Genomic DNA, 56,711 nt, shown 5'->3' on the forward strand with positions numbered 1-56,711 from the left:
CCTCGTTCGCCGCACACAGCATGAACGGCATGCTGGTCATCCCCGTACTGTCGCTGGTGGCCACCGCCGCCGCGGCGGCGGCCCGGGCGCCGGGACGGCTGATCGGCCTGACCGTCCTGCCGGTCGGCCTGGTCGTCGTACAGGCGCTGATCGTCGTGCTCGGCGGCGCGTTCGAGGACGCCGCGGGCAACACCACCCCGCTCTCCCTGGCGATCCTCGGGCTGCACGCCCTCAACGGCATGGCGGTGATGGGCGTCTGCGGCACGGTGTTCGGCCGGGCTCGTCGGCTCGCGTCGGCCGGCCCCGCGCGGGTCGAGGAAGGCGCCGTGGACGGCCCGGCGGTGCGCGCGTCGTGACCACCGACCGGCTCATGGTGCTCGACCTGCTCGTCTCGGTCCTGGCCGCGGCGGCGTGGGTCGGCGCGGGGGCGGCGGCCGCCGCCCGACGCCCGAGGACGGCCGCGGCCCTGATGGCGGGGGCCTTGGTCGCGTCACCGGCCCGGGCCGGGTCCGTCCTCGCGCTGGCCGGGGCCGGCTGGTGGTTCGTCCAGGAGAAGGTCACGATCGCCCTGCCGCTCCTCCTGACGGCGAGTGTCGTCGCCGCCGTGACGGCCGGGCCGCGTCTGCTGGCCGCGTCCCGCGCGGCCTCGGAGGCCGGCCGGGACGCCGCGAGGTCGCCCGCGGTGGTGATCCCCCTGCTCGGAGCCGGGTACGCGGCGGCGGCCGGCCCCGTGCAGACGTTCCTGCTGGGGTACCCGGCGGAGCCCGGCAGCGCCCTCATCCTCCTGGCCGTCGTCGCGGGGGCCGTACTGCTGACCTGGCGGGCGATGACCCCGCGGGTCCCGCTGCTGCGTACGGCGACGGCATCGACGGTCGTCGCCGCCCTGGCCGGCGGGGCCCTCACGTTCCTCCCCGCCACCACCGCCGAAGCCGCCACCCCGGTCGTCGCCACCGCCGGAGCAGTCGCCCCGGCCACCGCCGAGGGCGGCCACGACATGCCGGGGCATGACATGTCCACCCAGGCATCCGCTCCCGTCCGCCCGGTCACGGATCTGCGCGGACCGTCGGCGCCCGCGCCCGGCGGGACCGTACGCCGGTTCACGCTGACGGCGCGCACGGCGACGGTCACGCTGTCCTCGGGCCGGAAGGTGGCCGCCTGGACCTTCGACGGACAGGTTCCCGGTCCGCCGATCACCGCCGAACAGGGCGACCTCGTCGAGGTGCGGCTGCGCAACGCGGACATCACGGAGGGCGTGACCCTGCACTGGCACGGCTACGACGTGCCTTCGGGAGAGGACGGCGTGCCGGGACTCACCCAGGAGGCCGTGCCGCCGGGCGGTGAGTTCGTCTACCGGTTCGTCGCCGCCCAGACGGGGACCTACTGGTACCACACGCACGAGGTGTCCGACATCGGCGTACGGATGGGCCTCTACGGCATGCTCGTCGTGACGCCGAGGGGGTCCGCGACCACCGGCGTGGATCTCACGCTTCCTGTGCACACCTTCGCGGGCACGACCGTGGTGGGCGACCACGACCAGCCCGTCCTCCAGGAGGTGGCGCCGGGCACACCGGTGCGGCTCCGCCTGGTCGACACCGACAACACCCCGCACCGGTTCACCCTGGCCGGCACGGTCTACCGGCTGGTGGCGGTGGACGGCACGGACCTGAGCGGGCCGGGCCCGCTGAGCCGGGCCGGGCTGAGGCTCCCGGCGGGCGGCAGGTACGACCTCGCCTTCACCATGCCGTCCGGCCCGGTGGTCCTGCGGGTGGACGACCGCACCGAGGCCGTGCGGCTCACGACCGCGGCGAACGGCCCCGGAAACGACGACGTCACGGACGCCGCGGCGGCGGCCGGGTGGCCGGAGCTCGACCTCACCCGGTACGGCACGCCGGCGTCCACGCCGTACACGTCGCGGTCCCGCTTCGACCGGCGGTTCACGCTCGTGCTCGACCGGGGGCTCGCGCTCGGGGACGGACTGCCCATCTACGCGCACACGATCAACGGCCGCGCCTATCCCCACGTGCCCACCCAGGTGGTCGCGGAGGGCGACCTCGTCCGTCTCACCGTGGTCAACCGGGGCAGGGACACCCATCCCTGGCATCTCCACGGTCACCGGGTGCTGGTGCTCGCGCGTGACGGCCGCGCCCCCACCGGGAGCCCTCTGTGGCTCGACACCTTCGACGTACGGCCCGGGGAGGTGTGGGAGGTTGCGTTCCGCGCCGCCAACCCCGGTCTGTGGATGAACCACTGCCACAACCTCAGCCACGCCGACCTGGGGATGATGCTGCACCTGGCGTACGAAGGGGTGACCACGCCCTTCCACGGCGGTCACGGCGGGTGAGAACCGCGCCGGATGCGCGAAGCCGGGTAAAAAATGCGGCCTCAGCGCCGGGCGAGGTGTAAACGCACGGTAATCAGATCACAACTTCGGGTGAGTGGAGCAGGCCTGGGTCCCCTCGCCGGGCGTCGAGCGACGCGACCCGAAGGGAGAGATCGTGAGAGTGGCCAGGATCGTCGTTCCCGCGCTGGCGGTGTGGGCCTCGACGGGGTGGGCCTCGACGGGGTGGGCCTCGACGGGGTGGGCCTCGACGGGGTGGGCCTCGACGGGGTGGGCCTCGGCGGGGTGGCTCGGCCATCCCGTGTACGGCTTCGCGGCGGCCCGGCCGCCCGCACCGGGCGGATCCGTGGCCACCGTGCCGCACCGGGAGGCCGTCCGCCCGCCGGAGCGCCCCGGGCGGCACGCGGCCGCCGGCCCCCGTCAGGAGGCCGCGCGCCAGGCCGGGCAGGCCCCCGGACGCGTGTGCGCCTACCGCCTCCGGGGCGTGAGCGCGGGAGGTTTCCTCCACGTACGCGAGGGCGCGGGGCGCCGGCACGCCCCCGTCGGCAGGCTGCGGGTGTCCGACGGGGGCTTCGCCGGGGCCTGCGCCGTCACCCACGGCTGGATCGCGGTGCGAGCCGCCGACGGCGCGTCCGGCTTCGCCTCCGCCCGTTACCTGCACAGGCTCGATCTCAGCGGCCGGCCCTCGCTGTCGTGCGCCTACCGCCTGAAGCACGTGCACAAGGGCGGTTACCTCAACGTCCGCGAGAGCGCGGGGCTCGGTCACGTCCCCGTCGGGAAGATCGGCCCGGCCCAGGGCAACATCAGCCGGAGCCTGCGCCGCCGACCACGGCTGGGTGGCCGTGGACACCGCCGACGGCATCCCCGGCTGGGCCGCGGCCCGCTACCTGCGGAAGATCCCGTAGGGAGTGCGGCGGTCCGTCGCCGCGCCGCCACCGCCACCTCCGTGGTCACGGTGGTCGGGGTGGTCTCGGTGGTCTCCGTGATCTCCGTGGTCTCGGTGGTCTCGGTGGTCGGCGTGGTTCCGGCGACCGTATACCGGCAGGCCCGGCGCGCTGGACGTCCTGTTCCCGCAGGGGCCGCCTAAGCCGTCCCGTCCCCGGTGTCCCCCTGGCCGGGGACGGGAGGCAACCCCGCCCGTCCCAAGCGTCGCCAAGGCCGGGTGTCCCGCCCCCGGCTCGCCCGCCGGGCAGGACGCCCACGCCCGCTCCGAACCGACCGCGGTGTCGCTCAGGCTGGTCAGCCGAGGTCGGGGTGCGGGACGTAGCAGTCGAGACAGAGAAAGTCCTCGCTGGTCATCAGCGTGTCCTGGTCGTCGATGCGCCATCCGGCGTCGAGCAGCAGGGGCAGCAGCGGATGCGTACCCGGCACCGCGATCTCGACGGAGTCCGCGCCCGAGCAGGCGCCGGCCGCCTCCAGCACCGCCTCGACGCAGTCCTGGGGGGTGTCGCCTCCGGCGGGCCCGATGACGGCCTTGTCACCGGCCAGCCGCACGAACGCGTACCCCGAGGCGGCGGCCCGCACCGTCACGCCGGGCAGGCCCGCGAACCAGCCGAGGGTCGCGGCCCGCTCCCCGCCCGAGATCCGGGCGTCCAGAGCCACCGCCGCGTCCACGTCGCGGGCTCTCGGCGCGAAGCGGTCGCTCTCCGGGCCCGCGAGGGCGGCCCCCATGGGAGCCTCGCTCCCCGCCCCTGCCGCCCGTCCGCTCTGTGCGGGGCGGCTCTGTGACGGACGTCCGCCCCCCGGGCGGCTGAGGTAGAGCAGGGGACATCGGGGCCGCATGCCGCTCCGGACGTACAGGGCGAGCGCCCTGAGGTCGGCCGAGGCGAACGTCATCATGGGGGCGCCGGACGGCAGCAGCCGCGAAAGGATCATCCGGCCCGCTCCCGACGACTGGCGGTCCGGCAGGACGAACAGATCCCCGAGATGCGTGATCTTCCCCCGGGGCAGGGTCGCGCCGAAGCCCGCGATCGTGCCGTTCACCTCGCCGACGACCACGGCGCCGAAGTCGCGCTCCGCGTCCAGGAAGTCCGGCCGCACCGGCCACCGGCCGAGAAGCCGGAAGTGGTCCGCGACGGCGCGCAGTCCGGGAACGTCTGCCTCTGTCGCGGTACGGACGACGACGGACTCCGTCATCGGTGTCTCTCCCTACGAGTTTTCCTCACGTTCGGTTCACCTTAGGCCCCGTTCCCCTTCCCGTTGCCCTGCGGGGCATCGGGTGGGACGCGAACCAGCCAGACGACACGGAGGACGTGTGAGGATCAGGCACCACTCCGGCGCCCGCCCCGGGCGGAGCGCTCGCGACGCGGCCCTGCCGGCCGTCCCGGCCCTGGCCGCGCTGCTCGCCTGCCTGTGGGGCATCCGGCGTGGGTCGATGTGGCAGGACGAGGCGACGACGTACGTCGTCGCGGGAAGGCCGCTGCCCGACCTCTGGCACACGCTGGGGAACGTCGACGCGGTGCACGGCTGCTACTACCTGCTGCTCCATCCTCTTCTCCGGCTCGTGGGCGACACCGTCCCGGCGGAGGTCGCGATCCGGATTCCCTCCGTCCTCGCCACGGCCGTCGCGGCGTCCGGCGTGGCGGCGATCGGACGGCGGCTGGTCTCCGCCCCGGCCGGTCTCTACGCGGGCCTCGTGTACGGCACGGCCCCCGCCGTCGTCGCCTACGGCCAGGAGGGCCGGTCGTACGCGCTGGTCGGGGCCGCTGTGGTGGAGGCCACGCGCCTGCTCACGCGGGCGCTGGAGGACCCGGCGCGCACGAGGAGATGGATCTGGTACGCCGTCGCGGTGGCTGTGGCGTGCCTGCTCAACCTCTTCGCCGCCCTGGCACTCGTGGCGCACGCGGCCACGGTTTCGATCGCCGCCCGCGGGCGGACCGCGAGAGACGAGGTGACGGGCGAGAACGCCGGTGTCCCTGACGGGCCGCGGCGGTGGGGTGTGCCGCTCCGGTGGGCCGGAGCGAGCGCGTGCGCCCTGCTCGCCGTCCTGCCCCTCGCGTGGATCGCGTTCGGGCAGCGCGACCAGGTCTCATGGCTGGAGCGGCCCGGCTGGCCCGAGGTGCGCGCTCTCGTGGCGCGGTTCGCCGGGTCCGGCCTCTCGCTCGCGGCGACCGTCGTGCTCGTCCTGCTGGGACTGACACTGGGACTCGCACCGGGACTCGCACCGGGACCGGCACCGGGGCTGGGCGACCGACGCGCCAACGCCGTGGGGCTCGTGGCGGTGGCCGTGCCGCTCGCCGTGCTGCCGCCCGCCCTGCTGATCGCCGTCTCGCGGATCCACCCCTTCTACCAGGACCGCTACGTCCTGTTCTCGATGGCGGGGCTCGCGCTGCTGACGGGCGCGGGGCTGGCCCGGGCCGTGAAGCTCGTGCCCGGACCGGCGCCGGACCGGTCGCCAAACCAGTCGCCAAACCAGTCAACAGGCCGGTCGCCAGGCCGGTCGCCGGGTGGGTGGCGGGGTTGGTGGCGGATCGCGCCGCGGGCAGCCGCCGCGGTGGCGCTGCCGGTGTTGCTGCTGGCGGCGTCCCTGCCGGACCAGGCCGCCGTCCGGCGGATCGACAGCCGCCCGGACGACCCGGCCGCCGCGGCCCGGGTCGTCGGGTCGGGACGGCGGCCCGGAGACGCCGTGCTCTTCCTGCCCTCGATCCGCCGCCTGGTCGCCGAGGCGTACCCCGCCTCGTTCGACGGGGTCCGCGACGCGGCGATCAGGGCCGGCGGCGCGGAGTCGGGCACGCTGGCCGGCCGGGAACTGCCCGCGGCCGACCTCGTCGCCGCGCTGGGCGCGGCGCCCCGGGTGTGGGTGGTGAGCCGCCCGCATCCCGCGCCCGCCGACCTGGCGTCCGCGCGGGACACGGCCAAGCGGGACCTGCTTCGGGAGGGCTACCGGAAGGAGCGCGCCTTCCGGGTGCTCGGCTACACCGTACGGCTGTACACGCGGCTCAGCCCTTGACGGCCCCCGCGGTGAGGCCGCTGACGAGCTGCCGCTCGGCCACGGCGTAGAAACCGAGGGCGGGCAGCATCGCGACCACGATGTAGGCCATGACCCGGGCGACGTCCGTCGCGTACTGCCCCTGGAACTGCTGGACGCCCAGCGGGATCGTGAACAGGCCGTCGTCGCTGAACACCACCAGCGGCAGCATGAACTGGTTCCAGCTGTTGACGACCGCCAGCACGGACACCGTGGCGATCGCGGGCCGGGCCATCGGGAGCAGGATCCGCCAGAAGAAGCCGAACGGGGTGCACCCGTCGAGGATCGCCGCCTCCTCGATCTCTCCCGGGATGGCCCGGAAGAAGCCGCGCAGGATGATGATCGTCATCGGCATGCCGAAGGCGGCCTGCGGAAGGATCACGCCGAGCGGGTTGTCGAGCAGCCCGAACATCCGCAGCAGCACGAACAGCGGCAGGATCGCCACCGCGAACGGGAACATGAGCCCGGCGGCGAACATCGTGAACAGCGCCTCGCGGCCACGGAAGGCGAACCGGGCGAACACGAAGGCCGCCAGCGCCGAGACCGCGACGACCACGAGCGTGGTCAGCACCGCGATGTAGGTGCTGTTCCAGAGCATGTGCCAGAACGACCCCGAGGCGAGAATGCCCCCGTAGTTCTCCGGCATCCAGGGGTCGGGCAGGCCGATCGGGTTGCTGGAAAGCTGCCGGGTTGTCTTGAAGCCGCCGAGCACGGCGTACACCAGCGGGACAGCGACGAACAACGCCGTGATCACGACGATCGTGTGCAGGGACAGGCTGCGCAGGAGACCGCCCGACGCCGGCGACTGCTTGTGGCGGTTGGTGCTCATCGCTGTTCTCGCAGCACGGTGGAGGCTCCTTGGAGGTCACGCCGCATGACGTATCTCTGGTAGAAGAGCGCGAACACGAGGCTGATGAAGAACATCACCACGCTGATCGCACTCGCGTAGCCGACCTGGAAGCGCTTGAAACCGAACTGGAACATCGTCACGGCCATGGTCTCGGAGGAGTGCGACGGGCCTCCGCCGGTGATGATCCAGACCAGGTCGAACAGCTGGATCGCACCGATGACCGACAGGAACACGCTGATGCGGATGGTGGGGCCGAGCAGCGGCAGCGTGACGTAGCGGAAGACCTTCCAGCCGGTCGCGCCGTCGATCTGGGCGGCCTCGGTGAGCTCCCGCGGGATGCCCTGTCGCCCGGCGATGTACAAGATCATGTGGAAGCCGAAGTACTTCCAGGTCATGACGATGAACACCGACATCATCACCGACGACGGGTCGGCGAACCAGTCGAGGGGGTCGACCCCGAACCAGCCCAGGACGACGTTGGCCAGGCCGTCCGTCGGCGACAGGATCATCATGAACAGGACCGCGGTGATCGCCTCGGACAGCATGTACGGGGCGAAGAACAGCAGGCGGAAGAAGGCCCGGCCGCGGATCCTCTGGTTGAGCAGCATGGCGATGCCCAGCGAGAGGGGAAGCTGCACCACCAGCGACAGGATGATCAGCAACAGGCCGCGCCACAGGTCGCCCAGGAAGACCTCGTCCGCCAGCAGGCGGGTGAAGTTCGCCAGCCCGACGAAGTCGGTGGGCAGGCCGCGCATGCCGTTCCACTTGAAGACGCTCGCGTAGAAGGCGAGCAGGATCGGCGCCACCACAAGCCCGAAGAAGAGCACGAGCGCGGGCAGCAGGAACAGGAGGATCGTGGTGAACCCCCGGAGCCGGTGGCTCCGGGGTCTCGTCGTCTTCACGCGGCAGTTACTCCGACTTCGCCGTTTCCGTGATGGCCTGAGCCACCTGCTCCGGCGTCTTGGTTCCACCGATCAGCTGGGCCACGCTGTCGTTGACCTCCTGGCCCACGGCCGGCGGATACGCCTGGTCGAGGTAGAGCTGGAACCCGGTCGCCCCGGCGAGGTTCTTGGCGACCACGCTCAGGTTGGGGTCGGTGACCGCGTCCTCCTCGCCCTTGAGCACCGGGAGCACGCCGCCGGTCGCGACGGCCTTGCGGTGCTCGGTGCTCTCGGTGAGGAACTTCACCCACTCGATCGCCTCGGCCGGCGCCTCGGCGCCGATCGCGAAGCCGCCACCGCCGCCGAAGGCGTCGGTGACCGCGCCGGCGCCGCCGTCGACGGCCGGGAAGGGGAAGAAGCCGAGGTCGTCGCCGAGGCCCTTGCCGGCGTCCTTCTCGACCGCGGGCGCCCACTGGCCCATCAGCTCCATGGCGGCCTTGCCGTCGCCCATGGTCGCGGCCTGGCCGCCCGGGTCGCCGTACGTCGCGCCGAGGAAGCCCTTCTGGAACGGCTGGAGGTCAGCGAGCTCCTTGAGCTTCTGCCCCGCCTGCACGAAGGGCGCGCCCGTGAAGTCCTTGCTCGCACCGGCCTGCTTCAGCGCGTCGAGGCCGCCGATCCGCATGGCGAGGTAGGCCCAGTAGTAGTGGCCCGGCCACTTGTCCTTGCCGCCCAGGGCGATCGGGGTGACGCCGGCCGACTTGAGCTTCTTGACGTCGTCGATGAGCTCCGACCAGGTCCCCGGCGGCTCGGCGATCCCGGCCTTCTTGAACAGGGCCTTGTTGTACCAGAAGCCGACCATGCCGATGTCGTCCGGGATCGCGTACGTCTTGCCCTCGATCTGGTACGCCGACAGCGCCGCGTCGGTGAACGTTCCGAGCCAGGAACCGGCGTCGCCGGAGAGGTCCTTGACCAGGCCCGCGTCGACCTGCTGGCCGAGCACGCCACCACCCCAGGTCTGGAAGACGTCCGGCGCCTTGCCGGACTGCGTGAGCGTCGTCAGCTTCGCCTTGAACGCCTCGTTCTCATAAGGAACGCTCTTGATGGTGATGTTCGGGTGCTTGGCCTGGAAATCCTTGATCGCCTGAGCGCCGTAGCTCTTCAATGGCTCGGTGGTCCAGATGTTCCACCACTCGACCGTCACCTTGCCCTCGGCTGAGCTCTTGCTCTCGCCGGCATCGTTCCCGGTACTACCGCATCCCCCGAGGACAAGCGCGGACGCCGCCAGCAGCGCCGCACTCCGACGACTTAAATTCACGGTGGTTTCCCTTCTGGATTCCAACCGAAACTTTCGGAATTCAGACCGATAGTTTCTGCGATGGGGCAGAGGCTACAGCGGGCTCACGCTCATATCAACGGCTGTTGTGCAGCTGTTACGAGCCGCCGGAGGCGAAAGGAAGGCATGTTCGCCGCTCTAATCACAAAAGGGCTATAAAGGAATAAATCCGTCTTTACTGCACGAACCTCTCAAGTCACTTGAAAACGGAAGGAGGCCGTGTGGGGACACGGCCTCCCGAAGACGCGGGACGCGTCAGTGCGCGGCGGCGGTCGGCCGCCGGCCGTACGCGTGCTTGACGAGCGCGATCAGGACCTCCTTGCCCGACTCCCGCTTGCGCGCGTCGCACAGCAGGATCGGCACGTCCTGGCCGAGGTTCAGCGCGAGCTTGACCTCGTCCAGGTCGAAGACCGGTGCGCCGTCGAAGCAGTTCACCGCGACGACGAAGGGGGTGCCGCGCCGCTCGAAGTAGTCGACGGAGGGGAAGCAGTCGGCCAGCCTGCGGGTGTCGGCCAGCACCACCGCGCCGAGCGCTCCCCGGGCCAGCTCGTCCCACACGAACCAGAACCGCTCCTGGCCCGGGGTGCCGAAGAGATAGAGGACGAAGTCCTGCCCGATGCTGATGCGGCCGAAGTCCATGGCCACGGTGGTGGTCGCCTTCGCCTCGACCCCGGACAGGTCGTCCACACCGACGCTGAGGTTCGTCAGCGTCTCCTCGGTGCGCAGGGGGCGGATCTCCGAGACCGCGCCGACCATCGTCGTCTTGCCGACCCCGAAGCCGCCGGCGATCAGCAGTTTGATCGCCTTGGGCATCTTCAGGGTGTCAGAGCGCCCGGAGACCATCGAGCACCGCCTTGTACATCCGCTCGTCGAGCACGTCCATCTCCGGTTGGGGCTGCTGCACGGCCACGAACCCCCGGTCGAACAGGTCGCCGAGGAGGACCCGGACGATCCCGGCCGGCAGGTCCAGGTGGGCGGCGATCTCCGCCACCGACATCGCCCGGCGGCACAGCCGTACGATCGCCTGGTGCTCGGGGTCGAGCCCGATCTCCGCTCCGGTGGTGGGGCGGATCGTCACCGCGAGCGAGATGAGGTCGAAGCGGTCCTGCGCCTCCGTACGGCCGCGCGCGATGACGTACGGGCGGATCGTCGGCGCGTCGAGTAAGCGTTCCTCGTCCGGGCTCCAGTCAAGGTTCACAGGCGGACCTCCCTGCCCGTGGCCCGGTCGATCGTCGTCCGCGCGGGCGAGGTGAGGTACTGCCCGACCCGCGCGACGAGCATCGCCATCTCGTACGCCACCAGGCCCACGTCGGCGTCGCCGGTGCAGAGCACGGCCAGGCAGGCGCCCTGCCCCGCCACCGTCACCATCAGGAATGCGGACTTCATCTCCACGATGGTCTGCCGTACCTGCCCGCCCTTGAAGCGCTCGCCGACACCGCGGGCGAGGCTCTGCAGTCCGGACGCCACGGCGGAGAGATGTTCGGCGTCCTCCAGGCGCAGGCCCTGGGAGGTCGCCAGCAGCAGACCGTCCGTGGACAACACGATGCCGTGCTCCACCTCGCGGACCCGCGCGACGAGGTCGTCGAGCAGCCACGCGAGGTCCGCGGACGCGCCGGTCTTCTGTGTCACAGGTTGTCCTCCCCTTCACCTAGCAGCTTGGCGGCCTCGGATCTGCCGCGCCTGGTCCCCGACTGGAACGAGCCCATGATCTTGCGGACGTCCTCCGGCGAGCGGTCCTCCTCGTCCTCCGGTTCCGCGCCGCCCTTCGGCTCCTCGGCGAGCGCCGGAGCGAGGCTCGCCTGGGGCACCCGGAACGGCAGCCCGGACGGGGTGAACGCGGCCGGGGGCTCGGGCCCGGCCGGCTCGGCGGCGATCGGCGCGGGCCTGGGCGTCTCTGCTGCCCTCGGCACGGGAACCACCTCCTGGACTGGTAGCGGGTCCGCGTCGGGCGCGCCCACCAGCGCGATCTCGCGCGCCCCGCGTTCCCGTCGGTCGAGACGAGGACGGGTCTCCTGCTCGGGGTGTTCGTCGCCGCTCTCCATGACGAGCTCGCGCGGCAGCAGGACGACCGCGGTCGTGCCGCCGTACGGCGACGCCTTGAGCGACACCCTGATGCCGTGCCGCTCGGCGAGACGGCTGACCACGTACAGGCCCAGCCTCGCGGTGCTGGACAGGTTGAACTCGGGCGGATCGGCGATCCGCTGGTTGGCCGTCTCCAGGTCGTCGGGGCTCATCCCGAGACCCCGGTCCTCGATCTCCAGGGCGTACCCGCTGGCCACCACCTGACCGCCCACCTGCACCATCGTGTACGGCGGGGAGAACGACACCGCGTTCTCGATCAGCTCCGCGAGCAGGTGGATGACGTCGCCGACCGCGCGTCCGTTGAGCGATGTCTGCCCCATGGGCAGGACGGTGACCCGGGTGTAGTCCTCGACCTCGGCCAGGGCGCCGCGCACGACGTCGACCATGGGCACCGAGCGCCGCCAGGCACGGGCGGGGGACGCTCCGGAGAGGACGATGAGGTTCTCGGCGTTGCGCCGCATGCGGGTGGCGAGGTGGTCGATGCGGAACAGGTCCTTCAGCTCCGCGGGGTCCGACTCGCGCCGCTCCATCACGTCGAGCAGGGTCAGCTGGCGGTGGACCAGCGACTGCGTACGCCGGGCGAGGCTCAGCAGGATGTCGCGGATGCTCTGCCTGAGCTGCGCCTCCTCGACCGCGGTGCGGATCGCGGTCTCCTGCACGGTGTTGAACGCCGCGCCCACCTGGCCGATGACGTCCGGGCCGAAGTCCAGCGGCGGCGCCTCCGCGCGGATGTCGACCTTCTCGCCCTGGGCGAGGCGGGCGACCACTCCGGGCAGCCGTTCGTTGGCCAGTTCGAGCGCGGCCTCCCGCAGCTTCTCCAGCTGGCGGACCAGCGCCCTGGCCGTCGTGACCGACAGGACGATCGACGCGACGACCGCCACCAGGCCGAGCACGCCGGCCAGCAGGAGCCGGGCGATGACGGCGGCGGCGACGGGCGTGGTCCGCTCGACCAGGCGGTCACCGGCCTCCAGGATCGCGCTCTGCAGCTCCGCCAGAGCGGGCTCCGTCGCGGCCCGCCACTGCTCCGCGCCGATCGGCGGAAGGCCGCCGGGCCGCGAGCTCTGCATGACGTTCTCTTCGAGCGCACGCAGGCGGGTGAAGCTCTGTCCCCGCTCCAGGCGTTCGAAGATGGCGCGGTCGGAGTCGGGCAGCGCGATGACGGCCTCGGCCTTGTGGAAGCGCTGAACGCCGACGATCTCCGTGAACCTCGCGCGTTCCGACACGGTCAGCCGCCCGGAAGCGAGGGCTCCGGCGAGCAGCGCGTCCTCCTCCGAGAGCAGTTCCCGTGCCCGGCTCAGGTCGATGAGCGTACGCGTGTCGTGCGCGACGTCCTTGTCGTCCAGGGTGGCCAGCGCGTCGTAGGTGCGGTAGACGGAGTCGACGACCGTCGTGTAGGAGTCGTACGCCCTGCTGCGGTCGGACTGTCCGCCGTCGACGAGACTGCGGTTCTTCGGCAGCCCGTCGAGCTGGCGGATCATGTCGTCGATACGCCGCTTCAGCACCGCGTCGGCGGCGAACTGCACGTTGCCGCCCTTGGCCAGGCGGCGGAACTCGTCGGCCGCCGCGTCCGTCCGCGCCCGCTGCGCGCGCAGGTTGCCGCGGTCGGCCGAGGGGTTCCCCATGGCGACGACGGTGAGCCGCCGTTCCCGCTGGAGCTCGACCAGGAGCGTCTCGCTCGGCTGCGCCACACCGCTGTCGTAGACGGCGACCCAGACCAGGTTGAGGCCCTCCCGTAGCGTCACCCAGGCGGCGAACGCCCACAGCGCGACAAGGGACAACAGCAAAGCCGCCACCTTGGTCCGCACGCTGGAATTACGGAAGCGCATGAGACCACCCTGCGAAATCGGCGATACGCGAGCGTTTCGCGGCGATTAACATCGCCCGACGTCAAGGGGTCGCACGCGCTGCTCACCCAAAAACCCGCGCTACATCTCGGACACCTTAGCAAATGCTAAGAAAACCCCTCAAGCCGGAGCAATATGGTCAATAATGTCCACTTTTCCGAAAATGACGGATTTCCCGAGCGTTGATCATACTTGACCAGCGAGCCTCACAACAAGTGATCGAGACTGTGCGAGGTGCATCGCCGCCAGAACGGCCGCCCGCACGACCGCCAGCGGCCGATAGAGGTCCTTGTCGTGCCACAGCGGCGGTCCCTCGGACACGTCGGCCGACCGCAGCAGGTAGGCGTACCCCCGCGCCGCCGCCTCCGTCACCCGCCGCCCGCTGCCGGCGAACAGGAGGAGTTGCAGGGCGTAGGCGGTCTCCTCGACCGTACCGGCCCAGCGGCCCCAGCCGCCGTCGTCGCGCTGGGTGTCCAGCACCCACTCGACACCGGCCCGCACCGCGTCCGCCGCCTCCGCCCCGCCGAACTCGTGCAGCGCGAGGCCGCAGGACGCGGTGCCGTAGTACGGCGACGCGTGCCACCGGTCGTCCCAGCTCCCGTCCTGCCGCTGCTGTTCGCGGAGCCATCCGGACAGCTTGCGGATGGCCGGCGCGTACGCCGGGGCGGCCTCCGGCCGTACGGCGGCGTACCGCCCGAAGGCGTCGAGCACGTGAGCGTTAACACTGACGGACGCGCCCTCTTCTCCCTGCCAGGTGCAGAAATGCGTCGGCGTCTCGAACGCCCACAGGCTGCCGGGATCCTGGGGCAGGCCGAGCAGCGTCAACGCGTACAGGGCGACGGAGGTGGTGTCGGCGTCGGGCGGCAGTCCCGCGCCCGCCGGCGTACCCGCCGGACCGATCGCCGTCCTGAGGTCCACCAGCATCTCCGGAGGGACCTCGAACGATATGCCGGCCCGCGCCAGCGAGCTCAGCACCCATCCGCGCTCGAAGACGGTGATCGGCAGGCCCACCGGCACCGGGCCGCCGTGCCGCCGCACCACCGCCTCGAGGTGCCAGCGGACGGGATGCCCGGGCTCACTGGGTCCTCTGTCACCCAGCCATGCCGCACTCGCGGCGGGCGACGCCCCGACCGTGCCGATCTCGGTCACGTGGACCGCGGCCGCGCCGTGGGCCGCGTCCCCGGCGATCTCCAGTGCGTGCAGGAGCTTCTGGGGGATCTCCTCCTCCGACGCCACCCACCTGCGGACCGCCGCCAGCGGGGCCTCGCTCATCCCGGCGGGCAGCGCGAGGGCGGCGCTCATCCCGTTCGCGGCGAGATGGTCGTTGATGCGCGCGACCAGCGACGGGACGATCAGCTCGATGGCCGGCATGTCGGGCAGCGACAGCCGCGTGTCGCCGAGGCAGCGGGACAGCCGCGCCAGCCCCCGCACGGCGGCCTCCCGCAGCGCCTCCACCCGCACACCGGTGTCCTCGCCCCGGCCCAGCACCGAAAGGAGGGCCTCGGTCGCGCTGAGGGAGGGCACCAGCCCGTAACCGTCCGGGGCTCCCCATCCTCCGTCCGGGCGCTGGTTGCCCAGCAGCCAGCGCACGCGCTCGCCGTGCCCGGTGAGCCAGGGGGCCAGGGTCACCAGGCGGCCGGTCTCGTAGACGGACGGGGATACCTGTCCCCACGGCATCGACATCAGCCCGAGCACCAGGTCCTGGGCCGCGCCCACGACGTCGGTCGCCGGCGGCGGGGCAAGGTCGTTCACTTTCACAGTTCGCCCCAGTAGTCCGCGAGCCCGTAGAAGCCCGTGCTGTAACCGATCTGCCGTTCGAGATAGGCCGACTCGTCCGGGCGGCCGCTCCGCAGCGACCGGAGCCGCCCCCGGCACTCCTTCGTGAGGATCCCGATGTGCGCGACCACCTCGTCCCTGGTCACGCCGAGCAGGAGGGCGTTGAGATCACCCCAGGTGACGTCGCGCTCGTAGGTGGCGAGGTCGTTCAGCAGACGCAGCACACGCTGCACCGCGTCACTCGCCTCGGTCAGCTCGTCCAGGCGGGGAACGACGCCGGGGTCTCCGGCGTGGATCCAGTGCGAGACGTTGACGAACGTCGATCCGAAATTCCCGGCGTTTCCGAGATACTGCTCGAAGGAGGGCATCGAGTCCCCGCCGGAGACCTGGTGCTTCCAATCCCACTCGCGCGCCATTGCCGTGAGCATCCGTTCGAGCTCGTCCCGCCAGGCCGCGCGCAGCGGTGGGAAGAGCGGGGACGCGGCGAGCTCGTCACGGATGACGGCGAGGAACCGCGTGAGCGGCGTGTCCGGATCGGGCGCGCGGCCGTCCGCGACCGCGAGCGCCCCGCGCACGATGTCGCCGATCTCCGTCCGCGAGGTGGCCTCGTGATCGATCAGCCAGTCGGCCGCGAAGATCCACAGGGATGTGCGGTTGGCGATCCTCAGCCGCTCGGCGGTCGCGTCCGGAGACCCGAACGCGTTGGCCAGGGACACCGACGCGTACAGCGTCGCGTCGAACGGCCTGGCCGCGAACAGCTCGGGGAACGCTGCGGCACACTCCTGGAGGTCCCGCTGACAGCGCGCCGCGAGGGCGCAGGTCCTGCCACTTGCCACCGCCGACGCCGGATGCCCGGCGTCGGGGCGTGGTGCCGTGCTCATGCCCTGGCGCCTCCGGCGACGGGCTCAAGGCGCACCTCGATTGTCTCCTTGGGCCGCAGCGACGCGCCCGGGAACGGCGTGAGCGGCCTGGGGGCGCGCACCTGCGGCCGGAACCGCGCCAGGATGCCGGCCACGATCAGCGGCGCCTCCATGTAGAAGAGGTGCTGGCCGATGCAGAGATGCGGGCCTCCGCCGAAGGGGAAGTAGGCGTACCGGTGCCGCCGCTCACGCCTGTCCACCGCGAACCGCTCGGGGTCGAACTCGTCCGGACGGTCCCAGAACTCCTCCAGCCGCTGGGTCACGTAAGGGCTGATGAGCAGGGTGGAACCGGGCTCGATCGGCACGTCGCCGAGGAGGTTGGCCCGCAGCGCCATGCGCGGCATCATCCAGCCCGGCGGATACAGCCGGAGCATCTCCTGGAACACCGACTTCAGGTAGGTCAGCCGGGGCAGGCAGGACGCGTCCACCGGGCCGCGCCCGACGACGGTCTCCACCTCTTCGTACAGACGCGCGGCGACCTCTGGGTGATCGTGGAGGAGCGGCCACAGCCAGGTCAGCGCCACCGCCGTGGTCTCGCCCGACGCGCCGTAGATGCTGACGAGGTCGTCGCGGATCCGCCGTTCGGCGCCCGGGCCGTCCTCGTCGGCACGGGCGCGGGCGAGCGCCGAGATGATGTCGTTGCCGTCGCCGGGATCCCTGCGGGCCTGCCTGACCAGCGGCAGCACCACGTCGTCGATCACCTCGACCGCTCGCCTGAAAGCCCGGTCTCCGGGCATCGGGAACCACTCGGGCGCGAAGGGCACCAGCAACCGGGAGGTGAACGAGGTCGCGGCGATCGCGTACGCCGGGGCCAGCCGCTCGGCGTCCGCGACGGAGATCTTGTCGCCGAACAGGACCCGGATGACGATCCGGCTCACCAGGCGGGCCAGCTCCTCGCAGATGTCGATCCAACGCCCCTCCCGGGCGTACGCCTCCCAGGCCGTGAGCTCCCTGTCGATCGTCTCGGCCATGTCCTGGGCCAGGCTCGCGACGTACCTGGCGGTGAAGAGGGGCTGCAGGATTCTCCGGCTGGACTCCCAGTCGGGGCCCTCGGTGAGGATGCTCCGGCCGGCCAGCCGCTCCACCGGTTTCCAGAAGACGCCCTCCCGCGGGTGGTTCTCCCAGTCGCCGCGCAGGACGTGCTGTACGTGGTCCGGATGACTTACGAGGTAGGGGCGGAACGGACCCAGGTTGAGCCGGACGACCTCGCCGCGCGCCTGCCGGGCCAGTCCGGCGAGCGTGTTTACCGGGTCACGAAGCAGGGGACGGAGGGTGTGGCGCAATGGCAGGGATAACGATCTCGCCGGTGGCCTGATGTCGATCGCCTCGGAAGTCACGGCCGTCTCCCTCTCGCGGTAGGCATGTGGCCGGACGCCCCTCGCCTGGGCCTCGTCCAGTGACCACACCGATCGTCACTGGCGGAGTATCACACGCCGAGGAAGTTTTGATCAAGATTCTGGCCTAGTGATACTTTTGTAGGGATTCATTACCAGATGGACCATCGGGGACCCCTTGGCGTGGTTCGGGAACGCCGAAACCACCACAACCAGGCACAACGGAAAAGGGCCGGACCATAACGGCCCGGCCCTCACGGCTCGGCGTCAGCCGTGGCTGGTCACCAGCAGCGCGATGCCCACGAGGATGACGATGGGGATCAGCCACACCACGACCTCGCCGAGGAACTCCTTGTACATGGGGACCGAATCCTCTCGGTGACGTGCGAAAAAGCGAACGGACCTGCAGCATATTCGGTCCCGCCGCCCCGGCGGAACCCACATCGCCCCAGGCGACGGCGGGTGCGGGCCGGTCGCGGCGCCCGTCCCGGCCGGGTCCCGTCCAAGATCCCGCGCAGGATCCGGATGCAAGATCGAAACTGAAACGTACATGAAACGTCCCAGGTAGGCCCGTTCTCCCGGGGCCGTCCCTGGGCCGGACGGGTCACCGCTCCCTACCATCGCGCCGGACGGCACGAGGGAGAGCGGTATGTCGAAGAGAAGCGCGGCCCTGGCGGCCCTGCTCGTGGTGCTCGGGCTGCTCGTCACCCGGCCCGCGCAGGCGGCACCGGTGCGGATCATGGCGCTGGGCGACTCGATCACCGGATCGCCCGGCTGCTGGCGGGCCCTGCTCTGGAACAGGTTGCAGAGCAACGGCTTCACCAACATCGACATGGTGGGGACGCTGCCTCCCCAGGGCTGCTCGGTCGCCTACGACGGCGACAACGAGGGTCACGGCGGCGCGCTGGTCACCAACGTGGCCGACCAGAACCAGCTGCCCGGATGGCTCTCGGCGACCCGTCCCGACATCGTGCTGATGCACTTCGGCACCAACGACGTGTGGAGCAACAAGCCCACCGCGACCGTCCTCGCGGCGTACGGCAAGCTCGTGGACCAGATGCGGGCCAGCAACCCGAACATGCGGGTGCTGGTCGCGAAGATCATTCCGATGAACCCGGGCACCTGCCCCGAGTGCGGGCAGCGGGTGGTCGACCTGAACAACGCCATCCCCGGCTGGGCCGCCGCCAAGACCGCCGCGGCGTCCCCGATCCAGGTGGTCGACCAGTGGGCCGGCTTCAGCACGAGCGCGGACACCTACGACGGCGTCCACCCCAACGCGAGCGGCGACCAGAAGATGGCCGACAGGTGGTACCCGGCCCTGGCGGCGCTGCTCGGCGGCGGACAGCCGTCGCCCTCCGCGTCGCCTTCGCGTTCGCCCTCTCCCTCGCCGTCACCGTCCGCATCGCCGTCGCCGTCGCCGTCCCAGTCGCCGTCGGCCCGGCCCAGTTCCTCGGGCTGCGCCGCCTCCTATGTGGTCACCAACCAGTGGGGCGGCGGCTTCCAGGCCGAAGTCACGGTGAAGAACACCGGCACGGCCCCCATCAGCGGCTGGACCGTGACCTGGACCTTCTCGAACGGCCAGCAGGTGTCCCAGGCGTGGAACGGCACAGTCACCCAGAGCGGGGCGAACGTGACGGCGAAGAACGTGAGCTGGAACGGCTCCCTCGCCGCGGGCGCCACCACCACCCTGGGCTTCCTCGCCTCCTGGAACGGCGTCAACTCCGCCCCCGCTCCGGGCTGCGTGGCCATCCCCTGACCTCCACCGGGCCCGGCCGGTCACGGCGCGGCGGCCCGCCCGGCAGGCGCGCGTCCCCCGGCGTCCCCCGGTGCCCCGAGCGGGCCCCGGGGGACGCGCGCGAACGGCGGCGGCACGGCCCCACGCGAACGGCCCACCTGTCCCCCCACTCCGCGTCACCGCCCTCGGGCGGCGCGACCCGCCGCCCGAGGACAAGCCGCCCGGGGCGAGGCGGCGGTGGACATTACCGGTAGATGCACATGAACTGAATTCCCTACGACCCGCCCTGTCTGCCGTCTGGCGGGCGTGTTCCCTGGGACGATGGCGCAGTCTGACCGGTCGTGGCCCGATATCGACGTGGTCGGCGCCGCCGTCCGCGACCCCGTCACCGTGTACGACCGGGTGGACGGCCGGGTGGACGGCCGCGCCGAGGGCCCGGCGCCGGGCGAGCTTCCGCACGAGGGCAACCGGGTGCCCGACATCGCCGCGCTCGACGCCCGCCGTCTCGTGGTGGCCTGGCGTGCCGGAGTGGCCGACGCGCACGACTCCTCCCCCACCGACCAGGGCGCGATCATGTACGGCCGCTCCGGCGACGCGGGCCGCACCTGGACCATCGGCACGCTCGCGGCCGACACGTCCGAGCACCGCTACCACTACGTCATGTTCCTCAAGGACGGCGGGACGCTGCTGGCGCTCCTCGGCCGGATCACGATCGGCGCCGACCGCGACGCCGCCGGGAACGTCGACGGCTTCCCCGTCACGATGGTCGCGAAGAAGAGCACCGACGGCGGCCGCACGTGGACCGGCTTCCCCGTGTCGGTGGCCGTGCCCGCCAACACCAGAGGTGTCGTGGTGGCCGGCAAGCCGCTGAGGCACGACGGCCTGTGGCTGGTGCCGTACTGGCAGGCGGCGGGGGGCACCACCAGGGCCGGCGTGCTGCGCTCGGCGGACCTGGTCACCTGGACGCCCGGCGCTCTCGCGGCCAACCCGCCCGGCCTGTCGGTGGAGGAACCGCAGGTCGTGGTGGCCCAGGACGACCCGGGCACGCTGCTCATGGTCGCCCGCACAATCCGCGGCGGCACCGCGGCGGACAAGGACGCCTACTACCGCTCGCACGCGGCGTGCGCCGCGACCGCGACGAGCGTGGACGGCGGGCTGACCTGGTCCGCCTTCACCGTGGACCCGGAACTGCCGAACTACTACGTCAAGACGTTCTTCACCCGGGACTCCGACGGCCGCTACCTGACGATCTACAACACGCTGGCCGGGCCGTTCACCGGCCCGGCGTCCGGCAAGCCCGACCAGTACCGCGAGGTCCTCCACTACAAGGTCAAACTGCCGGGCACGCCGTGGGGCCCGGGACGGCTCTTCGCCGACGGCAGGCGACTGACCTCGGGGGCGGCCCGCGGCTGGGACGTCTACGCCTCGGCCGACGAGTACGAGCCGGGCCGGTTCTTCGTCGTCTGGGAGCACAACCAGATCGAGATCAGGGCCGCCCGGCTCGACCTGCAGGAGGTCTTCACCGGGATCGCCCCCGGATGGAACGGATGGACCCGGAGCGGCGGTGTGACGGTGCCGGAGCCGGCGGGCGCGCTGCGCCTCGCCACCGGGCGGATCAGCCGTCCGTACGGACCGCCGGGCGGTTTCGTCCTGACCTTCCACGGCAGGGTGACCCGATTTCCCGCCTCGGGTGAGGGCCTGAGAATCGAGGTGGACACGGGCAGGCGGCTCCTCACCGCCGTCGTCCGTCCCGGTGGGCCGCAGGTGCTGACCGCGCAGGGGCCGGTGCCCGTCCCCGGCGCGGGCGACCGGTGGCGGTTGATCGTCGACGCCACGGGCACCGTGGTCGCGCAGTCCCTCCCCTCCGCCTCCCCCACGGCCTCCCGGTGGGCCCTCCCCGCGTCGTCCGGCCCGAGGGGCGTGTCGGTCCGGAGCGACGGAGAGGCCGTGCTCGACCTGCTGGAGGTCACCGACCATGTGGCCGGCGGGTCCTGGCAGGGCTGGCGGCTCGACCCGGCGGGAGGAGCGTCGCTCCTGGACGGCGGCCTGCGCCTGCACAGCACCACGAGCCGGGTCGCGCAGGCCACGCTGCCGCTCGACGTGACCACGGCCTGCGACTTCACCCTGGAGTTCCACGGCCGGGTGATCGACGACAGCGCCCTGGATCCCCGCACCGGACAGGGGGTCGCTCTCGGCTGCAAGGTCGCCAACGGCGCCCGGCGGCTCATGCTGACGGTGCAGCGGAGCGGTGTGTGGACGATGAAGAAGGGCTCCGGCACCTGGGAGAAGGTCGTCTCGCTCACCGGCGCCGGACGGCCGGCCACCTGGAGGGTCGCCGTGGACAGCGCGGGCGTGGCCCGGCTGTCCCGCGACGGCGTCGACACCGGGGCGACCTGGGTCGTGCCGGACAGCAGGGAGGCGCCGCAGGTCACGCATTGGGTCGCGGGCACGGCGGGCGGCAACGCCGCCGTCGCCCACGTCGACTGGACCCTGGTCACCGCCACCCTCGGCCGCTCCGCCGCTACCGATATCCGGTGACGTCGGCGGGGCGGCCGGCGTCCTGCACCTCGACCATGTAGCGCCAGGCGTCCGGGCGGCTGCCGTCCACGTCGGTGAAGCCGTACACCTGGGCGAGCCCGCCGCTGGACAACGACTGCCCGTTCCAGCGGCTCACCTCGGGGTCGGCGGCCAGGGCCGCGACCGCCCGCCCCACGAAGGCCGGGGTCTCGGAGATGGCGAAGTGCGGCTCGCGAACCAGCGCGTCCCGCCAGGTCGCCTCCGTCACGCCGAAGTGCTCCAACATGATCTCCGAGCGCAGCCAGCCGGGCGTGAGCGACACCGCCGCCGCGCCGTACGGCGCCAGCTCCTTGGCCTGCGCGAACGCCATGCGGAGCACCGAGGTCTTCGCGAGGTCGTAGAAGAACGAGAGGCGGTAGTTGGCGGCGTTGTACTCCGCCGTGCCGTCGGTCACCTCCACGACCAGCCCGCCCGGCCTGCGGATCAGCAGGGGCAGCGCGTAGTGACTGGTGACGATGTGCGTGTCGACGGCGAGCCGCAGGATGCGCAGGCCGTCGTCGAGGGAGTGCTCCCAGAGCCGGTCGCTCCAGCTGAACAGCAGCTCCCCGCCCCAGATGTCGTTGACCAGCACGTCGAGCCCGCCCTGCTCGGCGTCGATCCGCTTCACCAGGGCCTGCACCTGGTCGTGGTCGAGATGGTCGACCGGCACGGCGATCCCCCGCCCTCCGGCGGCGGTGACCAGCTCGGCCGTCTCCTCGATCGTCTCCGGGCGGTTCATCTCCGAACGCCGCTCACGCGTGGTACGGCCGGTCACGTACACCGTCGCACCTGCCGCGCCCAGCTCCACCGCGATGCCGCGGCCCGCGCCGCGGGTCGCCCCGGCGACCAGAACGACCTTCCCCTCCAGGCTTACCGTCATGGGTCGTCATGCTGCCAGACGCCACCGACGAAAAGTGTTGGCCGCGATCCCTGTGGGCAGTGCGTGCTTTCGGTTAGGGTGCTGATCGCGATCCCGAGGAGGACGGCATGAGCGAATACGCGGCGACTTTCAACCTGATCGACACCGACCAGGACGGACGGATCTCGGCCGCGGAACTCGTCCGCCTGATGGAGGTGCTCGGGCAGCCGCTCACGCCCGAGGGCGCACAGGGGGCGATCAACAAGGTCGACGCGGACGGCGACGGCCTGATCGACCTCGACGAGTTCGCCACCTGGCTCAGCGGACGCTGAGCCGGCGCCGGGCGGGCACCGAAGGCGGCGACGAGGTCTGGGCGGGCGCCCGCGAGCCCGTACGCGTCCCTGCCGATGGGCAACCGTCCTGCCCGGTCCTCGCCACCCCGGACCAATGCGGGGCGCACCCCTGAAGAGCCGCGAAGCACGCCGCTCCAGGGTGCCGGGGCGGCGATAATCGAGTCATGATGGCGGCCGAGTCGGCGCAGACGCTCGAACGGGGCTTACGGCTGTTGCGGCTGCTCGCCGACGCCAACCGGGGGCGGACGCCCACCGAGCTGGCCCAGGAGCTGGGCCTCAGCCGGCCGATCGTCTACCGGCTGCTGACGACGCTGCAGGCCGAGGGGTTCGCCCGGCGGGACGCGAACGGCCGGGTGCACCTGGGCTTCGGCGTGCTGGTCCTGGCCCAGGCCGTGCATCCGCTGCTGCGGGCGGCGGCCCTGCCGGAGCTGCGCGCGCTCGCCGAGCACGCGGGGGCGACCGCCCACCTGACCGTGGCCGAAGGCGACGAAGGACTCGCGGTCGCAGTGGTCGAGCCCTCGTGGACCGATCTCCACGTCGCCTACCGCGAGGGATCGCGCCATCCCCTGACGCGCGGCGCGGGCGGGCGGGCGCTGCTCGCGCTGAGGGAGGGCCTCGCGGAGCCGCCGCTGTACACGAGCAGGGGGCAGCTCCAGGAGGGGGCGCAGGGCATCGCCGCCCCGATCCGGGGTCTGCCCTGGCTGGAGGCGTCGGTCGGGGTGATCAGCTTCGCCGACCTGGACGCCGAGAAGGTGGGCCCGCTCGTCCTGGACGCGGCGGCCCGGCTCACGACCGCCCTGACCGAACCTCCACGCTGACGGTCGCCCCGCGCCGGCCGCGGCCCGGCGAAGGCCGTGTTCCGCTCGCGCATGGCCGCACGCTTGACATCGGGGCAGGCATGGCGAATCGTCGTACATATATAGGACATGCTCGTCCGATAGCCGGACACATGGAGGCGTCATGCCGTACTACCGGGTGGTCGGGGAGGTCCCGCGCAAGCGCCATGTGCAGTTCCGCGCCCCCGGCGGCGGACTGTACAAGGAGGAGCTCATGGGAGAGGAGGGCTTCTCCTCCGACTCCTCGCTGCTCTACCACCGCCACGCGCCGACGGCGATCGTCAAGGCCGAGGCCGTGGACGCGGGAACGCCCGCTCTCACGCCGAACCTGCCGCTCTCCCCCCGGCACTTCCGCACCCAGGACCTGAAGCCCGGCGGCGACCTGGTCTCCGGGCGCCTGCCGCTCGCGGGCAACTCCGACGTCCGCATCTCGTACGCCGCGTGCGACGCCCCGAGTGAGCTGTACCGCGACTCGATGGGCGACGAGTGCGTGTACGTCGCGAGCGGCCGGGCCAGGTTCGAGTCGGCGTACGGCGCGCTGGACGTGGCCGAGGGCGACTACGTGGTCGTCCCGACCGGGACGATCCACCGCTGGGTGCCCGAGGGACCGGTGACCGCGCTGGTGATCGAGGCGGCCGGGCACATCAGGCCGCCGAAACGCTACCTGTCCCAGTACGGCCAGTTCCTGGAGCACGCACCGTACTGCGAGCGGGACCTGCGGGCGCCGGCCGAGCCGCTGCTCGTGGACGGCGAGGAGGTGCCGGTCCTGGTCAGGACACGGGGCGGACTGACCCGGCTGACCTACGCCAACCACCCCTTCGACGTGGTCGGCTGGGACGGCTGCCTCTATCCGTACGCGTTCAACATCCGGGACTTCGAGCCGATCGTGAAGCGGACCCACGCGCCGCCACCGGTCCACCAGACGTTCGAAGGGCCCGGCTTCGTCGTCTGCTCGTTCTGCCCCCGCCCGCTGGACTTCCACCCGGAAGCGGTGCCGATCCCGTACAACCACCACAACGTGGACTCCGACGAGTTCATGTTCTACGTGGGCGGCGACTACACAGCCAGGAAGGGATCGGGCATCGACGTCGGCTCGATCTCGCTGCATCCCGCGGGCTTCACGCACGGCCCCCAGCCGGGCGCGGTGGAGGCCGCCGTCGAGGCCGTGCGCCAGGGACACACCGAGACGACCGAGATGGCCGTGATGATCGACACCTTCCGCCCGCTCGACCTCGGGCAGACCGCCCTCGCGTGCGAGGACACCGGCTACGCGTGGACGTGGGCGGCGCCGCGATGAGCTTCGGCCTCGGCAACCTGCCGTACGGCGTGTTCTCCCGGGCCGGGGAGCCCCGCAGGGTCGGCGTCCGGGTCGGGGACCACGTCCTCGACCTGGCGGCCGCCCTGGGCAGGGACGTCTTCGCCGCGCCCAGCCTCAACCCGTTCCTCGCCCTCGGCCGTACGGCCTGGCAGGAGGCGCGGGGACGGGCGCGCGAGGCCGCGGCCGCGGGCGACCATCTGATCCCGCTGACGGAGGTCACCCTGCACCTGCCGGTCGAGGTGGCCGACTACGTGGACTTCTACGCCTCGCTGGAGCACGCGTCCAACCTCGGGCGCATCCTGCGGCCGGGCGAGGAGCCGCTGAAGCCGAACTGGCGGCACCTGCCCGTCGGCTACCACGGCCGGGCGGGCAGCGTCGTGGTGTCCGGGACGCCGATCAGGCGGCCGTGCGGGCAACGGCCGTCCTTCGGGCCCTCGGCCAAGCTGGACATCGAGGCGGAACTCGGCTTCGTCGTCGGCGTGCCGGCGCCGCTCGGCGGGCGCGCCGGCGCGTTCGAGGACCACGTCTTCGGGGTCGCGCTCGTCAACGACTGGAGTGCCCGGGACATCCAGGCGTGGGAGTACGTCCCGCTCGGTCCCTTCCTGGGCAAGTCGTTCGCCACCTCCATGTCGGCGTGGATCACCCCGCTGGAGGCGCTGGAGGAGGCCAGGGTCGAGGGCCGGTCGCAGGACCCGGAGCCCCTTCCGTACCTGACCAGGCAGACGCCCTGGGGCCTCGACCTCACCCTGCGGGTCGACCTGAACGGCGAGACGGTCTCCACGCCTTCGTACCGCGACATGTACTGGACTCCCGACCAGATGCTCGCCCACCTGACCGTGAACGGCGCGGGTCTCCGCACCGGCGACCTGTTCGCGAGCGGGACCGTCTCGTCCGCCGGGCAGCCGGGCTCGCTCATCGAGCTGACCTGGAACGGCGCCGAGCCGGTGAAGCTGCCGGGCGAGACCCGCACGTTCCTGGAGGACGGCGACACCGTGACGATCACGGCCTGGACCTCGCACGGGATGAGCCTCGGCGAGGTGTCGGGGACGATCCTTCCGGCGACTTAGCGTATTTCTGTCGTCACCCCTCGCTATCTTTGGGGCCCGTGGAGTTACCCAAGCGTCCCCAGCGAGGCATCCGGCCCGGCCGGCCGGACCGGCACACGCCCGACGGCCGGTTCGCGGCGCCGCCCGTGAGCCGCTTGGTGCTCGTGGGCCGTGCGGTGCTCGCGGTGCTGCTCACGTGGTGCGCGGTGCTCTCCGCCGGCTGCGCCGTGCGCGTGCCGCCCGCGCCGCGCATCACGATCGCCCCCGCGTCGGGCACGGCGGAGGCGCCGCCCGACGCGGGCCTCGTCGTCAGAGCGGAGGGCGGCAGGCTCACCACCGTGCTGGCGTTCGCCGGGCGTGATCCGGTGCCCGGCGCGTTCGATCCGTCCCGCACCGTGTGGCGGTCCTCCTGGACGCTGCGTCCCGGCACGCAGTACGTGGTCGACGCGGTCGCCACCGGAGCCGAGGGCGTGACCGGCCAGGTAGCCGCGAGCTTCCGCACCCTCCGCCCGCGCCGTGAGGTGGCCGTCGCCTCGGTCGCGCCGTACGACGGGGAGACGGTGGGGATCGGCATGCCGATCGTCGTGACGTTCACCCGGCCGGTGGAGGACCGCGCGGCCGTCGAGCGCGCGCTGGAGGTGCGGGGGCCCGTCGAGGGCGCCTGGCGCTGGCCGGGGCCCGCCCAGGTCGTCTACCGTCCCCGCAGGATGTGGCCGGCGAACACGACCGTGCGCTTCACCGCCCACCTGGCCGGGGTCCGCGCCGGACCCGCCACGTACGGCGCCGCCGACCGGAGCGTGGCCTTCACCGTGGGCCGGGCGATGGTCAGCACCGTCGACACCCGGGCCCACCAGATGGTCGTACGGCAGGACGGGGTGGTGGCGCGGCGGATGCGGATCAGCGCCGGCATGGCGACCACCAGGGAGTACACCACTTCGAGCGGCACCCATCTCACGATGGACAAGGGCAACCCCGTCCGCATGGTGTCGCCGGGCCGCCGCGAGGGCGACCCCGGCTACTACGACAAGCTCATCGGCTACGCCGTGCGGATCTCCAACAGCGGCGAGTACGTCCACGCGATGGACAACACATGGGCGCAGGGCAGGGTGAACGTCAGCCACGGCTGCGTCAACGTCCGCCCCGACGAGGCCCGATGGTTCTACGACCACGCCCTCCGCGGCGACCCCGTCGTCGTCACCGGCACCTCCCGCAGGCTGGAGTGGGACAACGGCTGGGGCTACTGGCAGCTCTCCTGGCCCCAATGGCTCGCCGGCGGCGCCCGCGCCGCTCCCCCCTGACGCACCTCCGGAGCGCGACGGTCAGGCCTGGCCTTCCTTCAGGACGGGACCGGGCAGGGCGACGGTCACGTCGAGCCCTCCCTCAGAGCGGGGGCGGACGTCCAGCGTGCCGTGGTGGGCCTCGGCGATCGCGGCCACGATCGACAGTCCGAGTCCGAGCCCGTCCCGGCCCGCCTTCCTGCCGCTCTGCAGCCGCTGGAAGGGCTGAAGCAGCAGGGGGACGCGCTCCGCCGGGATCGGCGGGCCGCTGTTGCGGATCCTGAGCGTGGGGAGGCCGCCCGTCACGCCGGTCCACACCGTGATCCACCCGCCCGGCACGTTGTACCTCCGCGCGTTGTCGAGAAGGTTCGCCACCAGACGTTCGATCAGAGCGGGATCGGCGAAGGCGGGCGCCGGGTGAAGCGACGCCTCGATCCGGGGGCCGGGGTCGTCCCCGTGCCGGAGTGCCTGCGCGGTGACGGCCGCGAGGTCGAGCCGCTCCCGCCGGTGCAGGCCCTCCTGGCTGCGGGCCAGGGTGAGCAGCGCCTCGATGAGCCGTTCCTGGTGTTCCCCGGCCGCCAGCACGCGTCCCAGCACGGCCCGCAACGACTCGGCATCGGCCTCCGGATCGGCGAGCGCGATCTCGGCCGTGGCCCGTTGCAGTGTCAGCGGAGTGCGCAGCTCATGGGAGGCGTTGGCGACGAACCTCCGCTGCGCGGTGAACGCCCCCTCCAGCCGGTCGAGCAGGTCGTTGAAGGTGACGGCCAGCCGCCTGAGCTCGTCGTCCGGCCCGGAGACGGGCAGCCGCCGGTCGAGCCGTTCGGCGGTGATGCGCCGGACCGTCGCGGTCATCGCCCCCAGGGGCCGCAGGGCGCGCCCCGCCGCGAACCAGCCCAGGACCATCGCCGCGAAGGCCGCCACCGCGAACGCGACCAGGGAGTTCACCAGCAGGCGGCGCAGGTTCGCGGCCTGCTCGACGTGATCCGGTCCGAGTGTCCCGGCGGGCGGTCCGCCACCCCCCGGAGCCGTGGGCGCGGGTGCCGGGCCGGGGAACGGCGAGAAACGGGCCAGGACGTAGACGAGGGCGACCAGCAGCGCCCCGGCCACCAGGAACAGGCCCGTGTAGAGCAGGGTCAGGCGCAGCCGTACGGTCCTCACGGAACCTCCAGACCGGCGGTCGTCTCTGATCGGCGTGGTGATGGGAGCCCCGCGGGCCGGGGCGGCCGCGACGGGAGCGGCTCAGACGCGGTATCCGGCCTGCGGAACGGTCTCGATCAGCGGCGGATCGCCCAGCTTGCGGCGCAGCCGACTGACCGTCACCTTCACCGTCTGGGTGAAGGGGTCGGCGAACTCGTCCCAGGCGTGTTCCAGCAGTTCCTCGGCGGAGACCACGGCGCCCTCGGCCGCCAGCAGCAGTTCCAGGACGGCGAACTCCTTGGGACTCAGCAGCAGGCGACGCCCGGCACGGGTGGCGCTCCGCGCGGCCGGATCGAGACGAAGGTCGCCGTGGACGAGCACCGGCCGCAGGGCCCGTTGCGACCGCCTGGCCAGCGCCCGGATCCGCGCCACCAGTTCGGCATAGGCGAACGGTTTGGGCAGGTAGTCGTCGGCGCCGATGCCGAGGCCGGTCACCCTGTCGTCGATCGTGCCGGCGGCGGTCAGCATCAGCACCCGCGCCGGGTGCCCCGATTCGACCAGCGACCTGCACACCTCGTCGCCGTGCAGGCCGGGCAGGTCCCGGTCGAGGACGATCACGTCGTAACCGTTCACCGCGGCGTTGACGAGCGCGGCGTGGCCGTCCAGCACGACGTCGACCGCCATGCCCTCACGGCGCAGGCCCGTGGCGACCGTCCCGGCCAACTCCTCGTGGTCCTCGACCAGCAGCACCCTCACGATCTTCAGCATGCCGCGTCCACCGGTTACAGCGGGGTAACCGTTCCGGTTCCGTCCCCGTAACCGGTGCCCCGCTTGGCTCGGACGCGTCGACAGATCCCCACTCTCCGAGGAGCAGCCGAGATGACGCGACCGACGATCAGGCGCATGTCGCGTGCCGTCGCAGGCCCGGCGATCGTGCTGGGTGCCGTGGCGGCCGTGGCCGTGATCGCCGTGCTGACCGGCCTGATCACAGGCGGGGCCACGAGCGGCAAGGCCGCCGGAAACCGCGCGACCGGCGCGGACACCGCGACCGTGAAGCGTACGGCCGTGACCGCCACGACCACAGTGAGGACCGCCGCCGTGAGCGGCACGACCGGCGCGGAGACAGGCGCCGCCTTCACGGCCTGCATGCGCGCGCACGGCCTGCCCGGCTTCCCCGACGTCACCTTCTCGTCGGACGGCCTGGTCAACCTGGACGTCGGAGGTGAGCGGGTCGACGGATCGTCGCGGATATACGGAGCGGCGGTGAACGCGTGCCAACCGCTGCTGCCCGCCGGGTCACGGCTGCCGGGCGCTCCGTCAGCGCCGTCCGCGCCGTCCGCGCCGGACGTCACGAGAAGCTGAACCGCCACGCCCCGCCCGCGATACTCCGGTACGGCCGTTTCCCCGGCACGTTAGGTTTGAGGGAGGAACCAGACGGTGATGACATTCGTTCATTGCTATGGAGGCGGCAATGGACTCCTGGATCGTATGGCTCATCCTGGCGGCGGTGCTGGGCGTCGCGGAGATCTTCACGCTGACCGCTGCGCTGGGACTGTTGTCGATCGCGGCTCTTCTCACGACGGTGGTCGCGCTCGTCGGGCTGCCGCCCGCGCTCCAGCTCGCCGTGTTCGTCATCGCCTCCGTGGCCGGCCTCGCCGGAGTACGGCCCCTCGCGTTGCGGCACATCAAGCAGCCTCCACCGCGCCGCTTCGGGGTGTCCGCGCTGATCGGCAAGCCCGCGTACGTGACCGCCGAGGTCACCGGCAGGGACGGCCGGGTACGTATCGGCGGCGAGGAGTGGTCGGCCCGCGCATACGACGAGACGCTCGTGATCCCGGCGGGGGCCACGGTCGACGTCATAGAGATCGAGGGCGCCACCGCCCTCGTGTACCCCCGGGAGTAGTGAGCATGGACGGAGCAGTAATCGCCGGAATCGTCATCGCCCTGGTCGTGGTCTTCACGGTCCTACGGTCGGTCCGCATCGTGCCGCAGGCCCGGGCCGGCAACGTCGAACGCCTGGGCAGGTACTACCGCACGCTCGGTCCCGGCCTGAACTTCGTGATCCCGTACATCGACCGGGTTCGTCCGCTCCTGGACCTGCGCGAGCAGGTGGTGTCGTTCCAGCCGCAGCCCGTCATCACCGAGGACAACCTGGTGGTGGACATCGACACCGTGCTGTACTTCCAGGTCACCGATCCCCGGGCGGCGGAGTACGAGATCGCCAACTTCATCCAGGGCGTCGAGCAGCTCACCGTGACGACCCTGCGCAACGTGGTCGGCGGCATGGACCTGGAGAAGACGCTCACCTCCCGCGACGTGATCAACAGCCAGCTGCGCGGCGTGCTCGACGAGGCCACCGGCAAGTGGGGCATCCGGGTCAACCGGGTCGAGATCAAGGCGATCGACCCGCCGAAGACCATCAAGGACGCGATGGAGAAGCAGATGCGCGCCGAGCGGGACAAGCGCGCGGCGATCCTCACGGCCGAGGGCCAGCGGCAGTCGCAGATCCTCACGGCGGAGGGCGAGAAGCAGAGCGCCATCCTGCGGGCCGAGGGTGAGCGGACCTCGCAGATCCTGAAGGCCCAGGGCCAGTCGCAGGCCATCGACGAGGTGTTCCAGGCCGTCCACCGCAACGACCCGGACCCCAAGCTGCTCGCCTACCAGTACCTCCAGGTGCTGCCCCAGCTCGCGCAGGGCGAGGGCAACACGTTCTGGGTGATCCCGAGCGAGGTCACCTCGGCGCTCAACTCGGTGTCCAAGGCGTTCACCGAGGCGCTGCCCGCCTCCTCCGCCACCACGGCGGAAAGCGGCAGGCGTGAGCTGAGCGCGGCGGGCAGCGAGGCGGTCGCGGAGGCCGAGCGCGCCGCCGCCGAGGCGAAGGCGGCGGCCGAGGACAGCGAGATGGGCCCGCGCCGGATCGAAGCCGGCCGTCCCGACCTCGACACCCTGGCCAACCCCGACCCCGCCCACGCCGTCACGCCCGACCCGTCGGGCACCATCCCGCCCGCCGAACGCCCCTGACCCGGCGCGTCCCGGCGGACGGTCAGGACGCGGCGACGGTCACGCACTCGGCGAACCGGGCGTAGTGGGACAGCTCATCCCGCGTAGGGGTGACGATCAACTCCGCGGCGACCTGCTCGATTTGGGCGCGCAGGGCTCTGGCGGCCCTGCGTGCCCGGCGTCGCCCGCCCAGCCAGGCCGCCGCACGGCACACCAGGGCGATCAGCACGCCCAGCAGCGCGCCGCCGATCAGCAGCACGGTCGGCCAGGGCGCCCGGCCCAGGGTCGGGGTGAACGGCCGGGGCAGCATCAGATAGTCGAGCCCGAACACCACGAGCAGCCAGATCGCCCCGGCCGCCATGGCGGCGACGGTCAGCCACTGGGCCGTCCCGGCCACCCGCCACCAGCGCGGAGCCCGGGACACGCCGCCGGAGACGGTCGCGACCACCCGGTCCAGGGTGTCGGTCAGCTCACCGGACCGCGAGCGGGCGGCGTGCCGTACGGCTGTCGCCCACGGCTCGGGCACCCCCGCCGAGGCGGCGACTCCCACGTCTCGCAGCGCGGTGTCGAGGGCGGACGCCTGCACGGCGGTGGCCGGGGGCAGCGACGACCGGCTGCCGCGGGCCAGGTGCAAGCGGCGCAGCGGGTCGGGCCTCAGCTTCCGCAGCCAGCGCGTCACCGGCCATCCCGTCGCGGCGGTCGAGCGGTGCCGGTGTGACTTCGCGACGGCGTCCACCACGACCGGCACCCCGGCCGCCTGTGCGAGCGCCCGTGTCAGGGCCCTGCTCACGGTGACCTCCGGCACGACCACATCCCCCGGCGCCGACGCCCGATCCTGCCCGGCCGGCGTCGTCCCCGCGTGCGCCGTCCCGGCCGGCGCGGGGCCCTGCCACGCCGTCTCCGGGGTCCGGGCGTCCGCGCGCGAGGGCTCCGCCGCCACCGGAGTGGAAGCCGTCAGCGCCCGGGCGTCCGGAGTGGGGGCGAGTGCCCGTACGGCCACCGGCGCGTCGCCCGTTACCGCGGGCCGGGTGTCGGCCCAGAGCGCCGCGGCGGACGAGGCCACGTCGGCGGCGAGGCGCGACGACCAGGCACGACGGCGGGAGACCTTCCGGTCGAGCAGCTCCCGCAGCTCGGGGATGCCCGCACCGGTGCGGGCGGACACGGCGAGGAACGGCACGTCGTCGAGGCCGTCGGCCTCCAGCAGCCCTCGCAGGTCGTCCAGGCAGCGCTTGACGGCGTGCTCGGGCAGCCGGTCCACCTGGTTGAGCACCACGACCATGACGTCCCGGTGCCGGGCGAGCGGCCGCAGATAACGCTCGTGCACGGCCGCGTCGGCGTACTTCTGCGGGTCGAGCACCCAGACCAGCAGGTCGACCACGGCGACGAGACGGTCCACCTCCTCGCGGTGGGACAGCTCGATCGAATCGTGGTCGGGCAGGTCGAGCAGGATCAGCCCCGACGTCTCCCCTTCGACGGTGTGCCGCACCGGGACGCCGAGCCAGTCGAGCAGCGGGCCGGAGCCGTCCGGGCCCCACAGGGCCGCCTGCGCCTTCGACGTGGTCGGGCGGGTCACGCCGACGGTCGCGAGTTCCGTCCCGGACAACGCGTTGAACAGCGACGACTTCCCGCTGCCCGTCGCTCCCGCCAGAGCCACGGCCGTGTGGTCCACCGACAGGCCACGCCGTACGCCGGCCCGGGTCACCACGGCGCGGGCGCGCTCGACGGTGTCATGGCCGAGCCGGCCCTCCGCCAGGTCGGCGGCCTCCGCGAGCGCCTCCAGGCGGGCGTCCAGCGACACCTCCGCCTTCCTGCGCAGGAGCTTCAAAGATCGCCCCTCTCCTGTACGGCCTTTGCGGCCTCCCGCAGCCGGGCCGCCGTCTCGGTGGCCGGGCCGAGCCCCTCGACCAGTGAGGAGAAGCGGGCGCGTTCCTCGTCGAGCAGCGCCCGCACCCGGCGGCGCAGGTCCTCCCGGGCTTCCTGGGTCAGGGTGCGTACGGCCTGGTCACCGAAGACGGCCTCCAGCAGCTTCTGGCTCAGCACGCCCGTGCCTCCGGCGATGCCCAGCTCTATGCCGGTGATCCCGCCCGTCGTGGAGAAGACCGCCAGCATGATCAGGACCCCCAGGCTGTTCACCCCGAAGGACGCCGCCCGGGCGAGTGTGCGCCGATCGGCGCCCTCCGACCTGACCAGGTCGAGCACGTGACCCTGCCAGGCGCGTACGGCCTCGCCCGCCCGGCGGGGCAGGTCGGCGGAGGCGCGGCCGAGACGTCCGGAGACGGCGACGCCGGACCTGTCCAGCACGTCGCGCCCGGCGGGCAGGGCCAGCCACGCCTCGACGGCCCGCTCGGCGGCGCCGTCGGCCGTGGACCGGATCAGTGACTCGACCCCGCTCTCCAGCGCCACACGCAGCTCCCGGTCGGGGGCGGGACGGCCGCGGAACGCCGCCGCGATCCGGTCGCGCAGCCAGCCGATCCGCGACTCCAGTGACCGCATGAGGTCGCCGGTCCCGACGAAGTCCTGCCAGCGGGCCAGCACCTCCCCGCGCAGCAGCCTGCCGTCCCGCATGCCCTCGTCGAACGCCGACATCGCCACGTCGTACGCCTTGTCGGCGATGGCGCGCAGTTCGGCGATGCCCGCGCGCTGGCGCTCGACGCGGTCGGCGAGATCGGGCACCCGGGTCGCGAGGCTGTCGAGCGCCCCGGTGAGGGTGCGCCGGACCACCTCGGCCCGGGCCTTGGCGTCCACCGACAGATCGGCGAGCCAGGTCGCGATCGGCTGCACGACGGCCGCGGGCAGCCGGGCCCGTTCCGAGGGCAGCGCCAGCTCCGGTACGGCGAACAGCGGCGTGCCGGCCAGCCCGTTGTCCGCGAGCAGCCGGGCCAGGTCGGCGGCCACGGGCTCACGCGCCTCGTCCGGCACCCGCTGGAGGATCACCGCGAGTGCCGTGCTCCGCTCGCGGGCCAGGCGCAGGAAGCTCCACGGCACCTCGTCCGCGTACCGCGCGGCGGTCGTGACGAACAGCCACAGGTCGGCGGCGGCGAGCAGTTGCGCGGCCAGTTCCCGGTTGGCGGTGACGACCGAGTCGATGTCGGGGGCGTCGAGCAGCGCCAAGCCGGGGGGCAACGCCTCCACGGGGGCGATCCGGAGCGTGCCGGGCTCGCCCCGTCCCCCGCCGGCCGCTCCCCCGATCGCGCCGCCCGTCACCCTGGCCAGGCCGGGCAGGATCACCGGGGAGGTGAACCAGGGAGAGTCGGCGGGGTTGCACACCAGGGTCGGCGCGAGCGTGGTGGGCCGCAGCACGCCCGGCTCGGTCACGGTCGTGCCGACCAGCGAGTTGACCAGCGTCGACTTGCCCGCCCCGGTCGAACCGCCGACGACGGCGAGCAGCGGCGCGTCGATGGCCGCGAGCCGGGGCAGCAGGTAGTCGTCGAGCTGTCCGCGCAGCTCCTTCAGCACACGCCGGTCGGCCGCGGCGTCCCCGATCTCCAGAGGGAACAGGTCCTGATCGAGGTGACGCCGCAGGCTCTCCAGGGCCGCTCGCAGCCTGTCGTTCCCCGCCATACCACCCGACTTTCCCCGGGGAAGGCCCTCGAATCAGCCCCCGGGGCCGGGGCTGGAGCGGCGGCAGGCCCGTTTCGCCGGCGCCGGGGGCGGGAGCGGTGACAGCGCGCGGGTTGTCAGGAGCCGGGGGCGGGGGTGGGCGTGGCGGCGGGCAGCAGCACCCTGCACTTCTCGTACGCCTTGGCGGCCTTGGGGTCCGCCGTCGCGAGGTCACGAACGCGGACCGCGCCGGAGATCTCGGCGCCGTTGTCCTTCATGCAGGTGCGGAACGCCTGCAGGGCCTGGGGATCTCCACCGCGCCGGCCGAACCCGCCCTGGCCGCCCTGCGGCATCAGCGAGCGGCACGCCTCGAACGCCTTCCGCGTCGCCGGGTCCATCGAGCGGAACCCGCCGAAGCCCCCGCCCGGCCTGCCGCTGGGCCTTCCGCTGGGCCACGCGGTGGGCCGCCCGCTGGGCCACGCGGTGGGCCGCCCGCTGGGCCACGCGGAGGGGCGGCCGCTCGGCAGCACGACGCCGTTCTGGCGCATGCACTCGGCGAACGCCACCAGGGAGCCGGCGCCCGCGGCCCGGCCGGCGGTCGCGGCACCGCCCGCACCACCGCTGCCACCCGCACCGCTGCCACCCGCGCCGCCGCCACTCGCGTCACCGGCCGCAGCACCGCCACCCGCGCCACCACCGGCCGCAGCACCACCGGCGCCGGCGTCTCCACCACCACAGCCGGCCACCGTGGCCGTGAGGAGCACCGCGACCACCGCGGCGTACGGACGACGTAAGGCGGATCTCGAAGTGCCTGGCATCTGTCAGCCTTTCTCGACGGGTGGGCAGGCGGGGATGCGGATGCGGAACACGGCGCCGCGCCCGGGTTCGCTGTCCGCCGTGATGGTGCCGCCGTGCGCCTGCACGAGGGCGGCGGCGATGGACAGCCCCAGTCCCGTTCCGCCGGAGTCGGACCGGCTGCGGGCGGGGTCGGCGCGGTAGAACCTCTCGAAGACGCGGCCGGCGTCGCCGGGCGCGAGACCGGGCCCGTCGTCGGCCACCTCGATCATCGCGAACGGGCCGGGCAGGTTGCCCACGCCGACGCGGAAGGCGGTGCCGTCGGGCGTGTGGCGCAGGACGTTGCTCACCAGGTTGCCGACGACCTGCCGCAGCCGCGCCTCGTCGCCGAGCACCCGCACCGGCCCGTCCGACCCGTCCAGCCGGAGCAGGTCGATCTCCCGGTCCGGCGCCAGGGTCTGCGCGTCCAGCACCGCCCCCGCCGCGAGGCTGAGCACGTCCACCGGGCGGCGTTCGAGCGGACGCTGCTGGTCGAGCCGCGCGAGCAGCAGCAGGTCGTCCACCAGCAGGCCCATCCGTACGGCTTGGTCCTCGATGCGGCGCAGCAGCGTCTCGGGATCCTGCGACCGCTGCTGCCGGTACAGCTCGGCGTAGCCCCGGATCGAGGTCAGCGGCGTACGCAGTTCGTGGGAGGCGTCGGCCATGAAGCGGCGCATCCGCTCCTGCGACGCCTCCCGCTCCCGGAACGCCGTCTCGATCTGGGTGAGCATCCCGTTGATGGACCGGCCGAGCCTGCCCATCTCGGTACGCCGGTGGCGGAGCGGGACACGCCGCGACAGGTCGCCCGCCGCGATGGCCTCCGCCGTCCGCTCGATCTCCCCGAGCGGGCGCAGGCTGTGCCGTACGAGCCAGTAGCAGGCGACCCCGAGCGCGACGACCACGGCGAGACCCACCCCGGTGACGATCATCGCGAGCCGGGAGACCGTGCCGTCGATGTCGGCGAGACTCACCGCCGCGACGCGGAAGCGGGCGCGCCGCTCCTCGCGCACGACGATCCCCCGCCACCGGTCCCCGGAGGGGGACTCGACCGTGAACAGCCACTGCCCGCGGTCCGCCCTGGGCTTGGGCAGCACGGGCGGATCGGAGTTCGGCGGCTCCTGCACCGTGTGCAGCAGCCTGCCGTCATTGTCGAGCAGGACGATGTAGAAGAAGCCGAACTGCCTCGGCGGCCGTGAGAACGTCTCCGTGTCCGGGTCTCTCGGCCGCGACACGGAAGGCGGCTCCGACGGGCGCCGGGCGAACGCCGAGAGCTGTGCGTCGACCCGGTCCACCAGATAACCGCGCAGGAGCTGTACGGCGAAACCGCCGGTCAGCGCGATCGCGAGCGTCACGAGCAGCAGCGTCCCCGCGACGAGCCGCAGCCACAGCGGGGTCCGCGCGGCCCGCCGCCGAAGCTCGCGGACGCCGAGCAGGCGCAGCGTGCGGCCCGCCCCGGTCATGGCGCGGAGCCGCTCACCCACGCGGCGCACGGAGGACATAGCCGACACCGCGCAGGGTGTGGATCAGCTTCGGCTCGACCGCGTCCACCTTGCGCCGCAGATAGGAGACGTACGACTCGACGACGTTGCGGTCTCCGCCGAAGTCGTAGCGCCAGACGTGGTCGAGTATCTGCGTTTTCGACAGCACCCGGCCCTGGTTCGCCATGAAGTAGTGCAGCAGCTTGAACTCGGTGGGCGAGAGCCGCACCGGCGCGCCGCGGCGCCACACCTGGTGCGATTCCTCGTCGAGCTCCAGGTCGGCGACGCACAGCCGGGCGGGGAGCGGCTCGCCCGAACGGGTGCGGCGCAGCACCGCCCGGATCCGGGCGAGCACCTCCTCCAGGCTGAACGGCTTGGTCACGTAGTCGTCGCCGCGGCCGAGACCGGCGAGCTTGTCCTCGGCGGCGTCCCTCGCGGTGAGGAACAGCACGGGGATCCGCCGCCCCGTCTGGCGGAGCCGGTCGGAGACGGCGAAACCATCCAGGTCGGGCAGCATGACGTCGAGCACCACCAGATCCGGGCGCGCCTGTCCGGCGAGCTCCACCGCCTCACGCCCCGTCGCGGCCGTGATCACCTCGAATCCGGCGTACCGCAGGCTCGCGGACAGAAGCTCCCTGATGTCGGGCTCGTCGTCGACGACCAGCAGACGACCCTCGGTGGTCACGAGCCCGCCCTCCTGCCGGCGGGCGAGCCCTGGGTGACGGACGTGGCCGCCACCTGCCCCTCCGCGTCGGCGGTCCCCGCGACGGTGACGAAGCTGCCCGGCTCGATGTCCGCGATCTTGCCCGCCCGGGTCACCTGGACGCGGGTGTCCCGGGAGGTGGTGACCGTGACCACCCCACCGCTCATGGTCTCGACGTAGATCTTGTCGCCGTCGACCAGTTTGACGGTGCCGAAGGTCATGCCACCCGCACCGCCTCCGCCTCCGTTTCCAGCTCCGGCGCCCCTGCCCGTACCCCCGCCCGCACCGCCGAAGGCTCCGCCTCGCGCGTACCCGCCCCCGGCGGCGCCCTGGCCGGCCTGAACACCGGCGGGGCCCTGGCCGCCGCCGTACGCTCCCGCCCCGGCGGCGCGGCCCGGTCCCGCCGCGGAACCGCCGAAGAGCTTGTGCGCCTGGATGCCGAGGAGCAGCCCGGCCACCAGCAGGACGCCTCCGGCCAGGGCCAGGGTCACCCTGGACGCGCCCGCCCGCGCCGGATGCGCCGCCAGCACCTCCTGGAGGTCGTCGCCGAACGGCGAGCTCTCCAGAAGCTCCTCTGTGTCGTGTCTGCTCACATCCGTCTCCCTTCTGTGGGTCCGGGGCTCGGGTTGTGGATTGGGGGTCCGGGTCATTCGAAGCGCAGGGCCTCGATCGGCCGCAGTCCGGCGGCGCGGTTGGCGGGATAGCTGCCGAAGAACAGGCCGATCGCGACCGACACGCCCAGCGCCAGCGCGATCGAGGCCGGGACGATGACCGGCCGTACGCCCGCGATCGTGAACTGTGCGCCGACGACCGCGATCAGCACGCCCAGCAGGCCGCCGACCAGGCTGAGCATCGTCGCCTCGGCGAGGAACTGTCCCAGTATCGCCCCCCTGGGCGCGCCGATCGCCTTCCGGATGCCGATCTCCCGGGTCCGCTCGGTGACCGTGACGAGCATGATGTTGGTGATGCCGATGCCGCCGACGAGCAGGCTGATCGCCGCCACCGCGCCGAGCAGGACCGTGAACGTCGCGGTCGCCGCGCTGACCGTCTCCTGCAGGGTCGCCTGGTTGAGGATGCGGTAGTCGGCGCCCGCCGCGTTCGTGATCCCGTGCCGCTGGTCGAGCACCCCGGCGACCTCGCTCTGCGCCGCGTCCACCGTCTCGGCGCTCTTCGCCTGCACGAGGATCTGTCCCAGCGGCCCGAACCCCGTCAGGCTCTGCTGTACGGCGGGCAGCGGGGCGATCGCCAGGTCGTCGGCGTCCTGGAACCCCGACGAGCCGGCCTCCTTGAGCACGCCCACGACCGTGAAGGGCACGCCGGACACGGTGATCTGCCGGCCGACCGGATCGACCGCGCCGAACAGGTCCTCGGCCACCGTGTGCCCGATGACCACGACCTTCCGGGCGGCGAGCACGTCGTCGTTGTAGAAGTAGGCGCCCTTGACGACCGGCTTGTTGGACGTCTCGAAATAGCTCGGATAGGTGCCGACGAGCTGCCCGATCGAGTGGCTCGCCCCCTCGTACGTCGCCGTCTGGGACTGGGCGGTCACGACCGGCGAGACGCTCTTGACGGACGGGGCGTTCGCCGGGTCGGCCAGCGCCCGCGCGTCGTCCAGGGTCAGGTCCCTGGCCTGGGTGCGGGGGCCGGTGTTCTGCCGCGCGCCCTGGCCGCCGCCTCCCCCGCCTCCAGCTCCGCCGCCGAGGAGCCGGGCGAACCCTCCGCCGGGCCCCCCTCCGCCACCCGAGGTCGAGGGCGTGATGGTCAGCGAGTTCGCCCCGAGCCGCTGGATGTTCTGCTGGATCTGCCGGGAGGACCCCTCGCCCACCGCGACCAGCAGGATCACCGCGGCGACGCCGATCAGGATGCCGAGCATGGTGAGCGCGCTGCGCATCCTGTTGGCGGCCAGGCCGCGCAGCGCGAAGCGCAGGACCTCCGCGGCGTTCACGAGGCCACCCCGGCGAGCCGCGGAGGCAGGCCGCCCACCGGGGTGGTGCGCACGTCGTCCACGATCCGGCCGTCCATGAGGCGGACGACCCGCTTGGCGTGGGCGGCGACCTCCTCCTCGTGCGTGATGAGGACGAGGGTCCGGCCGCTCGCGCTCAGCCGGTCGAAGATGCTCATGATGTCTCCGCTGGACGTGCTGTCGAGGGCCCCCGTGGGTTCGTCCGCGAGCAGCAGGGTCGGCGCGGTGACGAGCGCGCGGGCCACCGCCACCCGCTGCTGCTGGCCGCCGGACAGTTCGTTGGGCTGGTGGTGGACCCGGTCGGCGAGCCCCACCCGGTCGAGCGCGGCCAGCGCCCGGCGGCGCCGCTCCGCGGCGTGGACCCCGCCGTACGCCAGGGGCAGTTCGACGTTGGCGAGCGCGCTCATCCGGGGGATCAGGTTGAACGACTGGAAGACGAACCCCACCTTCCGGTTGCGGACGATCGCCAGCCGCCGCTCGTCCAGGGCGCCGACGTCGGTGCCGTCCAGGTGGTAGGTGCCGCCGGTCGGCACGTCAAGGCAGCCGATGATGTTCATCAGCGTCGACTTGCCGGACCCCGAGGCCCCCATGATCGCCACGTAGTCGCCGCGCTCGACCGTGAGCGACACCCCGCGCAGCGCGCGCACCGCGGTCTCACCCTCGCCGTACACCTTGGTGACCTGGCCGAGGACGAGCACGGGCGGCGGGGTGGGGTTCATCGGCCGCCACCGCCCCTGTTCGCGCCACCCGCGCCTCCACCCGCGCCGCCGCCGAAGCCGCGGCCGAATCCGCCTCCACCGCCCGGGAACTGGATGCCGCCGCCTCCGCCGGTGGTCGTGGCCTGGGGCCGGACCACCTGGTCGCCCTCCTGGAGCCCCGACTTGATCTCGGTGGTCGTGTCGCCCTTCAGGCCCGCCTCCACCCGCCTCACCACCTGCCTGCCGTTCTCCAGCACGGTCACCAGCGACTGGCCGCCCGCCGTGGTGACCGCCGAGGACGCCACCGTGAGCACGTCGTCCGCCTTGCCCACCGTCACCTGGACCGTGGCCGTCTGCCCGAGCCGTACGGAGGAGGGGACGCCGGTCAGCGTGACCGTCACCGCGTACTGGACGACGTTGTTGTTCGTCTGCGGCTGCGGGTCGATCACGGACACCTTGCCGGCGGCCATCACCCCGGTGAGCGCGTCGAAGGTCACCGTCGCCGTCTGGCCGGTCCTGATCCTGGTGACGTCGGCCTCGGTGAAGTCGCCCACGATCCGCAGCCGCGCGGGGTCGGCGATCTCGACGAAACCGGTGGACCCGCCCTGTGACTGAGACTGGGACTGTCCCTGCCCGGTTTGGGAGGAGGCGGCGCCGGACCCGCCCGAGGACCCGCCTTCCGCGCCGTTGACCGCGGTGACGATCCCCGCGAACGGCGCCTTGAGCACCGTTCCCGCCAGCGCCCGCTTCGCCGACCGGTAGGCGTTCCTCGCGCTGATGTACTGCGAGTAGCCCGAGGCCGTCGAGGTGTCGGCGTCGTCGGCGGCGTCCAGGCTCGCCTTGGCCGCCTCCAGGCTCTCCCGGGCCGCCGTGTCGTCGAGACGGGCGAGCACCTGGCCCTTCTTGACCTTGTCGCCGGTCTCGACCAGCACGGCCTCCACCGTACCGTTCGTGCCGAACGAGAGCGCCCGGGTCCGGGCGCTCTCGACGGAACCGGACGCCGACACCGACGCGAGCACGGTGCCGCGGGTCACCCGGGTCGTCAGCGGCGCGGCCCCGGCGGAGGAGTCGCCTCCCAGTGACGCCCAGGCCGCGGCGATCCCGCCGAGCAGCAGCACCACCAGGACGCCGTTGATGACCAGCGTCCGGCGCTTCGTCGACAGCTTCACGATGTGGAACCCTGGCAAACCCCGCTTCGGGCAACCTCGGCCGATGCTGAGGGTTTGCTGACAGTCCGCATACACAGACAACTTTCAGGTAGGGCCAAGCCATCGGTGACGTGGCGCCAGCAGGATGACCGCCATGAGATCGAGTGCTCCATACCGCGTCGGAGGGCTCGCGCTGGCGGGGATCGTCATCGCGAGCGTCGCCGTGATCTCCGCCACCGGCGGCGATCCCTCCGACGCCGGCCGGATGTCGCTCGCCTCGGTCAGGCGGGGCACGGTCACGGCGTACGTCTCGGCCGCGGGCAACACCGTCGACACGGGGGTGCGCGATCTCGCCTTCGGGGCGGAGGGCGTGGTCGAGAAGGTCTACGTCAAGGTGGGAGAGAAGGTCCGCCGGGGCAGGGTCCTCGCCCGGATCGACGACACCATCGCCCGGGAGGACTACGAGGCCGCCAAGGCCGCCCTCGCCGCCGCCCGCGAGACCCTCGACGACGTCAGGAACGGAACCGCCACGTCTTCAGGCGGCGCCGGAGCGGGAACCGCCGCGGCCGGATCCGCCCGCGGCACCGGGACGGGAAGTGGAGCGGGAGCCGGCGCCGCCGGATCGAATACCGGCACCCCCAGCGGTCGCTCGGACCCGGGAACGACCGGCGCAGGGGCAACCGGCGCAGGGGCAACCGGGGCGGGCGCCGGATCAGCCGGGCGGGGAGGTTCCGGCGGCGGCCAGGCCACCTGCCCGACGCCCTCCGCCCACCCTTCGGCGCACCCGACCGCGCGGCCGTCTCCGCGTCCCACGGCCCGCCCGTCCGCCCGGCCCTCGTCCGGCACCGCGGCACGGGCCGTTTCCTCCTGGGATGTGGCCCGGGTGCCCGCGCCCGCCGCGGCCCTGCTCGCGGCGTACGCGCCGACCGGCGGCACGAGCACCGCCCTCGCGATCAGCCAAGACACTGAGATCTACGCAGGCGACGGAACGACGGGCACCGCGAGCAGCATGCTCGTGTCGTACCAGGGGGGCGGTTCCGAACCCAAGCCCGATCCCAAGCCCGAACCCAAGCCCGAACCCAAGCCCGAACCCAAGCCCGAACCCAAGCCCGAACCCAAGCCAACGTCCTCGCCCAGCCGGCACCCGCACCCGCATCCGCATCCGACGCGGACGCATCACCCGAACCCCGGACACGACGGCAGGACCGGGCCCGATCCCGAGGTGAGCATCTCGATTCCGCCCACCGCACCACCCGAGCAGTCACCCGGGCAGCCGGGAAAGCCGTCCGCCGCGGCGAGCCCCTCCCCCGGCCGTCCCTCCGGCACCTGCGCACCCGGCCAGGGCGGTCAGGGACAGAACCGGCAGGGACAGGAAGGTCGCGGCACTCAGGGACGTACGGGCCTCGGCGGCGGTCAGCCCGGCGGTCGAGGCGGACAGGCGGGTCAAGACGGGCAGGACAGCCGAGGCGGACAGGCGGGTCAGGGCGGCGCGCGGCTCACCGAGGCACAGGCCGAAGCGCAGGTCAGCCAGGCGACGACCGAACTGGCCGAGGCCAAGGAGGCCCTCGCGGGCGTCCGGATCAAGGCTCCGGCGGACGGCACCGTGCTGTCGATCGCGGGGACCACAGGCTCCCGCTACACCTCGGGCGCCTTCGTCACCCTGGGCGATCTCGACAACCTCCAGGTGCAGGCGCTGTTCACCGAGTCGGACATCCGCTTCCTGAAGACCGGTCAGCCCGCCGTCGTCACGCTGCCCACGCAACCGGGACGGGAATTCAGCGGGACGGTCGCCCACATCGACCCGACCGCGACCACCTCCGACCGGCTCGTCCGCTACGGCGTACGCATCGACCTCGACAGCCGCCCGGCCCGGCTGCTGCTGGGGCAGAGCGCCACCGTCCGGGTGACCACCGACGAGGCGGCCGACGCGCTCTACGTCCCCTCCCAGGCCGTACGCGTCCAGAGCGACGGCACGGCGGTGGTCATGGTGGCCGACGGCGGCGCCCAGGTCCGGCGGACGGTCGGAGTCGGCGTACGCGGCGACACCTACGTGGAGGTCGTCACCGGCCTCTCCGAAGGCGACCGGGTCGTCCTCCCCACGACGACCACCGCCTTCCCCGACGAAGGCTTCCCCGCCCCCCGCTGAACCACCAGGGACCCAGCGCCATGTTCATGAAACTAAGCGGCCCGGCCCTCGACTCACCTGTTCATGATGCGGCGAACATAGGTTCCGTAGGTCGAACCGGAACACGGCAGGCGCATCCCGGTCGCGATCAAGGCATCCACGATGTTCCCGGCAGCCACCTCGTTGAGCTTCCCGTCCCTTTCGGCACGAGCGAGAAGCCAGATCGTGCCATGGACTTCCAGGCCATGTGCCCTTCCCACCCTTACAGCTTCCCGATCGTCGGTTATGGCGATCCCACGAGCCAGTTCAGCCGCTGAGAACACGCTCGCTTCGCCCAGATTGCGGTCCGAGGATCCAATGCGTTGCACCCATTTCGCGAAACAGCTGATCTCCTCCAAGGAGTCCAGCCTCGCGATGTTGAGCCAATCCGTGTCCAGCACGGCCTGAAGGGCCGGGTGATCCTCTACTCCTGCACGGATCTCCTCCCGCACCACATGAGTGGTCAGACAGGTGATACCGGCCAGGAGATCGCGTAACACGTCCAGGCGTTCGGCGCGGGCGAAGTGGTTGAGACACATCGCGTCGAACACGAAGACGGGGGCGGGCTGGGTCTGGCTCACAGATCGGGTTCCGCGTCATCAGGCAGCGGAAGATCGGCTGCGACGATCTGACCACGCATCAGCTCGACGGCACGAGAAGCCGTGATGAGCGACCTCTTGAAGCATTCCACCACCACATGCGCGTAACTCGGGGGCACCCGGACCGTTTCGAGGTCGGGTTGCGGTGCCCACCCGACCGCTTCCATCAATTCCGCCCGAGTCGGATTCCTTCTGCGCATCTCTCTCGCAGCGTTCCCGTCGATGATTCCAGATTCGACGGCTTGCCGGATGGTCAACGACCAGGAGGTTCTGAAGCGCGCGGCGAGGCTCACCAGGTCTTCACGCCTCACCCCTTCGCTCCGACGAACAGCGGCGAATACCTCGACCGGAATCAACAGCTCCGCGGCGAAGGCGTCGATCACCGCCTCTCGATCGTCACGGGAAACGTGGACGCCTATGTCGGTGGAGTACTCGTCCCCGACGATCAGGTGCCCCAGTTCATGAGCCGCGGTCGCGCGGCGGCGCCCGGGGTCGCCCTGCCTGCTGACGACCGCAACAGCCAGATCGTCCTCAACCAGTGAGGCCCCCTCGCCCGGCACTTCGACCACCGCGACCAGTTGCCCCAGCCGCTCGCACACGCTCATGAGCGAGTCGATGGGGCCACGTCCGAGGTCGAGCCGATCCCTCACCCACAGCGCCGCTCGCCGAGCGTCCGACGCGTCCTGGATCGCTACCGGATATCGCTCTATCCCTGAAGGAGAGAAGCCTCCTACATCGATCATTTGACGGATATCGGCCAGCCATGCGGAAAGCGCCACTTCCAGGCGGTAGGACTGCCGCGCCGCGTCCGTAAGCGTGTCGTCGGCCAGTTCCGCACGACGAGACACGACCAGCGGTGCCGGAGCGAGGAAATAGGTCAAAGGCACCTTGAGCACCGAGGACAGCTTGGCGAGTTCGAGCGCGTCTACTCGGCGTACCCCCCGTTCGATTTTTGCGATCATCGTCCGGTCGAGCCGGAGCGCCGCCGCGAGTTGCTCCTGCGACATGTCGGCCGCCAAGCGGCACTCGCGTACGCGCTCACCTATGTCCGCCCACTCACCAGGCTCTTTCATAGTGCGATAATCGCACGACTGCCCGGAAGGCGCGATGGTCCACGCCTGATCCTTGGCAATTGTTGCCCCCGCTACGGCTCAGGGCCGGGTGGGTGGGGTGCGCATGACGTAGCCGACGCCGCGCAGCGTGTGGATGAGCCGGGGATGGGCCCTGGACTCGGCGTTGTCGAGCTTGCGGCGCAGCACCGAGACGTACGACTCGACGATCCCGGCGTCGCCGCGGAAGTCGTAGTCCCACACGTGGTCGAGGATCTGCGCCTTGGACAGCACCCGGCCGGCGTTGACCATGAAGTAACGCAGCAGCTTGAACTCCGTGGGCGACAGCGACACGACATGGCCGCCGCGCCAGACCTCGTGGGACTCCTCGTCCAGTTCGATGTCGGCGAAGGTCAGCCGCGGCGGGACCGGCAGCGGGTCTCCGGCGGCGCGGCGCAGCACGGCCCGGATGCGGGCGACGACCTCCTCCAGGCTGAACGGCTTGGTCACGTAGTCGTCGCCGCCGAGCGTCAGCCCTCGGATCTTGTCCTCGGTCGCGTCCCGCGCCGTGAGGAAGACGACGGGAGTGTGGGTGCCGCCGCCGCGGAGCCTCCGTACGATGTCGAACCCGTCCATGTCGGGCAGCATGACGTCGAGCACGATCAGGTCCGGGCGGTGCCGGTAGGCCGCGGCGACCGCCGCGCCGCCATCGGAGGCGGTGTGGACCTCGAACCCGGCGTAGCGCAGGCTGGCCGCGAGCAGTTCGAGGATGTTCGGCTCGTCCTCGACGATCAGCAGCCGGGCTTCGGAAGATTCAGCGACCATGGCGCCAGAACTCTAGACCTAGGAGGTTAAGGGAACCGTTAAGGCGATGTGCCGCGCGATGGCCAGGCTGCTCGTGGCGGCCGGCGACGGCGCGTTGCGCACCAGCACGATCCGCCCGCGCACGTCGATCGCGAAGTCGTCCAGGAGCCGGCCGTCCCTGGTCACCGCCTGGGCCCGCACGCCGGATCCGGTGCGGACGAGATCGGCCGAGGTCAGCGCGGGCACGTACCGCCGGACGGCGGCGGTGAACGCCCGCTTGACCAGCGAGCCGTACACCTCGCGCACGCCGGTCCGCCAGTGCTCGGCCGCCATCTTCCCGGTGCCCGGCCAGGACAGGATGTCGCGCAGGTCGCGCAGCGAGGCGCGGCCCCACGAGTAACCCTCCAGGGCGAGCGCCGGGACGGCGTTGGGCCCGGCCAGGACCTCTCCGTCGATCCGGCGGGTCAGGTGGACGCCGAGGAAGGGGTAGCGGGGGTCCGGCACGGGATAGATCAGCCCGCGTACGAGGCCCGCGGCCGGTCCGGCGAGCCGGTAGTACTCCCCCCGGAAGGGGACGATGCGCACGTCGCCGCCGGCCCCCGCCAGATCCGCCACGCGGTCGGTGCCGAGACCGGCGCAGGAGATCAGCCGGTCGAAGGCGAACCTCTCCCGCCCCGCCGCCACGAGCACGCCGTCCGTGGTCTGCCGGATCGCGCGTACGGGATGCGAGAGCCGTACGGACCCGCCGGCCTCGGCCACGTCGGCGGCGAGGCGGTGCGCGACGGCCGCGAAGTCGGTGATCGCGGTGTGCGGCGAGTGGACGGCGGCGACCCCGGCCGCGTACGGCTCGATCTCCCGCAGGCCGATCGCGTCGAGTTCGGCGACGCCGGGCACGCCGTTCTCCCTGGCCCGCTCGGCGATGCGGCGCAGCCCCGGCAGTTCGGCCCGGGTCGAGGCGACCACGAGCTTGCCCGCCTCCTCGTACGGCAGGCCGTGCTCGGCGCAGTACTCGCGCAGCATCGCGACGCCCTCCCGGCAGAGCGTGGCCTTGAGCGAGCCGGGCTGGTAGTAGATCCCGGCGTGCACGACCCCGCTGTTGTGCCCGGTCTGGTGGGCCGCGACGCGGGACTCCTTCTCCAGCACGGTCACCTCGGCGCCCTCGCGCGCCATCCGCCGCGCCACGGCCAGGCCGAGGATGCCGGCACCGACGATCCCGATTCTCATGACGCCAAGGTTGTCGACAGCATGTGGGTCATTGTCTCGCGACCGGAGCCGCCACGTCGTGATCGAACCTCTGTTCGGTATGCTTGCGGGGTGTACGTGCCACCCGGCTGGCCGCCGGAGGTCCGCCCGCCGGGCAGCCCCGACTGGGAGACGTCGGCCGTGTCGTGGCTGCTCGACGCCGTGCCGCCGGACTACCGCGCGTACGGCGTGCTGCGCCGGTATCCGCTCGCGCTCGCCCGGATGGCCCGGCAGCAGGTGGGCGCCTCGATCCAGGCGGCCAGGGAGGGATACCGCGGCGCCGCCGTCGATCTCAAGGAGCACCTGCCGCCGCACGCGGTCGCCTCCGTCCTGGACGCCTACCGGCGGGAGGGGCCCCGCCTCGTCCGGCTGGCCGAGTCGATCACGCTCGTGGAGCGCGCGCTGCGCGGGGAGCACTTCCTGCCCCGACTGTGAATCACGGATATAACGGGGCATAACCCCCCAAAAGAGGGAATCGGGGGTTAGCCATGACCACAGAGGGAGTGAACAAGACCGCGGGCCAGGTCATGCACGAGGGCGCCGAGTGCGTCGGCGAGCACGAGAGCCTGCGCAGGGCCGCGGAGATGATGCGGGACATGAACGTCGGCGCGCTCCCCATCTGCGGGGACGACGACCGGCTCAAGGGCATCATCACCGACCGCGACATCGTCATCAAGTGCGTCGCGGAGGGCAAGGACCTCGACCAGACCACGGCGAGCGAGCTCGCCCGCGGCCTGGTCTGGGTGGACGCCGGCGCCAGCGTCGAGGAGGCCCTCGTGAAGATGGAGGAGCACCAGATCAAGCGGATGCCGGTGATCGAGAACCATCGAATCGTCGGGATGATCAGCGAGGCCGACCTCGCCAAGGAACTGCCCGACAGCAAACTCGCCGAGTTCGTCCACCGCCTGTACGCGCACGGCTGAGGCCCGCGGCGCCGGGAGTCCGGCGAGTTCCGCCCGGGGCCACGCGCGGCCGGGCGTGATCCGCCGGAGCTCCCCCGAGGGGCCGGGCGCCATCGGCGCCCGGCCCCTCGGTCGGCGGGAACGGCCTCAGCGGCCCGTGCGGTAGGCGAGGAACGCGATGGCCCCGATCGCTCCCAGGGCGACCGCCGCCCATAACACCGGCATCGGCACGCCCAGCCCGCCGTTCCCCTCGGCCTCCTCGCCCCGCGCGGCCACCGCACGCGGCCTCGCGGAGGCCCGGACCCGGCTCGGGGCGGGGCTGGGCCGTGCGACGGCGGGCAGAGCCACCCGGTAGACCGGGCTCCTCTCGCCCTCGCTCCCGGTCAGCAGGGCCAGGCCGTCGCCGGTGTACGCGATCGACTCCGCCTGATCGAGCGGCGGCATCGCGACGCGCGTGAGCGGTTTCCCGGGCGCGCGGTAGACGGACGCCGAGAAGTACGTGCGGACGACGAAGCTCGACCCGTCGGGGGCGTACGCCGCGTCGGTGGCCATGAGGGGCGCGTCGCCGACCCGCCGCAGGACGTTCACCCGGTCGGTACGGAGCTTCGCGGGGGCGGCGTAGACGCTCCCGGAGAACTCCTTGCTGACGACGTAGAGCCGGCCGGTGCGGGGGTTGACCATCAGCCCTTCGGCGTTGCGGGGACCGTCGGCGTAGCGGAAGCGGTACCGGACGGCCCGCAGCGTCGCGTCCGCCATCGTCCGGGGCTCGACGACCTTGTAGACGGACACGTCCAGCCAGCCGTTCTTCCCGCCGTCCGCGAGGTTGTCCCCGATGTCGCCGATCCACAGCACCCCGCGGCCGGTGGCGGGATCGACGGAGGCCGCGATGGCCTCCCAGTCCCTGGCCTCGGCGTTCCCGATCGTGAAGGTGGCGCGGGTGCGGCCGTCCGGCCCGACCGCGAAGACCTGCGCCAGGTGGCCGCTGTCGTTGTGGGTGTAGACGATGCCCTTGTGGGTGGGCGAGACGGCCAGGCCGCTCGACTCGGTGATGCGCTCGTCCCGGAACCGGAACAGCAGGCGCTCCCCGTCGTCGGCCCGCGCCGCCGTGCCCGGCAGCGCCGTTTCCGTCAGCACGGTGCCCGGCACCGCCACGCCCGCGGCCGCGAGGAGCGCCAGGACGGCCCGCGGAATCCATCTCGTCCGCGTCCGCCCCGTTGCTCGCCCCATGTGGTCATCATTCCCGATGCCCGCTCCGCGTGCGGCGACCGGCATTCCCCCGCACGCCCCGGATCAGGTCAAGAACCCGGATATGCGCCGCTTCATCGCAGGGCGTCGTAGAAGTCGCGCAGGTCGGCGGCGAGCACGTCCGGCCGCAGGTGGGCGGCGTAGTGGCCGCCCTCGCCGTAGGACCTCCAGTGGACGATGTTCTTGTGGTCGCGCTCGGCGAAGGTGCGCATGGACACGAAGTCGCCCTCGAACATCGCCAGGCCGAGCGGGACCGTCGTCGGCTCCTTCGGGTGCTCGGCGTGCGCGTCCTCGTAGTAGAACCGGGTCGCCGAGGTGGCGGTGCCGGTCGCCCAGTAGAGCATCGTGTTGGTCAGGATGAAGTCGTCGTCGACGTCCTCACCGAACAACTGGGCGTTCCAGCCGAGCAGCCCGGCCGGTGAGTCGAAGAGCCCGTACGACAGCGTCTGCGGCTGCTGCGAGTGGACCATGTTGAACGACATCTTGTTCTCGTAGAACCACTGCAGCACCTCCAGGCCCCGCCGCTCCTCGTCGCTGAGATTGGCCATCTCCGCCGGGTCGCCGGAGGGGAAGGAGAAGATCTGCGTGACGTGGACGCCGACGACGTGCCCGGGGTCCACCCGGCCGACCTCGGGCGAGACGAACGACCCGCCGTCGTTGCCCGCCGCGCCGTACCGGTCGTAGCCGAGCCGGCGCATGAGCTCCGCCCAGGCCCGCGCCGTACGGTAGCGGTTCCAGCCCTTCTCCCTCGTCGGGCCGGAGAAGCCGAAGCCGGGCAGCGAGGGGATCACGAGGTGGAACGCCCGCGCCGGGTCCTCGGGGTTCGTCAGCGGCTCGACGACCTTCAGATACTCCGCGATCGAGCCCGGCCAGCCGTGCGTGAGGATCAGCGGGAGGGCGTTCTCGTGCGGCGACCGGACGTGCAGGAAGTGGATGTTCTGCCCGTCGATCTCGGTGGTGAACTGGGGATACCGGTTGATCTCGGCCTCGTGGGCCCGCCAGTCGTACCCGTCGCGCCAATAGTCGGCCAGCCGCTTCACGTACTCGACCGGCACGCCGTAGTCCCACCCCGTGCCGGGGATCTCGTCGGGCCAGCGGGTCCGGGCGAGCCGGTCCTTCAGGTCGTCCAGTTCGGCCTGCGGGACGTCGATGCGGAAGGGAGTGATCTGCGTGTTCTCGCTCATGAGGAAGACGTTACGGACCCTTCCGGACAGGTTCTGTCCGGAAGTGCCGTCAGACTGAGAACATGTTGGAAACCTCGGCGCGGCTGCTGCGCCTGTTGTCGTTGCTCCAGGCCAGACGCGACTGGCCCGGTGCGGCCCTGGCCGACCGGCTCGGCGTGAGCGAGCGGACGGTGCGCCGCGACGTCGACCGACTGCGCGAGCTCGGCTATCCGGTGGAGTCCACCCGGGGGACGGACGGCGGCTACCGGCTGGTCGCCGGGACCGCCATGCCGCCCCTGCTCCTGGACGACGACGAGGCGGTGGCCGCGGCGATCGGGCTCCGGGCCGCCGCCGGCGTGGCGGGCGTCGAGGAGGCGGCCGAGCGCGCCGCCGCCAAGCTCGAACAGGTGCTGCCCTCGCGCCTGCGCCGCCGGGTCGGAGCCCTGCAGACGCACAGCGAGCCGGTGCCGCCGGACCGGCCGGGCCCGGCGATCGATCCCGCCGTGCTGGGCGTCCTGGCGGGGGCCTGCCGCGACCGCGAGCGGCTGCGCTTCGACTACCGGGCGCACGACGGCTCCTCCGGCGTCCGGATCGTGGAGCCGTACCGGCTCGTCTCCTGGGGCCGCCGCTGGTATCTGGTGGCCTGGGACACCGGCCGGGACGACTGGCGCACGTTCCGGGTGGACCGCATCGCGCCGCGCACGCCCACCGGCCCCCGCTTCCCGCCCCGGGACCCGCCCGAGGGCGGCGCGGCGGCGTACGTCGCGCGGGGCGTGTCGGCGGCGGCCTGGCGGCACCACGCCCGGGTGCTCGTCCACGCCCCCGCCGAGGTGGTCGCCCAGCGGATCAACCCCGCCGTCGGCGTCGTGGAGGACGTCGACGGCCGCACCTGCGTGCTGGTCACGGGCGCGGACACCCCGAACACCCTCGCCGTCCACCTCGGCCTGCTCGACCTCGACTTCGAGGTCACCGGCCCGCCGGAACTGGTCGACCACCTGCGCACCCTGACCGTCCGGTACGCCCGCGCCGTCGCGGGGCGGTCACGCCGAGGCGCCGCCGTCGATCACCAGGTCGAGCCCCACGGCGAAGCCGGCGTCGTCGGAGGCGAGCCAGAGCACGGTCCCGGCGAGCTCGTCGAGGCCGCCGACCCGGCCGATCGGCAGCACGTCCGCCAGCCGGGCCGCCCGGTCGGCCGTTGACTCGCCGGGCCGCAGGGACATCGCCGTGTCCAGCGGCCCCGGGCTGACCGCGTTGATCCTGATGCCCGCCCGGATCTCCTCCAGCGCCGCCGTACGGGTGAGCGCGCTGACGGCGGCCTTGGACGCGGCGTACGCGCCGAGACCGGCGATACGGACGTGGGCCCCGATGTTCGAGGCGACGTTCACGATCACTCCGGATCCCTGTGCGCGCATCGCGGCGATCTCGTGCTTCATGGCGAGGAAGACGCCCGTCGCGTTGACGTGGAGGACCCGCGCCCAGTCCTCCTCCGGCATGTCCGCGACCGCGCCCCCCGCGAAGATCCCGGCGTTGTTGACCGCGACGTCGAGCCGGCCGAACCGGGTGACGATCTCCCGGACGAGCCCGGCCACGTCGGACGAGTCGGTCACGTCGGCCGTGATCGCGGCGGCCCGGCCGCCCTCGGCCTCGATGAGCTTGACGGTCTGCTCCAGTGCCTCTCGCCCCCGGGACGCCGCCACGACGACGGCGCCCTCCCGGGCGAACCCCCGGGCGACCGCCCTGCCCGCCCCGGAACCCGCTCCGGTGACCAGCACCACCCTGTCCACGAACCTCATCCGCACTCCTTGGTCGGTCGACGCGGCGGCGATCAGCCGCGGCCGCGATTCAACTGGAACGAACGGTCAAAAATCGACACGTGACGAACCCTCCCGCCGACAGGTCGGCCGGGAGGTCAGCGCAGCAGCGTGAGCGCTTGGGCGGCGGCGTCGCGGAGGCGGGCGGGTCCTCCCTCGCCCTTCCCCATCACCCGCAGCCCCTGCAGGAAGACGAGCAGGAACCGCGCCAGCGCCCGGGGGTCGGCCTCCGCGGAGATCTCCCCCTGGGCCCGGGCGCGGATCAGCGCCGAGGTCAGCGCCGTCTCCAGGCCGGTCCAGCTGGCCTCGACGAACCGGGCGACGGGCTGGTCGTCCGGCAGCAGCCCGGCCGCGGCGTTCACGATCATGCAGCCGCGCCGGTCGCGGTCGCCGATCGCGTCCTCGGTGTACAGCTCGACCAGGGCGCGTACGGCCGGCAGCGCGGGACCGGGCTGGGACAGCAACTCCACGAGGTTCGGGTCGCGGGTCTGGACGTACCGCTCCAGGGCCTTCAGGTAGAGGTCGTGCTTGCCGCCGAAGGTGGCGTACAGGCTGGCGCGGCCGATGCCGAGATGCTCGACCAGGTCGGCCATCGACGTGGCCTCGTAGCCACGCCGCCAGAACAGGTCGAGTGCCCGTTCGAGCACCGTGTCGGGGTCGAACTCCTTGGTCCTGGCCATGACCCCGACCCTAGGCCATTCGAGAACGATCAGTCAATTAAACGGCGACGCGGTCGTCCCAGGCGATGCGGTGGTCGTGCAGCCAGGCCAGGGCGTCGCGCTTCTCGACCTGCCGCAGTACCACCGGGAGGAACAGGTCGCGGACGAAGGCCCCGGCGACGCCCGGCGCCTTGCCGTCACCGTTGCGCTTGCCGTGCGCCACGACCCGCTCGACCCGCTCGCGCCGCAGCCGCTCGAAGGCGGCGAACGCGTCCGCGGTGTCCGGCACGTCGCGCAGGCACTTCCCGAGCACCACCGCGTCCTCGACGGCCATCGACGCGCCCTGTCCCGAGGACGGCGAGGTGGCGTGGGCGGCATCTCCGACGATCACCATGCGATCGGTGAACCACTTCGGCACGGTCGGGAAGTCGTAGGTGTTCCAGCCGGGCAGGATGTGCGGCGTCGCGGCGATGATCTCCCGCATCGGCCCGGCGTCGCCCTCGAACAGGTCCAAGAGCCTGGCCCGCCACTGCTCCGGGGTGATCGCGGCAAGCTCCTCCGGCGTGGGCTCCCTGCGACTCGGCGGATTGGCGAACCACCACACCTGCCCCTCCGGATGGATCAGGTAGCCGAAGAAGCACCGCCTGCCGAAGACGAAGTAGGACACTCCCGGCCGGCCCGGCACTCGCACTCCCTCAGCGAAGCCGCCCGTGTTCAGCAGTCCGACGTACCGGGCGCGCGGGGCGCCGGGATCGATGAGGGCGCGGGTGCGCGAACGCAGCCCGTCGGCACCCACCAGCAGGTCGCCCTCGGCCCCGCTTCCGTCGGCGAAGATCGCGCGGACACCGTCGCCGGCGACCTCCGCGTCCACCAGCCGTCTGCCGTAGTGGACCCGCACGCCCCGCCGTACGGCCTCGTCGCGCAGCGCCTGGTAGAGATCGGCACGCTTCAGCGTGCGGCTCGGCTGCCGCACGGTGGCCAGCCGCCTGCCACGGGCGTTGCGCATCTCCATCACCGGCGAGTCCATGCCGAGGTCGCGGACGAGATCGTGCAGGTCGAGCAGTCGCAGGGCCTCAAGGCCGTTGACCGCCAGCGTGAGGAAGGCGCCGACCCCGTCGGCTCCCCGGTCGTACGCCTCGAAGACCTCGGCGTCGAGGCCCGCGCGCCGCAGTGCCATGGCCGTGACGGGACCCGCGATCCCGCCGCCGATGATGATCGCTTTCTTGGTCATGTTATGACTATACATATTATGACTATAGCCCGGCAAGAATACGATGGAGCCCATGCCCACGCGCCGCTCTCCACTGGCCATGGCGCTGTTGTCGCTGGTCTGCGAGGCGCCGATGCACGCGTACCGGATGCAGCAGTTGATCAAGGAGCGGCACAAGGACGACGTGGTCAACGTCGCGCAGCGCAACAGCGTCTACCAGACGATCGAGCGCCTGCTCCGCGACGGGCTCCTGGCCGTACGTGAGACCGAGCGCGAGGAGAACCGGCCGGAACGCACCGTCTACGAGGCCACCGAGACCGGCCGGGAGACGCTGCGGCAGTGGATGCGCGCCATGCTGTCCACCCCGGCCCGGGAGTTCCCCGAATTCCCCGCCGCGCTCGCCTTCCTGCCCGTGATACCGCCCCAGGAGGCGCTGGCGGCGCTGCGGCAGCGGATCGCCGCGCTGGAGGCCCGGCTGTCCGCGCTCGACACCGAGATCGCGGGCCTCCGGACCTTCATCGCCCCGCTGTTCCTCGTGGAGGGCGAGTACCAGCGGGCCCAGATCGCGGCCGAGCTCGACTTCGTCCGCGGCCTCGCCGACGATCTCGGCGAGGGCCGCCTCGACTGGGACTACCGCATCTGACGAGGACGAGGCCGCGGCCGGTCGCGCCCGGTGGCCGCCTCAGAAGTTCGAGATGACGTGGGTCAGCACCCCCGCGATCGAGCCGGGGTCGCTCGCCTCGTACGCGCGGGCGTGGGTGGCCTCGGCGATCTGCCGCAGCGCGCCGGTGTCGGCCTTGCCGCCGTAGGCGATGGTGAACACGCGTACGGGCCGGCGGGGGTCGCCGATGCCGCGCTTGAGCTCCTCGAGCGTGGGACCGCCGGTGGTCTCGTTGCGGCCGTCCGTCAGCACGACGACGGCGTTGATGGCGTCGCGGTCGTAGTGGTCGCGCAGTGACTTCACGGCGTCGCCGATGGTGCGGTAGAGCGCGGTGGCCGCTTCGGGGTGAAGGGCCCTGATGTCGGCTTCGAGGTGCTCGCGGTGGGTCCTGCCGTCGGCGGCCCGGGCCCGCATCTCGACCACGTCCTCGTCGACGACGCGCCTGCTGGAGAAGTGCCACAGCCCGACCCGGTCGCGGCCGGTGAACCCGTCCAGCAGGGGACCGTGCGCCTCCTTGACCAGGTCGAGCTTGCTCGGCTCGCCGGGCGCCCGATTGGGATCGTCCTTGGCGTTCCAGTTCATCGAACCGGAGGTGTCGATCAGCACCAGCACGTTGGCCGGCTTCCTGAGCTGCCGCCAGACCGTCAGGAGCCGGTCCACGAAGTCGGCGGGGGGCGCGCTGAGCGTCTTGGGCAGGGGGTCGGGCAGGGCGCCGTTCTCCTGGGTGATGTTCGCGGTGAGCTCGTGGGAAGGGCCGCGGAACCCCAGCTCGGCGAAGCGGTCCCGGGCGGGCTTCGACGTGGTGAGGAAGTGGAGGAAGTCGGCGGCGACGGCACGCCGCTCGTCGGGCAGTCCGTTCAGCGGGATGTAGGGGTGATCGGAGTAGATCGTGCCGACGCCGCTGCCGTCGGTGGGATAGAAGGCGACGAGCTTGACGCGCGGCGGGGTCCTCTTCGCGCAGCCGGGCTCGTCCGACCGGCTGCCGCAGGGATAACCCTCGTTGTAGGCGACGACGCTGTTCTCCTCGACGGTGACCGCGGAGATGTAGTCGGTCGAGTGCCCGGCGTCGTCGGCGCGGCGCAGGTTGGCGAGGAAGGTAAGGGTCGTGTCACCGTAATGGACCACGGCTTTCTCGATGGCCCGCACCTTCTCCTGGTTCCCGCGGTCGGTGAGGTCGCTCGGGACCAGCTCCCCGATGGTGCCGGTCCGCGTGTAGAACGCGGCCACGGTGGCGTTCAGGCCGGAGGTGGAGTATTCGGGGTTGGTCTTGCCGAGCGTCAGCCGGCCGTCCTCGGCCATCGTGGCCAGCTTGTTCCAGCCGATCCTCTCGCCGGGCCAGCCCTGGCGGCGGGCGATCGGCTCGGGCATGGCGATGGTCAGCGGGCTGGTGACGATC

General features: G+C 72.2%; 52 protein-coding genes and 1 pseudogene (2 of these 53 cut by a window edge). 19 read left to right on the forward strand and 34 right to left on the reverse strand.

The window, feature by feature from the left end:
* Both HHX40_RS31870 and HHX40_RS31875 read left to right on the forward strand, forming a co-directional pair.
* On the forward strand, positions 1–356 hold the 3' portion of the coding sequence (locus HHX40_RS31870; protein ID WP_182875491.1) for a DUF6220 domain-containing protein. It extends 103 nt beyond the left edge of the window; 356 of the gene's 459 nt are visible here — the last part of the coding sequence; its start codon lies beyond the left edge, outside the window; its stop codon occupies positions 354–356.
* Positions 353–2,341, forward strand: a complete 1,989-nt coding sequence (locus HHX40_RS31875) for a multicopper oxidase family protein (RefSeq protein ID WP_182883549.1) — start codon at positions 353–355, stop codon at positions 2,339–2,341. Before HHX40_RS31870 ends, HHX40_RS31875 begins: the two co-directional genes overlap by 4 nt.
* A 78-nt stretch (positions 2,342–2,419) precedes the next feature.
* On the opposite strand, the gene HHX40_RS31880 is transcribed toward HHX40_RS31875, so the two are convergent.
* Positions 2,420–2,692 (reverse strand): hypothetical protein, encoded by a 273-nt coding sequence (locus tag HHX40_RS31880; protein ID WP_182883624.1) that lies wholly within the window; start codon positions 2,690–2,692, stop codon positions 2,420–2,422.
* Here HHX40_RS31880 and HHX40_RS31885 point away from each other — a divergent pair.
* The gene (locus tag HHX40_RS31885; protein ID WP_182883550.1) at positions 2,685–3,425 is read left to right on the forward strand and encodes a hypothetical protein; all 741 of its coding nucleotides are present in this window, start codon (positions 2,685–2,687) and stop codon (positions 3,423–3,425) included. The genes HHX40_RS31880 and HHX40_RS31885 overlap by 8 nt on opposite strands.
* Before the next feature lie 152 nt (positions 3,426–3,577).
* Here HHX40_RS31885 and HHX40_RS31890 read toward each other — a convergent pair whose 3' ends face one another.
* On the reverse strand, positions 3,578–4,474 hold the full coding sequence (locus HHX40_RS31890; RefSeq protein ID WP_182883551.1) for a GNAT family N-acetyltransferase: 897 nt from the start codon (positions 4,472–4,474) through the stop codon (positions 3,578–3,580).
* A gap of 118 nt (positions 4,475–4,592) precedes the next feature.
* Between HHX40_RS31890 and HHX40_RS31895 the strand changes: the two genes are divergently transcribed.
* Positions 4,593–6,287: a glycosyltransferase family 39 protein gene (locus HHX40_RS31895; RefSeq protein WP_182883552.1), complete on the forward strand. Its 1,695-nt coding sequence runs from the start codon at positions 4,593–4,595 to the stop codon at positions 6,285–6,287.
* Here the strand turns inward: HHX40_RS31895 and HHX40_RS31900 are convergent.
* From HHX40_RS31900 to HHX40_RS31945, 10 genes are all read right to left on the reverse strand, one after another.
* The gene (locus HHX40_RS31900) at positions 6,277–7,134 is read right to left on the reverse strand and encodes a carbohydrate ABC transporter permease (protein ID WP_117409740.1); all 858 of its coding nucleotides are present in this window, start codon (positions 7,132–7,134) and stop codon (positions 6,277–6,279) included. The genes HHX40_RS31895 and HHX40_RS31900 overlap by 11 nt on opposite strands.
* Positions 7,131–8,057 carry a carbohydrate ABC transporter permease gene (locus tag HHX40_RS31905; protein ID WP_182883553.1) on the reverse strand — a complete coding sequence of 309 codons (927 nt, stop codon included), beginning with the start codon at positions 8,055–8,057 and terminating at the stop codon, positions 7,131–7,133. Before HHX40_RS31905 ends, HHX40_RS31900 begins: the two co-directional genes overlap by 4 nt.
* A 7-nt stretch (positions 8,058–8,064) precedes the next feature.
* Positions 8,065–9,351, reverse strand: a complete 1,287-nt coding sequence (locus tag HHX40_RS31910) for an extracellular solute-binding protein (RefSeq protein WP_182883554.1) — start codon at positions 9,349–9,351, stop codon at positions 8,065–8,067.
* 273 nt (positions 9,352–9,624) lie between these two features.
* Entirely contained in the window at positions 9,625–10,212 is a 588-nt protein-coding gene (locus HHX40_RS31915; RefSeq protein WP_117409737.1) for a GTP-binding protein, read from the reverse strand.
* Complete coding sequence (locus HHX40_RS31920; protein WP_117409736.1) at positions 10,193–10,567, reverse strand: DUF742 domain-containing protein; 375 nt, start codon at positions 10,565–10,567, stop codon at positions 10,193–10,195. The genes HHX40_RS31915 and HHX40_RS31920 overlap by 20 nt, the downstream gene beginning before the upstream one ends.
* On the reverse strand, positions 10,564–10,998 hold the full coding sequence (locus HHX40_RS31925; protein WP_117409735.1) for a roadblock/LC7 domain-containing protein: 435 nt from the start codon (positions 10,996–10,998) through the stop codon (positions 10,564–10,566). The genes HHX40_RS31920 and HHX40_RS31925 overlap by 4 nt, the downstream gene beginning before the upstream one ends.
* Positions 10,995–13,277: a nitrate- and nitrite sensing domain-containing protein gene (locus tag HHX40_RS31930; protein WP_182883555.1), complete on the reverse strand. Its 2,283-nt coding sequence runs from the start codon at positions 13,275–13,277 to the stop codon at positions 10,995–10,997. The genes HHX40_RS31925 and HHX40_RS31930 overlap by 4 nt, the downstream gene beginning before the upstream one ends.
* 204 nt (positions 13,278–13,481) lie before the next feature.
* Positions 13,482–15,047: a prenyltransferase/squalene oxidase repeat-containing protein gene (locus HHX40_RS31935; RefSeq protein WP_310738375.1), complete on the reverse strand. Its 1,566-nt coding sequence runs from the start codon at positions 15,045–15,047 to the stop codon at positions 13,482–13,484.
* Between the two features lie 2 nt (positions 15,048–15,049).
* The gene (locus HHX40_RS31940; RefSeq protein ID WP_182883556.1) at positions 15,050–15,952 is read right to left on the reverse strand and encodes a terpene synthase family protein; all 903 of its coding nucleotides are present in this window, start codon (positions 15,950–15,952) and stop codon (positions 15,050–15,052) included.
* On the reverse strand, positions 15,949–17,328 hold the full coding sequence (locus tag HHX40_RS31945; protein ID WP_220499833.1) for a cytochrome P450: 1,380 nt from the start codon (positions 17,326–17,328) through the stop codon (positions 15,949–15,951). The genes HHX40_RS31940 and HHX40_RS31945 overlap by 4 nt, the downstream gene beginning before the upstream one ends.
* Before the next feature lie 646 nt (positions 17,329–17,974).
* Between HHX40_RS31945 and HHX40_RS31950 the strand changes: the two genes are divergently transcribed.
* Complete coding sequence (locus tag HHX40_RS31950; RefSeq protein ID WP_182883557.1) at positions 17,975–19,081, forward strand: cellulose binding domain-containing protein; 1,107 nt, start codon at positions 17,975–17,977, stop codon at positions 19,079–19,081.
* 300 nt (positions 19,082–19,381) lie between these two features.
* Positions 19,382–21,598, forward strand: a complete 2,217-nt coding sequence (locus tag HHX40_RS31955; protein WP_182883558.1) for a sialidase family protein — start codon at positions 19,382–19,384, stop codon at positions 21,596–21,598.
* On the opposite strand, the gene HHX40_RS31960 is transcribed toward HHX40_RS31955, so the two are convergent.
* Entirely contained in the window at positions 21,582–22,496 is a 915-nt protein-coding gene (locus tag HHX40_RS31960) for an SDR family oxidoreductase (RefSeq protein ID WP_182883559.1), read from the reverse strand. The two genes, HHX40_RS31955 and HHX40_RS31960, sit on opposite strands and share 17 nt — an antisense overlap.
* Positions 22,497–22,603: 107 nt before the next feature.
* Between HHX40_RS31960 and HHX40_RS31965 the strand changes: the two genes are divergently transcribed.
* From HHX40_RS31965 to HHX40_RS31985, 5 genes are all read left to right on the forward strand, one after another.
* Complete coding sequence (locus HHX40_RS31965; protein WP_117410479.1) at positions 22,604–22,807, forward strand: EF-hand domain-containing protein; 204 nt, start codon at positions 22,604–22,606, stop codon at positions 22,805–22,807.
* Positions 22,808–22,992: 185 nt separating this feature from the next.
* The gene (locus HHX40_RS31970; RefSeq protein WP_244302139.1) at positions 22,993–23,646 is read left to right on the forward strand and encodes an IclR family transcriptional regulator; all 654 of its coding nucleotides are present in this window, start codon (positions 22,993–22,995) and stop codon (positions 23,644–23,646) included.
* A 142-nt stretch (positions 23,647–23,788) separates the two neighbouring features.
* Positions 23,789–24,961: a homogentisate 1,2-dioxygenase gene (locus tag HHX40_RS31975; RefSeq protein ID WP_182883560.1), complete on the forward strand. Its 1,173-nt coding sequence runs from the start codon at positions 23,789–23,791 to the stop codon at positions 24,959–24,961.
* Positions 24,958–26,049: a fumarylacetoacetase gene (gene fahA / locus HHX40_RS31980; protein WP_182883613.1), complete on the forward strand. Its 1,092-nt coding sequence runs from the start codon at positions 24,958–24,960 to the stop codon at positions 26,047–26,049. The genes HHX40_RS31975 and fahA overlap by 4 nt, the downstream gene beginning before the upstream one ends.
* Before the next feature lie 38 nt (positions 26,050–26,087).
* Positions 26,088–27,326: a L,D-transpeptidase gene (locus HHX40_RS31985; RefSeq protein ID WP_310738376.1), complete on the forward strand. Its 1,239-nt coding sequence runs from the start codon at positions 26,088–26,090 to the stop codon at positions 27,324–27,326.
* Between the two features lie 21 nt (positions 27,327–27,347).
* Here HHX40_RS31985 and HHX40_RS31990 read toward each other — a convergent pair whose 3' ends face one another.
* Both HHX40_RS31990 and HHX40_RS31995 read right to left on the reverse strand, forming a co-directional pair.
* The gene (locus tag HHX40_RS31990) at positions 27,348–28,463 is read right to left on the reverse strand and encodes a sensor histidine kinase (RefSeq protein WP_220499834.1); all 1,116 of its coding nucleotides are present in this window, start codon (positions 28,461–28,463) and stop codon (positions 27,348–27,350) included.
* 81 nt (positions 28,464–28,544) lie between these two features.
* The gene (locus HHX40_RS31995) at positions 28,545–29,198 is read right to left on the reverse strand and encodes a response regulator transcription factor (protein WP_182883615.1); all 654 of its coding nucleotides are present in this window, start codon (positions 29,196–29,198) and stop codon (positions 28,545–28,547) included.
* A gap of 123 nt (positions 29,199–29,321) precedes the next feature.
* Between HHX40_RS31995 and HHX40_RS32000 the strand changes: the two genes are divergently transcribed.
* The 3 genes from HHX40_RS32000 (at position 29,322) to HHX40_RS32010 (ending at position 31,463) form a co-directional block, all read left to right on the forward strand.
* Positions 29,322–29,804: a hypothetical protein gene (locus tag HHX40_RS32000; RefSeq protein ID WP_182883561.1), complete on the forward strand. Its 483-nt coding sequence runs from the start codon at positions 29,322–29,324 to the stop codon at positions 29,802–29,804.
* A gap of 109 nt (positions 29,805–29,913) precedes the next feature.
* Positions 29,914–30,345 (forward strand): NfeD family protein, encoded by a 432-nt coding sequence (locus tag HHX40_RS32005; RefSeq protein ID WP_182883562.1) that lies wholly within the window; start codon positions 29,914–29,916, stop codon positions 30,343–30,345.
* A 5-nt stretch (positions 30,346–30,350) separates the two neighbouring features.
* Entirely contained in the window at positions 30,351–31,463 is a 1,113-nt protein-coding gene (locus HHX40_RS32010; protein WP_182883563.1) for an SPFH domain-containing protein, read from the forward strand.
* Positions 31,464–31,485: 22 nt separating this feature from the next.
* Here HHX40_RS32010 and HHX40_RS32015 read toward each other — a convergent pair whose 3' ends face one another.
* From HHX40_RS32015 to HHX40_RS32055, 9 genes are all read right to left on the reverse strand, one after another.
* On the reverse strand, positions 31,486–33,267 hold the full coding sequence (locus HHX40_RS32015; protein ID WP_182883564.1) for a YfjP family GTPase: 1,782 nt from the start codon (positions 33,265–33,267) through the stop codon (positions 31,486–31,488).
* Positions 33,264–35,003, reverse strand: a complete 1,740-nt coding sequence (locus HHX40_RS32020) for an ABC transporter (RefSeq protein WP_117410471.1) — start codon at positions 35,001–35,003, stop codon at positions 33,264–33,266. The genes HHX40_RS32015 and HHX40_RS32020 overlap by 4 nt, the downstream gene beginning before the upstream one ends.
* A 116-nt stretch (positions 35,004–35,119) precedes the next feature.
* Positions 35,120–35,800, reverse strand: a complete 681-nt coding sequence (locus tag HHX40_RS32025) for a hypothetical protein (protein WP_182883565.1) — start codon at positions 35,798–35,800, stop codon at positions 35,120–35,122.
* Positions 35,801–35,803: 3 nt separating this feature from the next.
* Positions 35,804–37,315 (reverse strand): sensor histidine kinase, encoded by a 1,512-nt coding sequence (locus tag HHX40_RS32030; RefSeq protein WP_259404093.1) that lies wholly within the window; start codon positions 37,313–37,315, stop codon positions 35,804–35,806.
* Positions 37,290–37,979: a response regulator transcription factor gene (locus HHX40_RS32035; RefSeq protein WP_117408346.1), complete on the reverse strand. Its 690-nt coding sequence runs from the start codon at positions 37,977–37,979 to the stop codon at positions 37,290–37,292. Before HHX40_RS32035 ends, HHX40_RS32030 begins: the two co-directional genes overlap by 26 nt.
* Positions 37,976–38,590, reverse strand: a complete 615-nt coding sequence (locus HHX40_RS32040; RefSeq protein WP_182883566.1) for a hypothetical protein — start codon at positions 38,588–38,590, stop codon at positions 37,976–37,978. The genes HHX40_RS32035 and HHX40_RS32040 overlap by 4 nt, the downstream gene beginning before the upstream one ends.
* A 53-nt stretch (positions 38,591–38,643) precedes the next feature.
* On the reverse strand, positions 38,644–39,942 hold the full coding sequence (locus HHX40_RS32045) for an ABC transporter permease (protein ID WP_182883567.1): 1,299 nt from the start codon (positions 39,940–39,942) through the stop codon (positions 38,644–38,646).
* Entirely contained in the window at positions 39,939–40,679 is a 741-nt protein-coding gene (locus HHX40_RS32050) for an ABC transporter ATP-binding protein (RefSeq protein WP_182883568.1), read from the reverse strand. Before HHX40_RS32050 ends, HHX40_RS32045 begins: the two co-directional genes overlap by 4 nt.
* Entirely contained in the window at positions 40,676–41,827 is a 1,152-nt protein-coding gene (locus tag HHX40_RS32055) for an efflux RND transporter periplasmic adaptor subunit (RefSeq protein WP_182883569.1), read from the reverse strand. Before HHX40_RS32055 ends, HHX40_RS32050 begins: the two co-directional genes overlap by 4 nt.
* A 133-nt stretch (positions 41,828–41,960) precedes the next feature.
* Here HHX40_RS32055 and HHX40_RS32060 point away from each other — a divergent pair, with 133 nt between their 5' ends.
* Complete coding sequence (locus HHX40_RS32060) at positions 41,961–43,952, forward strand: efflux RND transporter periplasmic adaptor subunit (protein ID WP_182883570.1); 1,992 nt, start codon at positions 41,961–41,963, stop codon at positions 43,950–43,952.
* A 53-nt stretch (positions 43,953–44,005) separates the two neighbouring features.
* On the opposite strand, the gene HHX40_RS32065 is transcribed toward HHX40_RS32060, so the two are convergent.
* The 4 genes from HHX40_RS32065 to lhgO form a co-directional block, all read right to left on the reverse strand.
* On the reverse strand, positions 44,006–44,551 hold the full coding sequence (locus HHX40_RS32065; RefSeq protein ID WP_182883571.1) for a hypothetical protein: 546 nt from the start codon (positions 44,549–44,551) through the stop codon (positions 44,006–44,008).
* On the reverse strand, positions 44,548–45,642 hold the full coding sequence (locus HHX40_RS32070) for a helix-turn-helix domain-containing protein (protein ID WP_182883572.1): 1,095 nt from the start codon (positions 45,640–45,642) through the stop codon (positions 44,548–44,550). Before HHX40_RS32070 ends, HHX40_RS32065 begins: the two co-directional genes overlap by 4 nt.
* Before the next feature lie 78 nt (positions 45,643–45,720).
* Entirely contained in the window at positions 45,721–46,443 is a 723-nt protein-coding gene (locus tag HHX40_RS32075) for a response regulator transcription factor (protein WP_182883573.1), read from the reverse strand.
* 18 nt (positions 46,444–46,461) lie between these two features.
* A complete protein-coding gene (gene lhgO, locus HHX40_RS32080) occupies positions 46,462–47,646 on the reverse strand; it encodes an L-2-hydroxyglutarate oxidase (protein WP_182883574.1) in 1,185 nt (394 codons plus the stop codon).
* Positions 47,647–47,736: 90 nt separating this feature from the next.
* Between lhgO and HHX40_RS32085 the strand changes: the two genes are divergently transcribed.
* Together HHX40_RS32085 and HHX40_RS32090 are read left to right on the forward strand one after the other, a co-directional pair.
* Positions 47,737–48,099, forward strand: coding sequence for a hypothetical protein (locus HHX40_RS32085; protein WP_117408357.1), 363 nt, complete (start codon positions 47,737–47,739; stop codon positions 48,097–48,099).
* Positions 48,100–48,152: 53 nt separating this feature from the next.
* On the forward strand, positions 48,153–48,587 hold the full coding sequence (locus HHX40_RS32090) for a CBS domain-containing protein (RefSeq protein ID WP_182877770.1): 435 nt from the start codon (positions 48,153–48,155) through the stop codon (positions 48,585–48,587).
* A 126-nt stretch (positions 48,588–48,713) separates the two neighbouring features.
* Here the strand turns inward: HHX40_RS32090 and HHX40_RS32095 are convergent, their stop codons facing one another.
* Positions 48,714–49,793, reverse strand: a complete 1,080-nt coding sequence (locus tag HHX40_RS32095; RefSeq protein WP_259404094.1) for a hypothetical protein — start codon at positions 49,791–49,793, stop codon at positions 48,714–48,716.
* A gap of 92 nt (positions 49,794–49,885) precedes the next feature.
* Complete coding sequence (locus HHX40_RS32100; RefSeq protein WP_182883575.1) at positions 49,886–50,995, reverse strand: epoxide hydrolase family protein; 1,110 nt, start codon at positions 50,993–50,995, stop codon at positions 49,886–49,888.
* Positions 50,996–51,057: 62 nt separating this feature from the next.
* On the opposite strand from HHX40_RS32100, the pseudogene HHX40_RS32105 reads away from it, so the two are divergent.
* Positions 51,058–52,008 (forward strand): annotated as a pseudogene (locus HHX40_RS32105) (helix-turn-helix transcriptional regulator); the annotation flags it as partial.
* A gap of 6 nt (positions 52,009–52,014) precedes the next feature.
* On the opposite strand, the gene HHX40_RS32110 reads toward HHX40_RS32105, so the two are convergent.
* From HHX40_RS32110 to HHX40_RS32120, 3 genes are all read right to left on the reverse strand, one after another.
* The gene (locus tag HHX40_RS32110; RefSeq protein WP_182883576.1) at positions 52,015–52,767 is read right to left on the reverse strand and encodes an SDR family NAD(P)-dependent oxidoreductase; all 753 of its coding nucleotides are present in this window, start codon (positions 52,765–52,767) and stop codon (positions 52,015–52,017) included.
* A gap of 116 nt (positions 52,768–52,883) precedes the next feature.
* A complete protein-coding gene (locus HHX40_RS32115; protein ID WP_182877766.1) occupies positions 52,884–53,465 on the reverse strand; it encodes a TetR/AcrR family transcriptional regulator in 582 nt (193 codons plus the stop codon).
* Between the two features lie 37 nt (positions 53,466–53,502).
* The gene (locus HHX40_RS32120; RefSeq protein ID WP_182883577.1) at positions 53,503–54,675 is read right to left on the reverse strand and encodes an FAD-dependent monooxygenase; all 1,173 of its coding nucleotides are present in this window, start codon (positions 54,673–54,675) and stop codon (positions 53,503–53,505) included.
* A gap of 52 nt (positions 54,676–54,727) precedes the next feature.
* On the opposite strand from HHX40_RS32120, the gene HHX40_RS32125 reads away from it, so the two are divergent.
* Positions 54,728–55,297, forward strand: coding sequence for a PadR family transcriptional regulator (locus tag HHX40_RS32125; RefSeq protein ID WP_259404095.1), 570 nt, complete (start codon positions 54,728–54,730; stop codon positions 55,295–55,297).
* 39 nt (positions 55,298–55,336) lie between these two features.
* Here the strand turns inward: HHX40_RS32125 and HHX40_RS32130 are convergent, their stop codons facing one another.
* Positions 55,337–56,711: the 3' portion of a substrate-binding and vWA domain-containing protein gene (locus HHX40_RS32130; protein WP_182883578.1), read on the reverse strand. It continues 977 nt past the right edge of the window; the window shows 1,375 of its 2,352 coding nt (coding positions 978–2,352); its start codon lies beyond the right edge, outside the window — the gene reads right to left on this strand; it ends in the stop codon at positions 55,337–55,339.

Source organism: Microbispora sp. H10949, from assembly GCF_014161435.1.
Taxonomy (GTDB): Bacteria; Actinomycetota; Actinomycetes; order Streptosporangiales; family Streptosporangiaceae; genus Microbispora; species Microbispora triticiradicis.

Bases quoted from the DNA above. Each gene is read 5' to 3' on its own strand.
- HHX40_RS31890 (WP_182883551.1), bottom strand. From the start codon at position 4,474: ATGACGGAGTCCGTCGTCGTCCGTACCGCGACAGAGGCAGACGTTCCC.
- HHX40_RS31900 (WP_117409740.1), bottom strand. From the start codon at position 7,134: ATGAGCACCAACCGCCACAAGCAGTCGCCGGCGTCGGGCGGTCTCCTG.
- HHX40_RS31915 (WP_117409737.1), bottom strand. From the start codon at position 10,212: ATGGTCTCCGGGCGCTCTGACACCCTGAAGATGCCCAAGGCGATCAAA.
- HHX40_RS31930 (WP_182883555.1), bottom strand. From the start codon at position 13,277: ATGCGCTTCCGTAATTCCAGCGTGCGGACCAAGGTGGCGGCTTTGCTG.
- HHX40_RS31940 (WP_182883556.1), bottom strand. From the start codon at position 15,952: ATGAGCACGGCACCACGCCCCGACGCCGGGCATCCGGCGTCGGCGGTG.
- HHX40_RS31950 (WP_182883557.1), top strand. From the start codon at position 17,975: ATGTCGAAGAGAAGCGCGGCCCTGGCGGCCCTGCTCGTGGTGCTCGGG.
- HHX40_RS31955 (WP_182883558.1), top strand. From the start codon at position 19,382: ATGGCGCAGTCTGACCGGTCGTGGCCCGATATCGACGTGGTCGGCGCC.
- HHX40_RS31960 (WP_182883559.1), bottom strand. From the start codon at position 22,496: ATGACGGTAAGCCTGGAGGGGAAGGTCGTTCTGGTCGCCGGGGCGACC.
- HHX40_RS31965 (WP_117410479.1), top strand. From the start codon at position 22,604: ATGAGCGAATACGCGGCGACTTTCAACCTGATCGACACCGACCAGGAC.
- HHX40_RS31970 (WP_244302139.1), top strand. From the start codon at position 22,993: ATGATGGCGGCCGAGTCGGCGCAGACGCTCGAACGGGGCTTACGGCTG.
- HHX40_RS31975 (WP_182883560.1), top strand. From the start codon at position 23,789: ATGCCGTACTACCGGGTGGTCGGGGAGGTCCCGCGCAAGCGCCATGTG.
- fahA (WP_182883613.1), top strand. From the start codon at position 24,958: ATGAGCTTCGGCCTCGGCAACCTGCCGTACGGCGTGTTCTCCCGGGCC.
- HHX40_RS32000 (WP_182883561.1), top strand. From the start codon at position 29,322: ATGACGCGACCGACGATCAGGCGCATGTCGCGTGCCGTCGCAGGCCCG.
- HHX40_RS32005 (WP_182883562.1), top strand. From the start codon at position 29,914: ATGGACTCCTGGATCGTATGGCTCATCCTGGCGGCGGTGCTGGGCGTC.
- HHX40_RS32010 (WP_182883563.1), top strand. From the start codon at position 30,351: ATGGACGGAGCAGTAATCGCCGGAATCGTCATCGCCCTGGTCGTGGTC.
- HHX40_RS32020 (WP_117410471.1), bottom strand. From the start codon at position 35,003: ATGGCGGGGAACGACAGGCTGCGAGCGGCCCTGGAGAGCCTGCGGCGT.
- HHX40_RS32025 (WP_182883565.1), bottom strand. From the start codon at position 35,800: ATGCCAGGCACTTCGAGATCCGCCTTACGTCGTCCGTACGCCGCGGTG.
- HHX40_RS32030 (WP_259404093.1), bottom strand. From the start codon at position 37,315: ATGTCCTCCGTGCGCCGCGTGGGTGAGCGGCTCCGCGCCATGACCGGG.
- HHX40_RS32050 (WP_182883568.1), bottom strand. From the start codon at position 40,679: ATGAACCCCACCCCGCCGCCCGTGCTCGTCCTCGGCCAGGTCACCAAG.
- HHX40_RS32060 (WP_182883570.1), top strand. From the start codon at position 41,961: ATGAGATCGAGTGCTCCATACCGCGTCGGAGGGCTCGCGCTGGCGGGG.
- HHX40_RS32070 (WP_182883572.1), bottom strand. From the start codon at position 45,642: ATGAAAGAGCCTGGTGAGTGGGCGGACATAGGTGAGCGCGTACGCGAG.
- HHX40_RS32075 (WP_182883573.1), bottom strand. From the start codon at position 46,443: ATGGTCGCTGAATCTTCCGAAGCCCGGCTGCTGATCGTCGAGGACGAG.
- lhgO (WP_182883574.1), bottom strand. From the start codon at position 47,646: ATGAGAATCGGGATCGTCGGTGCCGGCATCCTCGGCCTGGCCGTGGCG.
- HHX40_RS32090 (WP_182877770.1), top strand. From the start codon at position 48,153: ATGACCACAGAGGGAGTGAACAAGACCGCGGGCCAGGTCATGCACGAG.
- HHX40_RS32095 (WP_259404094.1), bottom strand. From the start codon at position 49,793: ATGGGGCGAGCAACGGGGCGGACGCGGACGAGATGGATTCCGCGGGCC.
- HHX40_RS32100 (WP_182883575.1), bottom strand. From the start codon at position 50,995: ATGAGCGAGAACACGCAGATCACTCCCTTCCGCATCGACGTCCCGCAG.
- HHX40_RS32110 (WP_182883576.1), bottom strand. From the start codon at position 52,767: ATGAGGTTCGTGGACAGGGTGGTGCTGGTCACCGGAGCGGGTTCCGGG.
- HHX40_RS32115 (WP_182877766.1), bottom strand. From the start codon at position 53,465: ATGGCCAGGACCAAGGAGTTCGACCCCGACACGGTGCTCGAACGGGCA.
- HHX40_RS32120 (WP_182883577.1), bottom strand. From the start codon at position 54,675: ATGACCAAGAAAGCGATCATCATCGGCGGCGGGATCGCGGGTCCCGTC.
- HHX40_RS32125 (WP_259404095.1), top strand. From the start codon at position 54,728: ATGCCCACGCGCCGCTCTCCACTGGCCATGGCGCTGTTGTCGCTGGTC.